Raw genomic sequence first — 56,809 nt, 5'->3', positions numbered from 1 at the left:
GGCCTGATTGATTTTCGCGGTCGTCTGGCGCCGAAAGACGCCGATAACGCGAACGGTGAAGGTTAAAAGTTAGAGGATTTTCACATGCAACTGATCCTTCTGGAAAAAGTCGCCAACCTGGGCAACCTGGGCGACAAAGTGAACGTTAAGGCCGGCTACGGTCGTAACTACCTGCTGCCATACGGCAAAGCCACCGCTGCAACCGCTGCCAACCTGGCTGCGTTTGAAGAGCGTCGTGCTGAGCTGGAAAAAGCAGCAGCAGACAAAAAAGCGTCGGCCGAAACTCGCGCTGCCCAACTGGCTGAGCTGGAAGTGACTATCACTGCCACCGCTGGTGACGAAGGCAAGCTGTTCGGTTCGATCGGCACCCACGACATCGCTGATGCACTGACCGCCTCCGGCGTTGAAGTGCAGAAGAGCGAAGTTCGTCTGCCGAACGGCACCATCCGCAACGTAGGCGAATTCGACGTAGCCGTGCACCTGCACGCCGAAGTTGAAGCCACCGTACGCGTTGTCGTGGTAGCAGCTTAAGCCGCACCTAACTGACTGGCACCTCGCGTGCCAGGCGGTTAACATCGGGCACGATCCTGTTTACAGGTCGTGCCTTTTGTTTTTCTACACACCCCAAATTCCAAGTGGCCATGAACGATATTTCAGCTCCTGAGCAATACGATCTGCAAACCGCTGCCCTGAAGGTGCCGCCGCATTCCATCGAGGCCGAACAGGCCGTGCTCGGTGGCTTGATGCTGGACAACAACGCCTGGGAACGCGTGCTGGATCAAGTTTCGGACGGTGACTTCTATCGCCATGACCACCGCCTGATCTTCCGCGCCATCGCCAAGCTGGCCGACCAGAACTCGCCCATCGACGTGGTGACCCTGGCCGAACAGCTGGACAAGGAAGGCCAGACCTCCCAGGTCGGCGGCCTGGGCTACCTCGGCGAGCTGGCGAAAAACACGCCGTCCGTCGCCAACATCAAGGCCTATGCCCAGATCGTGCGCCAGCGCGCCACGCTGCGCCAGTTGATCGGCATCAGCACCGAGATCGCCGACAGTGCCTTCAACCCCGAAGGCCGAACCGCCGAAGAGATCCTCGACGAAGCCGAGCGCCAGATCTTCCAGATCGCCGAAGCCCGCCCGAAAACCGGCGGTCCGGTGGGCGTCAACGAGCTGTTGACCAAGGCCATCGACCGTATCGACACGCTGTTCAACACCGATGCGGCCATCACCGGTATTTCCACCGGCTACACCGACCTCGACGAGAAGACCAGCGGCCTGCAGCCCGCCGACTTGATCATCGTCGCCGGCCGTCCGTCCATGGGTAAGACCACCTTTGCGATGAACCTGGTGGAAAACGCCGTGTTGCGCAGCGACAAGGCCGTGCTGGTGTACTCCCTGGAGATGCCAGGTGAATCGCTGATCATGCGGATGCTGTCGTCCCTGGGCCGTATCGACCAGACCAAGGTGCGTTCCGGCCAACTCGAAGACGACGACTGGCCGCGCCTGACGTCGGCGGTCAACCTGCTCAACGACCGCAAGCTGTTCATCGATGACACCGCGGGCATCAGCCCCTCCGAGATGCGCGCGCGTACCCGCCGCCTGGTGCGTGAGCACGGCGACATCGCCCTGATCATGATCGACTACCTGCAGTTGATGCAGATCCCGGGTTCCAGCGGTGACAACCGTACCAACGAGATTTCCGAGATTTCCCGGTCCCTCAAGGCCCTGGCCAAGGAATTCAACTGCCCGGTAGTGGCGTTGTCCCAGCTCAACCGTTCCCTGGAACAACGTCCCAACAAGCGCCCGGTGAACTCCGACTTGCGGGAATCGGGTGCGATCGAGCAGGACGCCGACGTGATCATGTTTGTGTACCGCGACGAGGTGTATCACCCCGAGACCGAACACAAAGGCATTGCCGAGATCATCATCGGCAAGCAGCGGAACGGCCCGATCGGCTTTATCCGCCTGGCGTTCATCGGCAAGTACACCCGCTTCGAGAACCTCGCGCCGGGCAGTTACAACTTCGACGACGACGAGTAGTGCTCCTGCGCCTGTAAGGGCCTCATCGCGGGCAAGCCCGCTCCCACACTTGGACTGCAACTACCTTCAAATGTGGGAGCGGGCTTGCCCGCGATGGCTTCTCCACAATTCCGACTGCTGCCGTCGGAATTGGTCAAAATTTGTGCTATATTCCGCGCCCGCGATTTTTCATCTCAACACCGGTCACCGTCATGCAAACAGCCAAGCCGTTATTTGACTATCCCAAGTACTGGGCCGAATGTTTCGGTCCAGCGCCATTCCTGCCCATGAGCAGGGAGGAGATGGATCAGCTTGGCTGGGATTCCTGCGACATCATCATCGTCACTGGTGATGCCTACGTTGACCACCCTTCGTTCGGCATGGCGATCATCGGCCGGCTGCTGGAGTCCCAGGGCTTCCGCGTCGGGATCATTGCCCAGCCGAACTGGCAGTCCAAAGACGACTTCATGAAGCTCGGCGAGCCGAACCTGTTCTTCGGCGTCGCGGCCGGCAACATGGACTCGATGATCAACCGCTACACCGCCGACAAGAAAATCCGTTCCGACGACGCCTACACCCCTGGCGGCATGGCTGGCAAACGCCCGGACCGCGCCAGCCTGGTGTACAGCCAGCGTTGCAAGGAAGCCTACAAGAACGTACCGATCGTACTTGGTGGCATCGAAGCCTCCCTGCGCCGCATCGCCCACTACGACTACTGGCAGGACCGCGTGCGCAACTCGATCCTGATCGACGCCACCGCCGACATCCTGCTGTACGGCAACGCCGAGCGTGCGATTGTCGAAGTTGCCCAGCGCCTGTCGTGGGGTCACAAGATTGAAGACATCACCGACGTGCGCGGCACCGCGTTCATCCGCCGTGACACGCCGGTGGGCTGGTACGAAGTGGACTCCACCCGTATTGACCGTCCGGGCAAGATCGACAAGATCATCAACCCGTACGTGAATACCCAGGACACCCAGGCCTGCGCCATCGAGCAGGAAAAGGGGCCGCAGGACGATCCGGAAGAAGCCAAGGTCGTGCAGATTTTGGCCAGCCCGAAGATGACCCGCGACAAGACCGTGATTCGCCTGCCGTCGGTCGAGAAAGTGCGCAACGACGCGGTGCTCTATGCCCACGCCAACCGCGTGCTGCACCTGGAAACCAACCCGGGTAACGCCCGCGCCCTGGTGCAGAAGCACGGTGAAGTGGATGTGTGGTTCAACCCGCCGCCCATTCCGATGACCACCGAAGAAATGGACTACGTGTTCGGCATGCCCTACGCCCGGGTTCCGCACCCGGCGTATGGCAAGGAGAAGATCCCGGCCTACGACATGATCCGTTTCTCGGTGAACATCATGCGTGGCTGTTTCGGCGGCTGCACCTTCTGCTCCATTACCGAGCACGAAGGCCGCATCATCCAGAACCGTTCCGAAGAGTCGATCATTCGCGAGATCGAAGAGATCCGCGACAAGGTCCCGGGCTTTACCGGTGTGATCTCCGACCTCGGCGGCCCGACCGCAAACATGTACCGCATCGCCTGCAAGAGCCCGGAAATCGAATCCGCGTGCCGCAAGCCGTCGTGCGTGTTCCCGGGCATCTGCCCGAACCTGAACACCGACCACTCGTCGTTGATCCAGTTGTACCGCAGCGCCCGTGCGTTGCCGGGTGTGAAGAAGATTCTGATCGCCTCCGGCCTGCGCTACGACCTCGCCGTGGAGTCGCCGGAGTACGTCAAAGAGCTGGTTACCCACCACGTCGGTGGCTACCTGAAGATCGCCCCGGAACATACCGAGGAAGGTCCGCTCAACCAGATGATGAAGCCGGGCATTGGCAGCTATGACAAGTTCAAGCGCATGTTCGAGAAGTACACCAAGGAAGCGGGCAAGGAGCAGTACCTGATCCCGTACTTCATCGCGGCCCACCCGGGCACCACCGATGAAGACATGATGAACCTGGCGCTGTGGCTCAAGGGCAACGGCTTCCGTGCTGACCAGGTGCAGGCGTTCTACCCGTCGCCGATGGCCACCGCCACTGCGATGTACCACTCGGGTAAGAACCCGCTGCGCAAGGTCACGTACAAGAGCGACGCGGTGACCATCGTCAAGAGCGAGGAGCAGCGCCGCCTGCACAAGGCGTTCCTGCGCTACCACGACCCGAAAGGCTGGCCGATGCTACGCGAAGCGCTGACCCGCATGGGCCGCGCCGACTTGATCGGGCCGGGCAAGGACCAGTTGATTCCACTGCACCAGCCGAACACCGACAGCTACCAGAGCGCCCGTCGCAAGAACTCGACGCCGGCTGGCAGCCACAAGGTCGCCAAGGAAACCACCACCAGGATCCTCACCCAGCACACCGGCTTGCCGCCGCGTGGCAGTGATGGCAGCAACCCGTGGGACAAGCGCGAACAAGCCAAGGCCGCGGCCCAGGCCCGCAACAAGCAGGCCGCCAAGGAGCGCAGCGATGCCGCCAAGGGCAAGGGCGGCAAGCCTGCACGCAAGCCGGTCGTGCCGCGTTGATCGCAGCCTGAATGAGCAAAACGCCAGCCTCGTGCTGGCGTTTTGCTTTCTATTCGCTGGCGAGCCTGTTTGTTAAGGTGGCGCCCATTGAATCGCCATCGCAGGCAAGCCAGCTCCCACAGTTGATCGGATTCACACGGTTAAATTGTGGGAGCCGGGCTTGCCCGCGATGAGGCCAGTATGGCCAACATCATCCTCAAGGAAGAACACTTATGGGCAACCCTCTGGCCTCCATCGGCATGGACTCCAACCGCTCCCAATTCATGGCGCGCCAGCGCATTGAAAGCCAGATCAACCTGCCGCGCCTGTTTGCGGCCATCGACGCCGATCCCGCCATCGTCGGCGCGGGTGTCGTGTACATCGACGCCGATTTCAACGTGGTTACCCTGCGCGAATTCCAACCCATCTGCAGCATCGCGCCCAAGCGGTTGATCCTGCGTGAGGCGCAGAAGTACATCGCACCGACGCAATTCGCCCAGCAGGTGCAAGACAACCCACGCGAATCGCGATTAGTGGGCGAAGCGGTCAATACCACCTTGTCGTGTGCCGGAGCGGTGATCGGATGGATTGTGGTGCTCAGTGGTTCCGTCGCGGTTCCGTTTTCGGCGGGGGCCAGTTCGGTAGTCGTGGCACTCGGCTACACTGCCGCCGCAGCCAGCTCAGTGCAGTGTTTTGCCAGTGGCTATCGCACTGTCAATGAAATCCGCAACCCGGCCAAGAATGATCAGCTCGACAGCGAAGAGTGGTACCAATACACCATGATTGCGCTGGATGCCGCCTCGTTGGTCGGGGTGGGTGCATCGTCGCTGACGACGCTCAAACTGGTCCGGCTGAACAAGGCGACCACCGGGAAAAGTGTGAGAGAGGTGCTGCGTGGCTTGAACCGCCAGGAGCGTGCCAAACTCACGAAGGAGTTATTGAGCATCAACGATCCACGCCTGACGTCGAAGATGATCAAGTTGAAGCAACTGTCGGGCGAGCTGCCAAAACGGTTCACACCCACCGAGGTCAAGCACGCGACTGTGACGCAAATCAAGGATGCCTTGGGCGCTGCCATCGGGTTCACCGGCAGCGCGGTATCAGGGAACGTGCGCACGATTGCCGTGGGGTTGTATGAGGAAGCTGATCAATGAGTGAATTTCCCAGTATTCGCAGCTTTCTATCGACCTATTTTCCGGTCTTCATGGGGGCGATATTTGCCTCCATTTTTACCTTGGTGTTTGCGGTGCCGCAGTTTTTCGACAGTTATTTACCCAGCCTTTCCATGGAGGAGAACGCCAAGTATTCCTTCCTGGGAGGCATAGCACTCACCTTGGTGATTGTGCATTGCAACTTCATGATTGCCCGTGGACGTCCGCAGTGGGTATGGCCGCTGGTGGGGCTACTGGGGCTCTGCTTTCTGGGTGTATTGCCAACCTTCAGTGATCAACCGCACCGGCTCATGTATGGCTTGGGCTTGCTGTTCCCGTTACTCGGGCTGCTACTGCTCAACAGCCAGCGCCATCGCGAAATGCGTCAGAAGCTGCGCGAAGTGCGTCACCTGCGTGAAGCCGTGATTGCCCGCCAAAAATCCCTGTGATTGGGTAGATTCCCCACTCCTCCTTCACACCCGCGCCACAAATATGTGCGTCACTTGCACCATGGCACCGCCCTCGGCGCCGTTTTGGTGCTGTACTGCACCGGGTCTCACGATAAAGCGCAATGACGGCCGCTCTGGCATAAGTCTTGCGCGCTTTGTTCCCATGCCCTGGCTCGCAGGAGGCCGCCGTGTCGATTCATGTCGCGTTGCACCACGTTACGCATTACCGCTATGACCGCGCTGTCGAACTCGGCCCACAGATCGTGCGGTTGCGCCCGGCCGCCCATAGCCGCACGCGGATTCTGTCCTACGCGCTGAAAGTGCTGCCCGAGCAGCATTTCATCAATTGGCAGCAAGACCCCCAAGGCAACTACCTGGCGCGCCTGGTGTTCCCGGAAAAGACCGACGAACTGCGTATCGAAGTCGACCTGGTCGCCGAGATGGCGGTGTTCAACCCGTTCGACTTTTTCCTGGAGCCCTACGCCGAAAAAATCCCCTTCAGCTACGCCGCCGATGAGCAGCGCGAGCTAGCGCCGTACCTGGAAACCCTGCCGTTGACGCCGAAGTTCGCCGCCTACCTGGCGGGTATCGACCGCACGCCCTTGCCTGCGGTGGATTTCCTGGTGGGCCTCAATCAGCGCCTGGCCGCCGACATTGGCTACCTGATCCGCATGGAGCCGGGCGTGCAAACCCCGGAATTCACCCTGGAGAACGCCTCCGGTTCCTGCCGTGATTCGGCGTGGTTGCTGGTGCAGATCCTGCGCAACCTGGGGCTGGCGGCGCGGTTTGTCTCGGGTTACTTGATCCAGCTCACCGCCGACGTCAAAGCCCTCGACGGTCCTTCCGGCACGGAAGTGGACTTCACCGACCTGCACGCCTGGTGTGAGGTATATTTGCCCGGTGCCGGCTGGATCGGCCTGGATGCCACCTCGGGCCTGTTCGCCGGTGAAGGGCATATCCCGTTGGCCTGTAGTCCTGATCCCTCGTCTGCCGCGCCGATCAGTGGGTTGGTGGAGCCCTGCGAGTGCGAATTCACCCACGAGATGTCGGTTGAGCGAATTTGGGAGGCGCCGCGCGTCACCAAGCCTTACACCGAAGAACAATGGCTGGCGATCCAGGCCCTTGGCCGGCAGATTGACGGCGACCTGCTCAAGGACGATGTGCGCCTGACCATGGGCGGCGAGCCGACCTTCGTGTCCATTGATGACCCCGACGGCGCCGAGTGGAACACCGCCGCCCTTGGGCCAGACAAGCGACGCTTGTCTGCCGAGCTGTTCCAGCGCATGCGCAAGCATTACGCACCCAAGGGCCTGGTGCACTTCGGCCAGGGCAAGTGGTACCCCGGCGAGCAATTGCCGCGCTGGTCGCTCAACTGCTACTGGCGCCGCGACGGTGTGCCGATCTGGCACAACAGCGCGCTGATTGCCGATGAACAAGAGGACTACGGCGCCGATGGCGAGATGGCCGGGCGTTTCTTGGCCAGCGTCGCCGAGCGCCTGAAGCTGCCGGCGCGCTTTGTGTTCCCGGCCTATGAGGACAACTTCTACTACCTGTGGCGCGAAGGTGCGTTGCCGCAAAACGTCACCGCCCAGGACCCACGCCTGAGCGACGATCTGGAGCGCGAACGCCTGCGCAAAGTGTTCAGCCAGGGCCTGGATAAAGTCATCGGCCAAGTGCTGCCGCTGGCGCGCACGGCGGCCAATGACCGTTGGCAGAGTGGGCGCTGGTACCTGCGGGACAATCACTGCCGCCTGGTGCCAGGTGACTCGCCGCTGGGCTATCGCCTGCCGTTGGCGTCGCAGCCGTGGGTGACGGCGGCTGAATACCCGTTCGTGCATCCCACCGACCCCAATCAGGATCTGCCAGAGCTGCCGACCACGGCCCAGTTGCAAACCCACGACGAACCCGCGCCGAGTGATGAGCGCGTGCCGAAGGTGGACCAGTCCGCTGACTGGCTGACCCGCACCGCGCTATGCGCCGAAGCCCGGGCAGGGCGCTTGTACCTGTTCATGCCGCCCCTGGAGCGCGTCGAGGATTACCTTGAGCTGGTGGCCGCCATCGAGGCCACGGCCGAAGAACTGCATTGCCCGGTGCTGCTGGAGGGCTACGAGCCGCCGGCCGATACACGCCTGAGCAACTTCCGTGTGACCCCGGACCCGGGTGTGATCGAAGTGAATGTGCAGCCGTCCGCGACGTGGGACGAGTTGGTGGAGCGCACCGAATTTCTCTACGAAGAGGCGCGGCAAACCCGCCTCACCACGGAAAAATTCATGATCGACGGGCGCCACACCGGCACCGGTGGCGGCAACCACTTCGTGCTGGGCGGCGCCACGCCCAAGGATTCACCGTTCTTGCGTCGGCCTGATCTGCTGCGCAGCTTGATCAGTTATTGGCATAACCATCCCTCTTTGTCGTACCTGTTTTCCGGCCTGTTTATCGGCCCGACGTCCCAGGCACCTCGGGTGGATGAGGCCCGTAACGATGCGCTGTATGAGCTGGAGATCGCCTTCGCGCAAATGCCGGCCCCGGGTGAGGACTGCCCGCCGTGGTTGGTGGACCGCCTGCTGCGCAACCTGCTGATCGACGTGACGGGCAATACCCACCGCGCCGAATTCTGCATCGACAAACTCTACTCGCCGGATGGCGCCACCGGTCGCCTGGGCCTGCTGGAGCTGCGCGCCTTTGAAATGCCGCCCCATGCGCGCATGAGCCTGACCCAACAGTTGCTCTTGCGTGCGCTGGTCGCGCGCTTCTGGCGCGAACCCTATGCGCCACCGAAGCTGGCGCGCTGGGGCACAGAGCTGCATGACCGTTTCCTGCTGCCCCATTTTATCGAGCAAGACTTTGCCGACGTGATCGTCGAACTCAACGCCGCCGGTTACCCACTGCGTGCCGAATGGTTTGCGGCGCACCTGGAGTTCCGCTTTCCCAAGGTCGGCGACTATGCCGTCAGTGGGATCGAACTGGAGCTGCGCCAGGCCCTGGAGCCTTGGCATGTGCTGGGCGAGGAGGGCGCGGTGGGTGGCACGGTGCGCTACGTGGATTCATCCCTGGAGCGCCTGCAAGTCAAGCTCACCGGGCTGGCGCCGCAACGCTACCTGCTGACCTGCAACGGCGTCCCGGTGCCGCTGCACGCCACCGGGCGGGTGGGTGAGTTCGTCGCGGGCGTGCGCTATCGCGCCTGGCAACCGGCCAACTGCCTGCAACCGACTATCCCTGTGCATGCGCCGTTGGTGTTCGATGTGCTCGACACCTGGATGCAACGCTCGCTGGGGGGCTGCCAGTATCACGTGGCCCATCCGGGGGGGCGCAATTACGACAGCCTGCCGGTGAATGCCAACGAAGCGGAGAGCCGACGCATGGCGAGGTTTTTCCGCTTGGGGCACACCCCCGGGAAGCAACCGGTGCCCGCCGTGGTGATCAACGATGAGTTGCCGATGACCCTCGATCTACGGCGTTTTCACCCATAGCGGTATTGCCCGGCTTTTGTAGTGAGCGGGCTTGCCCCGCGCGAGGCAAGCTCGCTCACTACAAAAGCCGGGGCCGCACAGGGATTTGCAGTGTTTGTTGAGTTAATCTGAGCCCCCTTGCCTCTGCCGAGCGTTCCATGTCTGACTTGCTCGACCGTTACCCGCTGACCGCGGGCACTTATCATGAACTGCTGGATGACAGTGGCCAGGTGCGCGCCCATTGGCAGCGCCTGCTCGACCACCTGCAACGCAGCACACCCGCGCAACTGGCCCAGCGCCAGGCGCTGCTGACCCGGCAGATCCAGGAAAACGGCGTGACCTACAACGTCTACGCCGACCCCAAGGGCGCCGATCGCCCATGGGAGCTGGACTTGTTGCCCCATGTGCTGGCCGCCGATGAATGGCAGCAGCTGTCGGCCGGCATCGCCCAGCGTGCACGCCTGCTCAATGCGGTGCTGGCCGACCTGTATGGCCCGCAACGCCTGATCAAGGAAGGTTTGCTGCCCGCTGAGCTGGTGTTCGGGCACAACAATTTCCTGTGGCCGTGCCAGGGCATCCAGCCCCCCGACGGCGCGTTCCTGCATCTGTACGCGGTGGACCTGGCACGCACGCCCGACGGTCGCTGGTGGGTCACGGCCGACCGCACCCAGGCGCCGTCGGGTGCCGGTTATGCGCTGGAAAACCGCACCATCGTGTCCCGTGCGTTCCCGGACCTCTACCGCGATTTGCAGGTGCAGCACCTCACCGGGTTCTTCCGCACGCTGCAGGAAACCCTGGCCCGCCAGGCGCCCGGTGATGACCAGCCGCCGTTGATCGTGCTGCTCACGCCTGGGCGATTCAACGAAAGCTATTTCGAGCACCTCTACCTCGCCCGGCAGCTCGGCTACCCGTTGGTGGAAGGCGGCGATCTCACCGTGCGCGACAGCACCGTGTTCCTCAAGACCCTCAGCGGCCTGCGCCGGGTGCACGCGATCATGCGGCGCCTGGACGACGATTTCTGCGATCCGCTGGAACTGCGTACCGACTCGGCCCTGGGCGTGCCCGGCCTGCTCGACGCGGTGCGCCAGGGCAACGTGTTGGTGGCCAACGCCCTGGGCAGCGGCGTGCTGGAATCCCCCGGTCTGTTGGGCTTCTTGCCGAAGATCAACCACTATCTGTTTGGTGAAGAGCTGATCCTGCCGTCCATCGCCACCTGGTGGTGCGGCGAAGCGCCGGTGCTGGCTGAAGCGCTGGAAAAGCTGCCGGAGCTGTTGATCAAGCCGGCCTTTCCGTCGCAGAGCTTTGCCCCGGTGTTTGGTCGTGACTTGAACGACGAACAGCGTCAGGCCCTGGCCGATCGCATGCGGGCGCGGCCTTATGCCTATGTCGCCCAGGAACTGGCGCAGCTGTCCCAAGCGCCGGTGTGGCACACCGTGGATGACCACCTGCAACACCGTGCCATCGGCATGCGCGTGTACGCCGTGGCCAGCGACGAGGGTTACCGGGTGCTGCCCGGTGGCCTGACCCGCGTGGCCGCCGAGGCCGACGCCGAAGTGGTGTCGATGCAGCGCGGTGGCGCCAGCAAAGACACCTGGGTGCTCGGCGAACGGGCTGCCGGTGGCGAACACTGGCGTGCCCAGCGCGCCATCGGTGCCCATGACCTGGTGCGCCGCGACCCCTATCTGCCGTCGCGCGTGGTGGAAAACCTGTTCTGGTTCGGCCGCTACTGCGAGCGCTGCGATGACAGCGCTCGTTGGCTGCGTATCGTGCTGGCGCGCTATGTCGATGGCGACGATCCACTGGCTTTGCAGGCGGCGATCGAGCTGGGTGAAACCCTGCGCCTGCTGCCGGACGAGGGCGAGTTGCCCGAGCGTCTGCAAGCGGCCTTGCTCGGCGATGATTGGCCATCGAGCCTGCGCGCCAACCTGCAGCGTTTGCAGTGGGCGGCGTCCCAGGTGCGCGGCAAGCTGTCCCGGGAGAACTGGCAGGCGTTGGTGGAACTGCAACGCGAAGCCCTGGAGCTGGAAAGCGAAACCCCGGACTTTGGCGAGTTACTGGACTTCCTCAACCGCCTGGTGATGTCCCTGGCGGCGCTGTCCGGGTTTGCCCTGGACGACATGACCCGCGACGAAGGCTGGCGCTTCTTGATGATGGGCCGGCGCATCGAGCGCCTGCAATTTTTGAGCAGCAGCCTGGCGGCGTTCCTGCGTGGCGTGGCGGTGTTCGACCAGGCGGGGCTGGAGTGGTTGCTGGAACTGGGCAACAGCAGCATCACTTACCGCTCGCGCTACCTGGCGGTGCCGCAGTTGATCCCGGTGCTCGACCTGTTGCTGCTGGACGAGCAGAACCCCCATGCGGTGTTGTTCCAGCTCAAGTTGGTCAGCCGTACGTTGCGGCGGCTCAATGATGATTTTGGCGTGCCCCGGGAAACCGGCCTGGGCCCGTTGGTGGAGCGCTTGGCGCGTTTCGACCTGGGCTGCCTGGAGAACCCGTTGTTTGGCGAGTCCAGCGTGCGTGCCGCACTGGACGGCCTGGCCGACCTGCTGCAAGCGGTGGCCGATGAGAGTGGGCAAGTGTCGGATCGTTTGGCGTTGCGCCATTTTGCCCATGTGGATGATGTCAGCCAGCAAACGGTGTCGGTGTAATGAGTGCGCGCTACCAGATTTTCCACGATACCCACTACCACTACGACAGCCCGGTGTCCCTGGCCCAGCAGTTGGCGCACCTCTGGCCACGGCCCTGCGCCTGGCAGCGTTGCAGCTCGCAACAGCTGGACATCAGCCCGCAGCCGTCGTCGCGCCGTGATGAGCTGGATGTGTTTGGCAACCCGATCACCCGTCTGGCGTTCGAACGGCCCCATGATGAGTTGCTGGTCAACGCCGGCTTGACCGTGGAAGTGCTGGCGCGGCCGGCGCTGGACTTTCAATTGTCGCCGGCCTGGGAACAGACCCGCGACAGCCTCACCTACGGCAGTCAGCCCATGTCCGAAGCGTTGATCGAGGCCTGCCGCTTTCGCTTCGAATCGCCCTACGTGCACTTGAAAAAGAACTTCGTCGAGTTCTCCGAGAGCTGCTTCCCGGCCGGCCGCCCGCTGTTACTGGGTGTGCAGGCGCTGATGGAAAAGATCTTCGGCGAATTCACCTTTGATGCCGAAGCCACTCAGGTCGCCACGCCGCTGGTGGAAGTGCTGGAGCGCCGGCGTGGTGTGTGCCAGGACTTTGCCCACCTGATGCTCGCGTGCCTGCGTTCACGGGGCCTGGCGGCGCGTTATATCAGTGGTTACCTGCTCACCCAGCCACCGCCCGGCCAGCCACGGCTGATCGGCGCCGATGCGTCCCACGCGTGGGTCTCGGTGTATTGCCCGGTGTCAGGCTGGGTGGATTTTGATCCGACGAACAACGTTCAGCCGGCGCTGGAACACATCACCCTGGCCTGGGGCCGGGACTTCTCGGATGTGTCGCCGTTGCGCGGGGTGATCCTGGGGGGAGGGAACCATGACCCGGAAGTGCGGGTGACGGTGATGCCACTTTTGTAGTGAGCGGGCTCGCCCCGCGCGGCGCTCTGCCTGACACACTACGGTGCTTGAAACACCGTCGGCGCGGGGCAAGCCCGCTCACTACAGGTCTGTTGTGATCAGTTAGTGATCGTTGTGATCAGTTTTGTCGAGCCTGCAGCAATCGGTTATTCGGCAGGATCTTTTGGTGTTTCGGTCTCGTCGTTCGTTTCTTCACCATCAACTTCGGCGGTCAGACCATTGGCCTCTTCTTCTGCAGCGGCTTTCTTGCGTTGCAGTTTTTCCTCTTTCTTCTGCTCCTTGGCCAAGTCTCTCTGACGTTTGGCGAAGGAGTAATTAGGTTTGGCCATGGGCGATCCTCTAGGGTCGAAGGTGAGGGTGGCGGCGCGCAGCTGCCTTGGGCTGCCATGGTAGCAGCTTAGCAGCGCGCTTGGCCTTCACTTACCGCAGGCGTAGGCGGCCAGCAGGCCGTTGAACAGTTGGTTGAGGTGCATGGCTCGGGCTCCAATGGGTGATGGCCCGATCATAGGCAGGTCGTCGCACTTTGGCTGGTAGATTGTGTTGATCAGTCTGATAGCCTAAAGTTGTATACAATCTGTTGATGCAGATCATAAGAATTCCTGCCTGCTTCAGGCACCCTTGTCGCAATACGCGTTTTTTAAACCCTGCCTTGGAGATTCACATGTTTGCCAAACTCGTTGCTGTTTCCCTGCTGACTCTGGCGAGCGGCCAGTTGCTTGCTGCAGAGTGCGCGGTCACCGTCGACTCCACCGACCAGATGTCGTTCAACACCAAAGAAATCACCATCGACAAGAGCTGCAAGACCTTCACCGTGAACCTGGAGCACTCGGGCAGCTTGCCGAAAAACGTCATGGGCCATAACTGGGTACTGACCACGGCCGCCGACATGCAGCCGGTGGCCAGCGACGGCATGGCCGCAGGCATCGACAAGAACTACCTGAAAGAAGGCGACGCACGCATCATCGCCCACACCAAGATCATCGGTGCTGGCGAGAAAGATTCGGTGAGCTTTGATGTGTCCAAGCTGAAGGCGGGCACTGACTATGCGTTCTTCTGCTCGTTCCCGGGCCACATCTCGATGATGAAAGGCACGGTGGTGGTTAAGTAAGACCGCGTCATCGTTCTTCGCGAGCAAGCCAGCTCCCACATTCGCCCGCATTCTCATGCTGGAACTCGGTCAACTGTGGGAGCTGGCTTGCCTGCGATGGCGATCAAATAATCAATACAAAACTACCTGTCTCAGCTCACGGCGCAAACGGCATGACCCGCTTGTGCTCCGTCTTGCGGTAGGTATCGCAGATAATCTTGAACGCTTCCTCACGCACGGGCTCACCGTGCAGGAACGCATCGATCTCGGCGTAGGTCACGCCATGTGACGCTTCGTCCGGCTTGCCCGGCGACAGGTCTTCCAAATCCGCCGTCGGCACTTTCTCGACCAGTGATTCCGGCGCGCCAAAATGCCGTGCAATGGCTCGCACCTGATTCTTCACCAACCCGCTCAACGGCGCCAAGTCGCAGGCACCGTCGCCAAACTTGGTGAAAAAGCCCATCACCGCTTCCGCCGCATGGTCAGTACCAATCACCAGGCCACCAGCCGCGCCGGCGATGGTGTACTGCGCCACCATGCGCATGCGCGCCTTGGTGTTGCCCAGCACGAAATCACGGGACACCGCCGCCTTGCCTTCAAACGCCGCCACTTCATTGGCCAGCGCCTTCACCGCCGGGCCGATGTTCACGGTATGGCGTTCGTCGGGCTCGATAAAGTCCACTGAGGCGGTGGCATCGATTTCATCGAACTGAGTTTCGTAAGGCAGGCGCACCGCGATAAAGCGGTAGGCCGCATCGCCAGTGTTTTCGCGCAGCTCTTTCATCGCGCGCTGGGCCAACAGGCCTGCGGTCAGGGAGTCCACACCGCCGCTGATGCCCAGCACCAGGGTCTTGAGCCCGGAATTGCGCAAGCAATCCTGGATGAAGGTGATGCGACGGGAAACTTCGGCCTCAAGGGCGGCCTGGTCTTTGAACGGTGCTTGAACCTTGAGCTGCTGCGCAATCTCACGCTGTACGGCTTGCATGATTCACTCCTTGCTGGAAAGGGCAGGTACTTTGAAAACGTGCCGCAAATAGGCGACAAAATTTGGATCGGTGCAGTGGGTCTTGCCCGCTTCATCGGAGATCTTCGCCACGGGCTGACCATTGCAGGCGGTCATTTTAAGCACGATGCTCATCGGTTCCACGCCCGGGATGTCGCAGGTCAGGTTGGTGCCGATGCCGAAGCTCACATTGATGCGACCGCGCAGCGCCCGGAATATTTCCAGGGCCTTGGGCAGCGACAGGCTGTCGGAGAACACCAGGGTCTTGCTCATCGGCTCGATGCCGAGCTTGTGGTAATGGGCGATGGCTTTTTCGGCCCATTGCACCGGGTCGCCGGAGTCGTGGCGCAGGCCGTCGAACAGCTTGGCGAAGTACAGATCGAAATCGCCCAGGAAGGCATCGGTGGTGATGCAATCGGTCAACGCGATGCCCAGCAGGCCACGGTATTCACGCACCCAGCAATCGAGGGCGGCGATCTGGCTGTCGATCAGACGCGGCCCCAGTTGCTGGTGGGCCATGATCCATTCGTGGGCCATGGTGCCGAGCGGTTTCATGTTTAGCTCGCGGGCCAGGTGCACGTTGCTGGTGCCGACGAAGCGTCCGGGGAAGTCATGCTTGAGCACATTGACCACTTCTTCCTGCACGCGGTACGAGAAGCGGCGGCGGGTGCCGAAGTCGGCCACTTGCAACTCGGACAGCTCTTCGCTGCTGGCGTTGGCGGTGAGCCAGTCGAACTTGCGATACAGCTGCTCGCGGGCCTGTTCGAGGATTACGGTCTGGTAGCGGTAGCGGTTGCGCACTTCGCTGACGATGGCCAGCATCGGCACTTCAAACAGGATCACATGCAGCCATGGCCCGCGCAGGCGAATGAATAATTCGCCGTTCTCGATGCCGGTCTGCACGTAGCGCAGGTTGAAGCGGAACAGCCCCAGAAAACGCAAAAAATCCGGCTTCATGAAGCTGATGCGCTCCAGGAAACCCAACTGGTCGGGGCTCAGGCTCAGCTCGGCGAGGCGCTCGATCTGGTAGCGGATCTCCGCCAGGTACGGGCGCAGGTCTTCACTGTTACGGCAACGAAACTCCCATTCAACTTCCACGTTCGGGTAGTTGTGCAGCACCGCCTGCATCATGGTCAGCTTGTAGAAGTCGGTGTCGAGCAGGTTCTGCACGATGCGATCGGCAAACACACTCTCGCTCATAACGGGAATCTCCAGACGGGTCGGCGATGGGCGCCGGCCTTTACGCACAATTAAGGAATGGCGCTAGTGGCGCATAGGCGAGGGGTGGTTTGCCAGTGATTTTTTCAGTGCAGTCACTGGCCTCATCGCAGGCAAGCCAGCTCCCACAGATGAAATGCATTCCAAATGTGGGAGCGGGCTTGCCTGCGATGGCGGTATTCCAGGCACTAAATCACCTGCTCCATCATCCACTTCACAAACTCCCTCACCTTGGGCACCTCAGCCGAATGCTCCGGGTAGGCCAGGTAATACGCATCCTGGCTCGGCATTGCATGCTGCCAGGGAATCACCAGCTTGCCGTCCGCCAGCTCCTCCTCCACCAGAAACCGCGGCAACAACGCCACGCCACAACCCACTTGCGCCGCACGAATGCACATATAAAAGGTGTCGAAACGCGGCCCGTGGTAGCTGTGCTCGGTCTGGTAACCCTGGCTGGCGAACCAGTCGTGCCAGCCTTGCGGCCGCGAGGCATTTTGCAGCAGGACCAGGTCGCTCAATTGCGTGGGGTCAGTAAAAGGCCGCGCCGGCAGGCTTTCCGGTGCACACACCGGCACCAGCTCTTCGCTGAACAGCTTCAGGCTCTCGGTGCCAGGTCGTGAGCCCTGGCCGAAGTAGAAGGCCATGTCGGCCTTGCCTTGCAGCAGCTCATCGGGCTCCTGCTCGTTGCACAGGTCCAGGTGGATCTGCGGGTGACGCAGCCGCCAGCCCTTGAGGCGCGGCACCAGCCAGCGCGCACCAAAGGTGTAGGGCGTGGACACCCGCAGCACTTCGGTCTCGCCGCCATAAGAGCGCAGGTAGTGGGTGGACATTTCCACCTGCGTCAGAATCTTGCGCACTTCCACCAGGTACAGGTCACCCGCCGGGGTCATCTGCAAGCGCCGGCGCACGCGGCGGAACAGCAGGTGTTGCAAGAGTTCTTCAAGCTGCGCCACTTGCTTGCTCACCGCGCTCTGGGTGAGGTTCAGTTCCTCGGCGGCGCGGGTGAAGCTCAAGTGGCGGGTGGCGGCTTCGAAGCACTGCAGGGCGGTGATCGAGGGCAAATGTCTTTTGTTCAGCACGGCGTGCCTCTTTTTAGGCTTTGCATGAATAAACGGAATGATATCTCGCCTAATCGTCGTTTGTTGGCAAGTCTTGGGCCAGCTACAAATAAGGTCTGGATCGCCGTGTGTGCCGCGGCGCGAATTTTCTGTTTGAGATTGAAGGAGTGACCCATGGTTGCCGCATTGCTTGATCGTCTCGGGGTGAACCCGGCGCTGTACCAGGCGGGCAAACAGCCCGTGCATTCGCCGATTGATGGCAGCCGCATCGGCAGCGTGCAGTGGGAAGGTGCCGCCGAGGTGGAGCAACAGGTCAGTCGCGCCGAGCATGCATTCGAGGCCTGGCGCAAAGTGCCGGCACCGCGTCGCGGCGAGCTGGTGCGTCAGTTCGGTGATGTGTTGCGCGAGTACAAGGCTGACCTGGGCGAGTTGGTGTCCTGGGAAGCCGGCAAGATCACCCAGGAAGGCCTGGGTGAAGTGCAGGAAATGATCGACATCTGCGACTTCGCCGTCGGCCTGTCGCGCCAGTTGTACGGCTTGACCATCGCCTCCGAGCGCCCGGGCCACCACATGCGTGAAACCTGGCACCCGCTGGGCGTGGTCGGCGTGATCAGTGCGTTCAACTTCCCGGTGGCCGTGTGGGCGTGGAACACCACCCTGGCGCTGGTCTGCGGCAACGCGGTGATCTGGAAACCCTCGGAAAAGACCCCGCTCACCGCTCTGGCCTGCCAGGCGTTGTTCGAGCGCGTGCTGAAGAATTTCAACGATGCCCCGCAGTACCTCAGCCAAGTGATCATCGGCGGCCGCGACGCCGGCGCCGCGCTGGTGGATGACCCGCGCGTGGCCCTGATCAGCGCCACCGGCAGCACCCGCATGGGTCGCGAAGTGGCCCCCAAAGTCGCCGCGCGCTTTGCCCGCAGCATCCTGGAGCTGGGCGGCAACAACGCCATGATCCTCGGCCCAAGCGCCGACCTGGACATGGCCGTGCGTGCCATCCTGTTCAGCGCCGTCGGCACCGCTGGCCAGCGCTGCACCACCCTGCGCCGCCTGATCGCCCATGAGTCGGTGAAAGAAGAAATCGTCACCCGCCTCAAGGCTGCCTATTCCAAAGTGCGCATCGGCCACCCACTGGAAGGCAACCTGATCGGCCCGCTGATCGACAAGCACGGCTTCGACAACATGCAGGACGCCCTGGAACAAGCCTTGAGCGAAGGCGGCAAGGTGTTCGGCGGCAAGCGCCAGCTGGAAGACAAATTCCCCAACGCCTACTACGTGTCGCCGGCCATCGTGGAAATGCCCGAGCAGAGCGACGTGGTGTGCACCGAGACGTTCGCGCCGATCCTCTATGTGATCGGCTACAAGGATTTCCCTGAAGCCCTGCGCCTGAACAACGCCGTGCCCCAAGGCTTGTCGTCGTGCATCTTCACCACCGATGTGCGCGAGGCCGAGCAGTTCATGTCGGCCGTGGGCAGCGACTGCGGCATCGCCAACGTCAACATCGGCCCGAGCGGCGCGGAAATCGGCGGCGCGTTTGGGGGCGAGAAAGAAACCGGTGGCGGGCGTGAGTCGGGTTCGGATGCGTGGCGCGGGTACATGCGTCGCCAGACCAACACCGTGAACTACTCGCTGGAGTTGCCGCTGGCACAGGGCATCACTTTCGACTGATCCACTGTCGAAACGCGGTTAAAAATGTGGGAGCTGGCTTGCCTGCGATAGCGGTGTATCAGTCGCCGCCGCCATCGCAGGCAAGCCAGCTCCCACAGTTGATTGGGTTTGCAATTCAGAATAATGGTTGTTTGTTAGGTCTCATTGGAGTCTGGCAATGGCATTGCGCGAAACGTGTTTGTGGGAACAACTCACCCCTGGCCGGCCGGATCGCGCCGCGCTCAAGGGCGAGGTCAAGGTGGATGTGTGCGTGATCGGCGCCGGCATCACCGGTTTGTCGGCGGCCATTCACTTGCTGGAACAGGGCAAAAGCGTTGCCGTGCTGGAGGCCCATCGCACCGGTCACGGCGGTTCGGGGCGCAACGTCGGGCTGGTCAACGCCGGCCTGTGGATCCCGCCAGACGACATCGAAGCCGGTTTCGGCGAAGCGGTGGGCAGCCAGCTCAACCGCATGCTCGGCGCGGCACCGTCCCTGGTGTTCAGCCTCATCGACAAATACACCATTGATTGCCAACTGCGCCGTGAAGGCACCTTGCACATGGCGCACAACGCCCGGGGCGAGGCGGACCTGCGCAGCCGTGAAGAACAATGGAAGCGCCGGGGCGCGCCGGTGGAATTGCTCACCGGCCAGGCCTGCGAGCAGGCCACGGGTACCAAAAAGATCGCCGCTGCCTTGCTCGACCGACGGGCCGGCACCCTGAACCCGATGGCTTACACCACCGGTCTGGCGAATGCGGCCGTCGGCCTGGGCGGGCAGTTGTTCGACCATTCCCCGGTCACCCAGCTTGAGCGCCAGGGCGCGCACTGGTCGGTGCAGACCGCCCAGGGTTCGGTACAGGCGGCGCAGGTGGTGATCGCCTCGAATGCCTACACCGAAGGCGAATGGACCGAACTGCGGCGCAATTTTTTCCCCGGCTATTACTACCAGGTGGCGTCAGCCCCGCTCACGGACGACGCGGCCCAGCAGATCCTGCCGGGTGGCCAGGGGTCGTGGGACACGCGTCAGGTGTTGAGCAGCATCCGCCGCGATGCCGACGGGCGCCTGTTGCTCGGCAGCCTGGGCAACGGCAATCAGAAACCAGCGTGGTTCCTCAAGGCGTGGGCCGATCGGGTGCAGCAGCATTACTTCCCGTATCTCAAATCGGTGCAGTGGGAGTGCACCTGGACCGGCTGCATCGCCTTCACGCCGGACCACCTGATGCGCCTGTTCGAGCCAGCGCCGGGCCTGGTGGCAGTAACGGGCTATAACGGGCGTGGCGTGACCACCGGCAGCGTGGTCGGCAAGGCGTTTGCCGATTACCTGTGTCACCAGAATCCCCAGGCCTTGCCGATTCCCTTCGCGCCGATGCGTCCCCTGGCCGGGGTGGGCCTGCGCAGTTGCCTGTATGAAGCCGGATTCTCGCTGTATCACGCCGGGCAATGCCTGCGGATCGTGATCTGATCAGCGAAATACCGCTCAGAAGCCTGCATTTTCTTAGCGGGCTACTAATCTGTATTGGTGCAAGTCGTAGCAATCACGCACTGTAAATGTGCAGTTCCGTTACGCACATTGTTACAGGTGCAGGAACTGTCGTTTATACGCCTGGTTGCAGGTGCGACCCGTCAGGGTTGTACTTTTTGGATCCATTGGTTGCACCTCTTGATGCTAGACGGTTGCACGTCCTGGCAAAAGGAGTCGAAACGCCTGTAATAACAATGACACCGTGTCTTTTTGATTAATAAAAACGTAATGGCACGCGCCTTGCTCTGGGCTTTCTCGTGAAAGTTTGCAGTGAACTCGTAGTGCCAATAAACAAAAACCTCGGAGCACCACTCATGTCCCAGACGTTTTACAAGAAAGGTTTTCTGGCCCTCGCCGTGACAGCGGCACTGGGTGTTTCTACGTTTGTTCAAGCTGATGTGAAGATTGGCGTAGCGGGCCCGATGACGGGCGCCAACGCAGCTTTCGGTGAGCAGTACATGAAGGGTGCCCAAGCGGCAGCCGATGTGATCAACAAGGCCGGTGGCGTCAACGGCGAGCAGATCAAGCTGGTAGCCGGCGACGATGCCTGCGAACCCAAGCAAGCCGTGGCCGTGGCCAACCGTCTGGCCGACCAGGACAAAGTGATCGGCGTGGTCGGGCACTTCTGCTCCTCCAACACCATCCCGGCGTCCGAGGTCTACGACGAAGCAGGCATCATCATGATCACCCCGGGTTCCACCAACCCGCAGGTGACCGAGCGTGGCCTGGGCGCGGTGTTCCGTATGTGCGGGCGTGACGACCAGCAAGGCATCGTGGCCGGCGACTACATCGTCGACGTGCTCAAGGGCAAGAAAGTCGCGGTCATCAACGACAAAGACACCTACGGCAAAGGCCTGGCTGACGCCACCGCTGCCCAGTTGACCAAGCGCGGCGTGAAACCTGTGCTGGAAGAAGGCCTGACCCGTGGCGAGAAAGACTTCAGCGCCCTGGTCACCAAGATCCGCTCCACCGGCGCTGACGTCGTGTACTTCGGCGGTCTGCACCCGGAAGCCGGTCCTCTGGTTCGCCAGATCCGTGAAGCGGGCCTCAAAGACGTCAAGTTCATGTCGGATGACGGTGTCGTGACCGACGAACTGGTCGCCACCGCTGGCGGCGCGCAATACGTAGACGGCGTGTACATGACCTTCGGCGCCGACCCACGCCTGCTGCCAGACAGCAAGGCCGTTGTGGAGCAATTCCGCAAAGCCGGCGTAGAACCTGAAGGCTACACCCTGTACGCCTACGCTTCGATCCAGGCCCTGGCTGCTGGCTTCAACGGCGCCAAATCCAACAAGGGCGAAGACGCGGCCAAGTGGCTCAAGGCTCACCCGGTGAAAACCGTCATGGGTGAAAAAGCCTGGGATGGCAAGGGCGACCTGAAAATCTCCGACTACGTGGTTTACCAGTGGGATAAAGACGGCAAATACCACCAGCTGGAAAAACAGAAGTAATCAACGCGACAGCTTGAACACCCTCCATCCCTGTGGGAGCTGGCTTGCCTGCGATTGCATCACAGCAGTACACCTGAAGCACCGCGGTGTCTGCATCGCAGGCAAGCCAGCTCCCACATGGACTGTGGTTGTTTGAGCCCGGCCACAAATCTGTCTTTTCCTCCAGAAGCGCCGCACACCCACCGGTGTGCAGGTGCTCACCGCGTGAGATTGCGTTATGGATGGTATTTTCCTGCAGCAACTGGTCAACGGCCTGACCCTCGGGTCGGTCTATGGCCTGATCGCCATCGGCTACACAATGGTCTATGGCATCATTGGCATGATCAACTTCGCCCATGGCGAGGTTTATATGATTTCCGCTTACCTCGCGGCGATCAGTCTGGCACTGCTGGCTTACTTCGGCATCGAATCCTTCCCGCTGCTCATTCTCGGCACCTTGATCTTCACCGTGGTCGTCACCGGCGTTTACGGTTGGGTCATCGAGCGTGTCGCCTACAAACCGCTGCGCAATTCCACCCGACTGGCACCGCTGATCAGCGCCATCGGCATCTCCCTGATCCTGCAGAACTACGCCCAGATCGCCCAGGGCGCCAAGCAACAAGGTATTCCCACCCTGCTGGCCGGGGCCTGGCGTGTCGACTTCGGCACAGGCTTTGTTCAGTTGACGTACACCAAGGTCTTCATCCTGGTCGCAGCCTTCGCAGGCATGGCCCTGCTGACCTATGTCATCAAATACACCAAGCTCGGCCGCATGTGCCGCGCCACCCAGCAAGACCGCAAGATGGCTTCCATCCTCGGCATCAACACCGACCGCGTGATTTCCTACGTGTTTGTCATCGGTGCCGCCATGGCCGCCCTGGCCGGCGTATTGATCACCTTGAACTACGGCACCTTCGACTTCTATGCCGGCTTCATCATCGGCATCAAGGCATTTACCGCAGCGGTACTCGGCGGCATCGGCTCCCTGCCTGGGGCCATGCTTGGCGGGATCATCCTGGGTATTTCCGAGTCGTTGTTCTCGGGGTTGATCAACTCTGACTACAAAGACGTGTTCAGTTTCTCCCTGCTGGTGGTGATTCTGATTTTCCGTCCCCAGGGCCTGCTCGGTCGCCCACTCGTGGCGAAGGTGTAAACATGTCTGCTGCCAAATCGATTGATATCAAGAAAAGTGTGGTCGACACGATCCTCGCCGGGCTGATTTCGCTGATTGTGTTCGGCCCGATCGTCGGCGTGGTCCTCGACGGCTACAGCTTCAACCTGGAACCGGCCCGCGTGGCCTCGCTGGTCGCCATCGTGATGGCCGGCCGCTTCGCCCTGAGCCTGTTCCTGCAAACCCCCAAGGGCCTGAAGATCCTGCAAGGCTTCGAGAGCAGTGGCTCCGGCGTGCATGTGCTGCCACCGGACTACAAGTCGCGGCTGCGCTGGATCATCCCGGCGCTGATCGTGATCGCCATCGTGTTCCCGATCTTCGCCAACAAGTACCTGCTGACCGTGGTGATCCTCGGGCTGATCTACGTGTTGCTGGGCCTGGGCCTGAACATCGTGGTCGGCCTGGCCGGCTTGCTCGACCTGGGTTACGTGGCGTTCTACGCCATCGGCGCCTACGGCCTGGCGCTGGGCTACCAATACCTGGGCCTCGGCTTCTGGACGGTGCTGCCGCTGGCGGCAATCTGTGCGGCGCTGGCAGGGTGCATACTCGGGTTCCCGGTGTTGCGCATGCACGGCGACTACCTGGCGATCGTGACCCTGGGCTTTGGTGAAATCATCCGCCTGGTGCTCAACAACTGGCTGTCGTTCACCGGTGGCCCGAACGGCATGCCGGTGCCGTCGCCGACCTTCCTCGGCCTGGAGTTCGGGCGCAAGGCGAAGGACGGCGGGATTCCCTTCCACGAGTTCTTCGGCATCGATTACAACCCCAACATCAAGTTCATGTTCATCTACATCGTGCTGTTTCTGGTGGTGCTGGCCGTGCTGTACATCAAGCACCGCCTGACCCGTATGCCGGTGGGCCGCGCCTGGGAAGCCTTGCGCGAAGATGAAATCGCCTGCCGTTCCATGGGCCTGAACCACGTGCTGGTCAAGCTCTCGGCTTTTACCATCGGCGCCTCCACTGCCGGTTTGGCCGGGGTGTTTTTTGCCAGCTATCAAGGCTTCGTCAACCCGTCGTCGTTCACCTTCTTCGAGTCGGCGCTGATCCTGGCCATCGTGGTGTTGGGTGGCATGGGGTCGACGGTGGGCGTGGTGATCGCGGCGTTCGTCCTGACCGTCGCGCCGGAACTGCTGCGCAGCTTCTCCGAATACCGCGTGCTGCTGTTTGGCGTGTTGATGGTGGTGATGATGATCTGGCGACCGCGCGGCTTGATCCGCATCAGCCGTACCGGTGTGACCCCACGTAAAGGAGTGGCGCCATGAGCAAGGAAGTCGTCCTTTCCGTTGAGCATTTGATGATGCACTTCGGTGGCATCAAGGCCTTGAGCGATGTGAGCCTCAAGGTCGAACGCAACTCAATCTTCGCCCTGATCGGCCCCAACGGCGCCGGCAAGACCACGGTGTTCAACTGCCTCACCGGCTTTTACAAAGCCAGCGGCGGCAAGATCGAACTCAACGTGCGTGGCAAGCAGACCAATGTGATCCAGTTGCTCGGCGAGCGTTTCCAGCCTGTCGACTTTGTTTCGCCGAAAAGCTTCCTCAGCCGCGTCTACTACAAGATGTTCGGCGGCACCCACCTGGTGAACCGCGCGGGCCTGGCCCGGACCTTCCAGAACATTCGCCTGTTCAAGGAAATGTCGGTGCTGGAAAACCTGCTGGTGGCCCAGCACATGTGGGTTAACCGCAACATGCTGGCGGGCATTCTCAATACCAAGGGCTACCGCAAGGCTGAAAGCGACGCCCTCGACCACGCCTTCTACTGGCTGGAAGTGGTGGACCTGGTGGACTGCGCCAACCGCCTGGCCGGTGAGCTTTCCTACGGCCAGCAGCGCCGCCTGGAAATCGCCCGCGCCATGTGCACCCGGCCGCAGATCATCTGCCTGGACGAACCGGCAGCGGGCCTCAATCCTCAGGAAACCGAAGCCCTCAGCGCGATGATTCGCCTGTTGCGCGACGAACACGACCTCACGGTGGTGCTGATCGAACACGACATGGGCATGGTGATGAGTATTTCCGACCACATCGTGGTGCTGGACCACGGCAACGTGATCGCCGAAGGCGGGCCGGACGCGATCCGCAACGACCCGAAAGTGATTGCGGCCTACCTGGGCGCCGACGAAGAGGAGCTTGTATGAACGGGCCTATCCTCGAAATGAAGGACCTGGACGTGTTCTACGGCCCGATCCAGGCCCTGAAAAAAGTCTCGCTGCACATCAACGAAGGCGAAACCGTGAGCCTGATCGGCTCCAACGGCGCGGGTAAATCCACGCTGCTGATGTCGATCTTCGGCCAGCCACGGGCGGAGTCGGGGCAGATCATCTACAACGGCGTCGACATCACCCACAAGTCGTCCCACTACATCGCCTCCAACGGCATTGCGCAATCGCCGGAAGGGCGGCGGGTGTTCCCCGACATGACCGTCGAGGAAAACCTGCTGATGGGCACCATCCCCATTGGTGACAAGTTCGCCCAAGAAGACATGCAGCGCATGTTCGAGCTGTTCCCACGGCTCAAGGAGCGGCGTAACCAGCGGGCCATGACCATGTCCGGTGGCGAGCAGCAAATGCTTGCCATTGCCCGTGCGCTGATGAGCCGGCCCAAGCTGCTGTTGCTGGACGAACCGAGCCTGGGCCTGGCGCCGATTGTGGTGAAGCAGATCTTCGCCACCCTGCGCGAGCTGGCGGCCACCGGCATGACCATCTTCCTGGTGGAGCAGAATGCCAACCATGCGCTGCGCCTGTCGGACCGGGCGTATGTGATGGTCAACGGGGAGATCCGCCTGACCGGCACCGGTAAAGAGCTGTTGGTCAACGAGGAAGTGCGCAACGCCTACCTCGGCGGTCACTAGATTAAAATTTGACGCAGGCCCCTGTGGGAGCGGGCTTGCTCGCGAAAGCGGTGTGTCAGTCAGTGCATCTGTAACTGACCCACCGCTTTCGCGAGCAAGCCCGCTCCCACATTTGTTTTGTGGTGTTCACAAGGCCGATGCCAAATTGTGGAAAACAAATCTGGCTCCCCTCCAAAGCGCGACATATAGCCGCCGCAAATCCCTGTTTTGTCACAGTTTTGACTTGTCCCCATCCGCTGTGGAACCGGCTGTGGGTAACGTGGGAGTAGCTGGCTGAAAGCCACTGAATACGTGGCCTGTAGCGCGGCGGTTGTTTTTTGAACAGCGGTTTTTTCGTGGCCCTTCGAGGGCTTTGTCAACCTGTTTAAAGACACAGGTATATGACCGATTTATGTCCACTCAGCCTGTGGATAAGTCTGTGATTAAACTCTGGAAAGACCTCCGCAGAGGCCGGAATGACTGGCCTGGAGCCATCGCTCGGTTTTCCCTTCGCGAGATGGGCCTACATACGGCCCCGCCCAGGTCAAGCAAAAACTTTCTAAAACCGCCTGCAAGCCCCGCACACAGGGGCCTGAGGCTTTTTGCACTTGCCCCCAAAGACTGTGGGCGCAGTTGTGGATAACCTGCGTGCATATGGCTGCAGGCCACGGTTTATAAGGCTTTTCGAGATATGGTTAATAAATGATCAGGCTTGCATGAAGTTATACGCATAGCGGTTGCCGCCACGGCGGCGTAAGGGCATTCTGCTGGCTGATTTTTTCCCGATGCCCGCAAGGAGAACACCATGTCCGACACGCTGTTTATTACTGGCGCAACTTCCGGTTTTGGCGAGGCCTGCGCCCGCCGTTTTGCCGAAGCCGGCTGGAAACTGGTGCTCACTGGCCGTCGTGCCGACCGCCTCAATGCGCTGGTCGAAGAGCTGTCCAAGCAAACCGAAGTCCACGGCCTGGTGGTGGACGTGCGTGACCGCAAGGGCATGGAGGACGCCATCGCCAACCTGCCGCCGTCGTTCGCCAAGCTTCGCGGGCTGATCAACAACGCCGGCCTGGCCGTGGGCACCGACCCTGCGCCCAAGTGCAACCTCGACGATTGGGAAACCATGGTCGACACCAACATCAAGGGCCTGCTGACCACCACCAACCTGTTGCTGCCACGCCTGATCGCGCACGGCCGTGGCGCGGGCATCATCAACCTGGGTTCCATCGCCGGCAACTACCCGTACCCGGGCAGTCACGTGTATGGCGGCTCCAAGGCGTTCGTGAAGCAGTTTTCGCTAAACCTGCGTTGCGACCTGCAAGGCACCGGCGTGCGCGTGACCAACATCGAGCCAGGGTTGTGTGAGAGCGAGTTCTCGCTGGTGCGCTTTGGCGGTGACCAGGCGCGTTACGACGCGACTTACGCCGGCGCCGAGCCGATCCAGCCGCAGGACATTGCCGACACGATCTTCTGGGTCATGAACACCCCGGCGCATGTGAACATCAACCGGTTGGAGCTGATGCCGGTGAGCCAGACCTGGGCTGGGTTTGCGATTGAGCGTGGGGCCAAGGCTTAAGACCGCGCCGCGCCCATCGCAGGCAAGCCAGCTCCCACACTTGGATTTGTGAATACATTCAAATGTGGGAGCTGGCTTGCCTGCGATGGCGTCATATCGGTCAAAAACAGGCCATAAGGTACACTCCCCTCCTGAAAACCCCTCCGCACTGTGCGGATTTAAGGTTTTGACGGGAGGAAATGTGAGTAACCGAGGTGAGCAGGCACTGCTCAAGCAATCAACGATCCTGATGTTCGCCGTCGCGATCGCCGGGATTGTCACGGGTGTGGTCTCTGGCGCCCAGTCCATTCTGTTCGACGGCTTTTTCTCGCTGATCGCCACCGCCATCAAGGTGTTGATGCTGATCACGGCCAAGCTGATCGCCAAGAAAAGCAACGAGCGCTTCCAGTTCGGCTATTGGCACCTGGAACCCATGGTGTTGCTGATCGAAGGCAGTTTCCTGTTGTTGATCGCCATCTATGCATTCCTCAACGGCGTGTTCGGCATTATCAATGGCGGGCGCGAAATCGAGTTGGGGCTGGTGATCATTTATGCGGCGGTCTTCACCGTCGTGGAATTCGCCTACTTCTTCTACGTGCGCTATCGCAATCGCACACTCAAGTCTTCGCTGATCCAGTTCGATAACATCAGCTGGCTGGTGGACGCGATGCTGTCGATAGGCTTGCTGATCAGCTTTTTAGCGGCACTGTTGCTCAAGTCCCAGGGCTACGGCGAGTGGGCGGTGTACGTCGACCCGTTGATCCTGATCCTGCTGGCCCTGAGCATGCTGGCGCCGGCGCTGAAGATCCTGCGCCCGGCCTTGCGCGAGGTGCTGGGGATTGCCCCGGACCAGTTGGATGACAAGGTGCGCGAAGTGATGGAAGCGGCCCAGGCCAAGTATGGTTTCGACGACTACGTGTCTTACGTGCAAAAGCACGGGCGGGCGCGGTTTATCGAGATTCATGTGGTGTTGCCGGCGGATTACCCGGTGGACAACGTCGCGACCCTGGATGGGCTGCGCGAAGAGATATCCACAGGGCTGGGGAAACCGGATGCGGCGCGCTGGTTGACCATCAGCTTTACCGGGGATCGCAAGTGGATTGCGTGAGGTCAGTCAAACGGAGTTGACGCCTTCGCGAGCAAGCCCGCTCCCACATTCGACCGCATTCCAAGGATGTACTCGGTCAAAATGTGGGAGCGGGCTTGCTCGCGAAGAGGCCCTGGAAGTCACCCGAAATGCTGGATCAACCCCTGATAACAGGTCGCCAAATGATAAGGTGTGGTCGACGGCATATCCCGCCGGCTGACAAGCCCCTGATCATTCAGGCACTCATTCCAACCCTTTTCATGCAAGAACCGCAGTTGCAGCGCGCGTAACTGACGCTGCAGCACCGCTTCGCTGTTCGGCCGCAAGGTCAGTGCCCGCAAATACTCGGCCTGGGCCCAGATACGCTGCGTGCCGTCGCGCACGGTGCCGTCCAGGGCCAGCATGCCGCTGACGGCCCCTGTCACGTTATCCACACCTTTTTGCTCGGCGTAGGCAAACGCGCGGGTCAATGACGCATGCAGCGGCGTGCCGCGCAGCACGTCGGACGATTCCAACAAAAAGAACCACTCGAACTGGTGGCCAGGTTCAAACCAGTTATCCACAGCGCCCAGCGGTTTTTCCATCATCACGCCATGTTGGCGGTCGATGAAACGCTGCTGCATGGCCGTCGCCAAGGCCAGCAACGCCGCTTGCACGTCGGCATCGTCGCGCACCGCGAGGGTGGCGAGGAAACCTTCGGCCAGGTGCATCAACGGGTTCTGCAGCGGGCCGGACTTGAGGGACGACCAATTGCGTTCCAGCACCGCTTCGTACAGGCCGTCGCCGGTGGCAAAGCGCTGCGCAACCACTTCCAGGGCGGCGTTGAGCACCGACTCCACCAGCGGCTCGCGCACTTTGGCCCAGTAGTGGGCACAGGCGAAGATGATGAAGGCGTGGGTGTAGAGGTCTTTGCGCTTGTCCAGCGGCTTGCCGGCCGGGTCGATGCTGTAGAACCAGCCGCCGTGCTCGGCATCGTGGAAATGCCGTTGCAAGGACCGGAACAGCGCAGCGGCGCGCTCCTCGGCAAACTCGGCGCCGGGTTCGCCGATCAGGCTGGCGAACAGGTACAGCTGCCGGGCGCAGGCCATGGCGCGGTAGCGTTGCGGGGGCAGCGGCTGATGATCGGCGTCCAGTGCCTCATAGGGCAAGGCCAGGTCGGCATTCCAGCCCGGGCCCTGCCAGAGCGGCACGATCAGGCTGTGGAAGTGCGTGAGCACGGCGTTCAAGGCGGAGTTTGGAGCGGTGGGCATTGGCTGGCGTCGTCACGGCAGGGGTGTAGGCGCGCATGGTAGCAGGGTTGAGATATAGGGTGTTTGTGCGGGCGCTTTCGCGAGCAAGCCCGCTCCCACATTCTGACCGAATACATCCTTGAAATACGGTCAGAATGTGGGAGCGGGCTTGCTCGCGAAGAGGCCCTTGTTAACGCCGCAAATCAGCCCGCCAGCAACCAAACCCCAGTCGCCGCCGAAGCCGCCCCAGCCACCCGTACCAACGGCGCCGCCGCTGCTGGCAGGAAGCGCACCACGGCATAACCGGCAGCGTGCAACACGGCGGTCGCGCCGACAAACCCGGCCGCATACGCCCAAGGGCTGGACATGTCCGGCAGTTCAAGGCCATGGGCTACGCCGTGGAACAAGGCAAACAATGCCGTCGCCCCCACCGCCACGAACAACGGCGGACGAACGGCCAAGGCCACTGCCAGGCCCAGGGCGAGTACCGAGGCGGCGATCCCGCTTTCCAGGGCCGGCAGTTCCAGGCCTTCAAAGCCCAGCAGGCCGCCGACCAGCATGGTGCCGACGAACGCACACGGCAGGGCCCAGCGCGCATTGCCTTTTTGCTGCGCGGCCCACAGGCCGACAGCGACCATGGCCAGCAAGTGATCAATACCGCCCAGCGGGTGGCTGATGCCGGCCACCAGCCCGTTATCGCCATGCCCGGGGTGAGCGAAGGCGAGGGCGGGGACGAGCAGCAGGGCGGCGGTTGCGAGAAGTTTGTTGAGACCCATGAGCAGGCTCCTTTCAGGGTGGGATCAGGCCGCAGTCAGCAGGCCCTGACGTTCGATAAAGGCGACGATGTCATCCAGGCCGACACCGGTTTTCTGGTTGCTGAACACAAACGGCTTGCCGTTGCGCATGCGCGTGGTGTCGCTGTTCATCAGCTCCAGCGATGCACCGACCAACGGCGCCAGGTCGATCTTATTGATCACCAGCAAGTCGGATTTGCAGATGCCCGGGCCGCCCTTGCGTGGCAGCTTGTCGCCGGCCGACACATCAATCACGTAGATGGTCAGGTCCGACAGCTCCGGGCTGAAGGTGGCCGACAGGTTGTCGCCACCGGACTCCACCAGGATCAGGTCCAGGCCGGGAAAGCGCCGGTTGAGCTGGTCCACCGCCTCCAGGTTGATCGACGCATCCTCGCGGATCGCGGTGTGCGGGCAGCCACCGGTTTCCACGCCGATGATGCGCTCGGGCGCCAGGGCCTGGTTGCGCACCAGGAAGTCGGCGTCTTCACGGGTATAGATGTCGTTGGTGACCACGGCCAGGTTGTAGCGATCGCGCAGGGCCAGGCACAGGGCCAGGGTCAGCGCGGTCTTGCCGGAGCCCACCGGGCCGCCGATGCCGACGCGCAGGGGTTGTGTGTTCATGTGCTTCTCCAAGGTAATGGGGCTCTAGGAACGAAACAGGCGGCTGTACTGGCGCTCATGGGCCATGCACGCCAGGGACAGGCCGAATGCGGCGCTGCCGATGTGGTTCAGATCGATGCGACCCGCGTCCTGCTGGGCTTGCTGCAATAAGGGCAGCAGCTCACTGGTCAGGCGCTGAGCCGCTTGTTGCCCCAGGGGCAGGGTTTTCATCAATACGGCCAACTGGTTTTCCAGCCAGCTCCACAGCCACGCGGCCAAGGCGTCTTCGGGGCTGATGTGCCAGGCGCGGGCGGCCAGGGCCCAGCCGAGCGCCAAGTGCGGTTCGGCCTGTTGTTCAAGAACGCGGCGTGCGGCGGTGTCGAGTTCGGGCAAACCGTTTAACAGCTGCTGCAGGGAGTAGCCCATCTGGCGACTCTCTTGATACAACTCGCGGGTCTCACGACTGGCGCGGTGTTCCTCGCACACCTGCGTCAGGCGCGGCCAGTCCTGCTCGGCGGCGGCACAGCAATGGGCGAGCAGCAACGGTGCTTCGAAACGGGCCAGGTTGAGCAGCAACTGGTCGCTGATCCAGCGTCGGGCGCTGGCCGCATCGCTGACGCGGCCATTCTCCACCGCCATCTCCAGGCCCTGGGAATAGCTGTAACCGCCAATCGGCAATTGCGGGCTGGCCAGGCGCAGTAGCGCCCACGCTGGGTTCATAGGCGTACGCCGAACTGGTGCAGCTTGGGCGGGTAGTTGAAGTCTTCATCGCCATGGCGTGAATGGTGATGGCCACCGCCATAGGCGCCGTGTTCCGGCTGGAACGGTGCTTCGATGGTTTCGGTGGTGGCGCCCAGTTGTTCGAGCATGGCCTTGAGTACGTAATCGTCGAGCAGGCGCAGCCAGCCGTCGCCGACTTGCAGCGCCACGTGCCGGTTGCCCAGGTGATAGGCGGCGCGGGTCAGCTCAAAGGCGCTGCTGCAGGTGACGTGCAGCAGTTGTTCAGGGCGTGCGCGCACGCGTACGACACGTCCGTCTTCGGCTTGTAGGAATTCGCCATCGTGCAGCGGCGGCTGGCCGCGCTCCAGGAACAGGCCGACGTCTTCGCCATCGGCACTGAAACAGCGCAGGCGGCTTTTGCTGCGGGCTTCGAAATTCAGCAGCAGTTCAGCGGCCCAGAGGGCTTGGGGGGCGATTCGGCGGTGGATCACCAGCATCAGGAAGCTTCCAGCTAAGAGCGATGAAAGAGCTAGAGCAAGGGCCTTGCCAATCACGCCGGGGAGTGGGATTTCCCTGTAGGCAGGCACGGACGTGCCACCCAATAGGGCGTCAGGCGATTCGTTGAGTGTTTCAAAATGGTGCGTGCCTGGATTTATAGCACCGGATCTGGGCGTTTTGCGTTGAGAACGGCTCTGCGCTGCATGAAGTTTCTTTCATCTATTTCGAGCTGGTGTTTTTACGGATTTGTCCTACGCGGTATGGGGATATTCCGTTCATGGCGTTAGGCGGGGGTTCTTTAGGCTGTGCGCCGTGTTTAATCCACTGCGACGTTCATCATGTTTCGATCAATTTTGTGTTTAGTCATTGTCAGTCTGTCTTTCTTCACGGCTTCGGCCTCGGCCAATGTTCAACCCCGCACCGCGTTCGGCGCTTCACTGCAGGGCATAAAACCCACCTCCATTGACGACGTCATCGATCGTGCCCACGAGTTGTTGGGTACGCCGTATAAATGGGGCGGGACCTCGGCGGAGCAGGGTTTCGATTGCAGCAGCTTGCTGGTCTATTTGTTCAAGACGCAAGCCAATATCCAGATCCCACGCACGACGGCGGCCATGCACCGTTCAACGGCACAGACCATCAAGCGTGGGGCGCTCAAGCCCGGGGACGCGGTGTTTTTCAAGGGTAACGGGCGCGGTCAGGTCAGCCATGTCGGCCTTTACATCGGGCAGGGCAAGTTCATTCATTCGCCACGTACGGGCAAGAACGTGCGTATCGATTCGTTGAGCAATAGTTACTGGAACAAGCACTACACCACCGCCAAACGCTTTCACACGTCGGGATGACCGGCTTACTCGGTGCTGCCCAGGCCTTGCCAGTGCTTGAGGCCAATGAAGATGAAGCGCAATTGCTGGGTGATTTTTGCCTGGGGCGTGAGGTGGGCCGGTAGCGCCTGGGCCGGTGGGTCGATGATATCGGGCAGGGTGGCGAACACGCTCTTGACGATCAGGTCGGCCATCACATGCAAGCCTTCGGCATCCAGATGCTGGAGCTTGGGCATCAGCGTGAGGTCGGCCGCCAGGTCGCGGGTGATGTCTTCGCGCAACGCACCAATGGCTTGGCGCACGGCAAGGCTGCCACCGTACTGTTCGCGGGCGAGGAACAGGAACTGGGAGCGGTTGGCCGACACTACATCGAGGAAGATCCGCACGGACGCATCGATGATCCCGCCCATCACGAATTCGTTGTGACGTACCAGGCGAATCGTCGCGCGGAAGGTCTGGCCGACTTCACTGACCAGCACCAGCCCGAGCTGGTCCATGTCGTCAAAGTGGCGGTAGAACCCGGTGGGCACGATGCCCGCAGTCTTCGCCACTTCGCGCAGGCTCAGGCTGCCAAACCCACGGCCACACTCCATCAGATGGCGGGCTGCGTCCATCAAGGCGAGGCGGGTCTGTTGCTTCTGTTCGGCGCGGGGCAGCATGGCGAGCGGGCTTTGTCGGCAAGTACAGCGACGCACTCTAGCAAAACCGCTTTGCTGGCGTCGAACTTGGCGGGGGTGGTGCGAGGCGCGATCTATATAAAAGCAAAAGCCCGATCGGCAGATCGGGCTTTTTTCTGGGCCACCACGGGCTTAGCTCTGAGCTTGATGCAGTTCTTGCAGGCGGTCTGCACCACCTTCGGCAACACCGTCGGTGTAAGCGCGTTTGTTGGCTTGTTCAGCACCGCCTTCAACCAGGCCTTTCTGTTCCAGGCGATCACGGCCACCTTCAGCAACACCTTCGGTGTAGGCGCGTTTGTTGGCTTGTTCCGAACCGTTTTCAGCAACGCCTTTGGCGTAGTCGCGGTTCTCTTCTTCTTGCGAACCGCTGCGAGCCAGGGTCTGGCTGGACTGAACGGCTTGCGCTTTGTTCTGTGGGGTGGCCTGTTCGGCGGCTGGCAGGGCAAAGGCACTGGAAGCCAGGACAGACAGCAGGACGGTAGCGAGTACTTGGCGTTTCATGATGGTTGCTCCTTGGGAGGGCGATAAAGTGGGTACAGGGCTAATGCTACTCTCGATAAGTCGATATAAAAGTTCATAAACACAATGGTAATAATCAACAGAATTGATTGTTCCCGGCAGAGGCTCTAGAACGCGCCTCTCAAGCCCGCGGTTTTGCACCGTGGTGGGTATTTTCGACACGGCCCTGGGTAACAATGGTGCGTTGTCGATGCTGGAAACTGTCCGTTCGATCAGAAAACTGGCTTTTTGCGACTAAAACGATGATCCGGTTAAACCCCCGCGCCGTTTGCCAGTCGTAGCCTTATGAGCTGTAGTTCAGCTAGTCGTATTCAGGAGTCATGTGCAATGACGCGCACGCGTAAAATCGTTGTCTGGAGCTGCGCCAGCTTCGCTCTGTTAATCGCCGTGGTGGTGTTGGTCCTGGTGTTTTTCGATTGGAACCGCATCAAGCCGCCGCTCAATGCCAAAGTCTCCGAAGAGCTGCATCGACCGTTTGCCATCAATGGCAACCTGGCGGTGGTGTGGGCGCGTGAGCCGGATCAAGGCGGCTGGCGTGCCTGGGTGCCGTGGCCGCATGTGATTGCCGAGGACCTGACACTGGGCAACCCCGACTGGTCGAAGAAACCGCAGATGGTCACCCTCAAGCGCGTGGAATTGCGCATCTCGCCGCTGGCGTTGTTGGCGCAGCGCGTGGTAATTCCGCGCATCGACCTCACTGAACCGAGCGCCGACCTGCAGCGCCTGGCCGATGGCCGCGCCAACTGGACCTTCACGTTCGACCCCAAGGACCCGAATGCCGAACCGTCAAGCTGGGTGGTGGACATCGGTGCCATCGGCTTCGATAAAGGCCATGTAACCCTCGACGACCAGACCCTCAAGACGCAATTGGACGTCACCATCGATCTGCTGGGCAAACCGATTCCCTTTGGTGAAATCGTCGGCGCTGCCGATGCCAAGAAGGCCCAGGAAAAAGGATCAAGCCCCCAGGACTATGCGTTCGGCCTCAAGGTCAAAGGCCAGTACCACGGCCAGAAACTCGACGGCACTGGCAAGATCGGCGGCCTGCTCGCCTTGCAGGACGCGGCCAAACCGTTCCCCTTGCAGGCCCAGGTGAAAATCGCCGACACCAGCATCGCCGTGGCCGGTACGTTGACCGACCCCCTCAACCTCGGCGCCCTCGACCTGCGCCTGAAACTCTCCGGCAGCAGCCTGGGCAACCTTTACCCGCTCACGGGCGTCACCTTGCCGGATTCGCCGGCGTATTCCACCGACGGCCACTTGATCGCCAAGCTGCATGAAGCCAGCGGCGCCTCATTCACCTACGAAAACTTCAACGGCAAGATCGGCAACAGCGATATCCATGGCAACCTGGGCTACGTCGCCAGTCAGCCACGGCCCAAGCTCACGGGCGCGCTGGTGTCCAACCAACTGCTGATGACCGACCTGGCTCCGCTGATCGGCGCCGATTCCAACGCCAAGCAAAAGGCCCGTGGTGGCGAAAGCAAACAGCCCGCGACCAAAGTGCTGCCGGTGGAAGAGTTCCGTACCGAGCGCTGGCGCGACATGGATGCCGATGTGGAATTCACCGGCAAGCGCATCGTGCAGAGTGCCGAGTTGCCTTTCACTGACCTCTATACGCATCTGGTGCTCAACGATGGCGAGCTGAGCCTGGAGCCCCTGCGCTTTGGCGTGGCCGGTGGCAAGCTGGATGCGCAGATTCGCTTGAACGGCCGTACCACGCCCATGGAAGGTCGCGCCAAACTCACTGCGCGCAACTTCAAGCTCAAGCAACTGTTCCCGACGTTCGAACCGATGAAAACCAGCTTTGGTGAACTCAATGGCGACGCGGACATCGCCGGACGTGGCAACTCCGTGGCGGCGTTGCTGGGCAGCTCCGACGGTAACCTCAAGATGCTGGTCAATGACGGCGCCATCAGCCGTGGCCTGATGGAAATTGCCGGGCTCAACGTGGGCAACTACGTGGTCGGTCGCCTGTTTGGTGACAAGGAAGTGAAGATCAACTGCGCGGCGGCGGACTTCGGCATCAAGACCGGCCTGGCGACCACTCGCCTGTTCGTGTTCGATACCGAGAACGCGATCATCTACGTCGACGGCACCGCGAACATGGCCACCGAACAACTGGACCTGACCATCACGCCGGAGTCCAAGGGCTTTCGCATGTTCTCGTTGCGTTCGCCGCTGTACGTCAACGGGCCGTTCATCAAGCCCAATGCTGGTGTGAAAGCCGTACCGCTGATGCTGCGTGGTGCGGGGATGGTGGCGCTGGGTGTGATCGTCGGGCCTGCGGCCGGGCTGCTGGCGCTGGTCGCGCCGAGTGGTGATGTGCCTAACCAGTGCGCACCGCTGTTGCAGCAGATGAAAGAAGGCAAGGCGCCTAAGACGGTGAAGGGCTAACTGACGAAACCGAAACCAAAAATGTGGGAGCTGGCTTGCCTGCGATAGCGCCGTAACAGACAACCTATACGTTGACTGTTGCATAGCTATCGCGGGCAAGCCCGCTCCCACAGTGGGTTCAGAGGTGTTGCGGTTTACAGGTCTTGCAGAATGTCCGCCATGTCGTCGGCGTGCTCTTCTTCCTGGGCCAGGATTTCTTCGAACAGGCGGCGGGTGGTCGGGTCTTTGTCGCCGATGTACTGAATGATTTCACGGTAGCTGTCCACCGCGATGCGCTCAGCCACCAGGTCTTCGTAGACCATTTCCTTGAGGTTCTTGCCCGCAACGTACTGCGCGTGGGAGTGCTTCGACAGCAGGTCAGGGTTGAACTCCGGCTCGCCGCCCAGTTGCACGATGCGTTCGGCCAGTTTGTCGGCGTGCTCGGCTTCCTGGGTGGCGTGTTCCAGGAACTCGCTGGCGGCCACGCTGGCCTTGAGTCCGTTGGCCATGAAGTAGTGGCGCTTGTAGCGCAACACGCAGACCAGCTCAGTGGCCAGCGACTCGTTGAGCAAGCGGATGATTTCTTCGCGGTCGGCGTCATAGCCTTCAGTGACGGCGCCGTTTTCGACGTGCTGGCGGGCGCGGCTGCGCAGGGTGGCCACGTCGGTCAAGTGTGCTTCAGTCATCTCAATCTCCTGGTGCTAATCCGGTTTTACGCCACGCTCTGCTGGCGTGATCGCTCCAAGTTGTGAGTGTTGGCTGAAGCAAAAAGTTTTATCGGATTTCAAAGGGCATGGCCGGACAGCTTTGCCTCCTGTTGCACCCACTGGAAAAACGCACGCACCGGCGGATGACGCTCACGTCCCGGTACACACAGGGCGCTGTAACCGGCGCCGTCCACATGGATCTGCGGCTTGTAGGGCACCAGCAAACCGGTGGCAACGCTTTCCGACACCAGGATGTTGCTTGCCAGTACCAATCCCTGGCCGGCAATCGCCGCCTGCAAGGCGTAGTGCTCCTCGTCGTATTCGCGCAGCAAGCTCGTGTGGGCCAGCCACGTTTCGCCGGCCTTCTCGCACCAGGCCTGCCAGCCCAGGGCGTACAGCTCGGAGTTATGCCAACGCACGCTGATCAGCGTCGGCACCTGGCTGCTCGCCCGTGCGACCTGTTCGGGGGCGCCGTACACCGCAAAGCGCTCATCGAACAGGCACTCGCCGTACAGGTGCGGGTAGTCGCCGAGGCTGTAGCGAATCACCAGGTCGACGCTGGCGTCCTGTTGCAGGTCGACCACGTCGCACTGGGTATCCAGGCGCAGGCTGATGTCGGGGTGGGCGGCATAAAAACGCCCCAGCCGGGGCACCAGCCACAACGCGGCAAACGCCGGGGTGGTGGAGACGGTGAGCTGTCCGGCACTGCGTTGCGGGCGCAACGTGTCGAGGCTATGGGCGACGTCCAGCAAGGCGCCGTGCACGCTGCGAAACAGCCGCTCACCGCCTTCGGTGAGGCGCACCTGGCGCGGCAGGCGCTCGAACAGCGGCACGCCCAGCCAGGTTTCCAGGCTGCGTATCTGGTGGGACACCGCCGTGGGCGTCACCGACAGTTCCAGGGCGGCCGCCTTGAAGCTCAATAGTCGCGCTGCCGATTCAAAGGTGCGCAGGGCGGTGAGGGGCAGTGAGGCAAACATGCGGGCTCCATGGATGAGATGAATTCATCCAGATTAACTATTGCTCATTTGTCGGCTCGTGCTGCCATCACTAGATTTGCGAGCAAGCGTGGCGGCCAATCAGGTCGCCTGAGTCTAACTCGTGAAGGTAATACAGATGAAAAAAATGCTAGTGATTCACGCCAGTCCCCGTGGTGAGCGCTCCCATTCGCGGCGCCTGGCCGAGTCGTTCTTGGAGGCCTGGCAGGCGGCCAACCCGGATGCACAGGTGACCCGTCGCGAAGTCGGCCGGGCGTTTATCCCCCATGTGACCGAAGCCTTCGTGGCCGCCAATTTCTACCCCGAACCGCAGGCGTTGCCAAAGGTGATGAAGGCCGACCTGCAATTGAGTGACGAACTGGTGGGCGAGTTGATCGAGCATGATCTGCTGGTGATCGCGATGCCCCTGTACAACTTCGGCGTGCCCAGCGGCCTCAAGGCCTGGATCGATCAGATCGTGCGCATGGGCCTGACCTTCGACATCACCCAGGACAGCCACGGCAACGCGCAATATCACGCGCTGCTCAAAGGCAAGAAGGCGCTGATCATCACCTGCCGTGGCGGCAGCGGCTTCGGCCCGGGTGGCGAGTTCGAGTGGATGAACCATGCCGACCCGCACCTGCGTACGGTGCTGGGCTACATCGGGATTGATGACGTCAGCGTGATCGCCGCCGAAGGTGAAGAGTCGGACAAAAGCGTGTTCCAGCGCGCATGCGCCGAGGCCGAACGCCAACTGCATGATGTTGCCGGGCGCTTTTAAGGTGTCATGAGTCTGTCACCGGGTGGTCATGTCGATTTATGAAACGCTGGTCTAGGATGGGTTCATCGCCTTCCCTATCAGGACCTCTGCGCCATGCCGCACTCCCTTGCCACGCGTTATCCCCTGGTGCTGGTGCCCGGCATGCTGGGGTTTGTGCGCCTGGGGTGGTTTCCCTACTGGTACGGCATCGTCCCTGCGCTGCGCAAAGGTGGCGCACAGGTCTTCCCGGTGCAGGTGGCGCCGCTGGACTCCAATGAGGTGCGCGGCGAGCAATTGCTGGTGCAGATCGAACGGATCCGCCGCGAAACCGGTGCCGACAAGGTCAACCTGATCGGTCACAGCCAGGGCTCGCTCACCGCGCGTTACGCGGCGGCCAAGCGCCCGGAATGGGTGGCGTCGGTCACCTCGGTGGCCGGGCCCAACCATGGGTCGGAACTGGCAGACCATATCCACACCCATTACCCCGCCGACAGCGTGAAAGGGCGCCTCATGAGTGCGCTGTTTCACCTGGTGGCCGGGGTGATGAGCCTGTTGGAGACCGGTTATCGGGGGCCACGTTTCAAGGCTGACTTGCACGCCTCCCACCTGTCCCTGACCAGCGTGGGCGTGGCGCTGTTCAACCGCCAGTTCCCACAAGGTTTGCCGCAGACCTGGGGCGGGCAGGGCGCTGAAGAGGTCAATGGCGTGCGTTACTACTCGTGGTCCGGCACCTTGCAGCCGGGCAAGACCGATCGCGGGCGCAACCTGCTCGACGGCACGAACCGCAGCTGCCGCTTGTTTGCCCGCAGCTTCGTGCGGGAGAAGGGCCAGTGTGACGGCATGGTGGGGCGCTACAGCTCACACCTGGGGTTGGTGATTGGCGATGACTACGCGCTGGATCACTTCGACATCGTCAACCAATCGATGGGCTTGGTGGGCAAGGGCGCTGAGCCGATTCGGTTGTTTGTCGAGCATGCCCAAAGGCTCAAGGCTGCCGGGGTGTAGCGGGTGGACTCGACCTAATTGTGGGAGCGCGTTCAGTCAGCACGCACCGGCGTCGTCCACCGCTCCGACAAAATCACCCCACCCAACGTCAGCAAACCGCCGACCAGGTGATACATCGCCAACTCTTCCTTCAACACCACCGCCGCAATCAGCGCGGTGATCAGCGGCAGCAGGTTGAAAAACAGCGTGGTGCGGCTCGGCCCGAGCGTCTTCACCGAGTGCATCCACGCCAACGGCGCCAGCATCGAGGCCAGCAGACAGGCGTACAGCACCAGCGGGATGTTCGCCCAACCCAGGCCTGCTTTTGTCGAGAACAGGAACAGCGGAAACAGCACCACCACGGCCACCAGTATCTGCAAGTACAGCAGCACCAGGGGCGGCAGGCGCAGGTGCCACTTTTTCAGCAAGGTGCTGTAGACCGCGTAGGCGAGGGTGGCGACCAGCATCATGGCGTCCCCCAGGTTGACCCCGTGTTGCAGCAGCGCACCCAGGCTACCGGCCGAGACCACCACCACCACGCCGGCGAAGGACAGCACCGCACCGGTCAGCGCGCCAAAGGTGAGGCGCTGGCCGAGGCTGATGATCGCCGCCGTCAGCGCCATCAAGGGCATCAGCGACAGGATGATGCCCATGTTGGTCGCCGTGGTGACCGTCGCTGCGTAGTAGGCCAGGCTTTGGTACACCGCCATGCCCAGCACGCCGAGGATGAAAATCTTGCCCAGGTTCGGCCGGATCTGCGCCCAGTTTGCAATCACCGGCTTGAGCATGAACGGCGTGAACAGCAGCGCCGCCAGCAGCCAGCGGTAAAAGCCGATCTCGGCGGGGAAAATCGAGCCCACGGCGAGCTTGTTGACCACGGTGTTGCCGGCCCAGATAAAGATGGCCAGCAGGGGATACGCGTATTGCATCGAAAGAAACCAGATAGGTTGGTGAGGCAGGATTATCCCTTGTCTGGATCGCAGCCTATACTGCGATCCAGCCAACTGACCTCTGCATCCAGACAACATGCCCAGACACACCGTCCGCCTCGCGGATTTCCCCAGCTTGCCGAGCCCGGTCTACTTCCGCTATTCCGAGTTTGCCCCCGACACCGAGTGCACCCCGCACCGGCATTTCTGGGGGTCGCTGGACTATTCAGCCAGCGGCGTTATGCGCATGGAGGTGGCCGGCAGCCGGTTTATGTCGCCGCCGCAGTACGCGGTGTGGATCCCACCGGATACCGAACACAGTTCCTATAACGCCCAGGCGATTGTCTACCGCTCCGTGGGCCTGGCGCCGGAGCTGTGCGAGCACCTGCCACAGGTGCCGTGCACCTTGGCGGTCAGCGAGATTCTCAAGGCCATCCTCAGTGATTTTGCACGTCGCGACGTCAACATCCCGCAGACCGAGGCTGATGTTCGCCTGGCCCAGGTGCTGGTAGACCAGCTCAAGCAGGCGCCGGTCCACGATTGTTTCCTGCCCTACGCCCGCCACCCTGGCGTGCTGGGTGTGCTGGAGGGCATGCAGGCCGACCCGGGGGACAACCGCCCCCTGGCGCAATGGGCCGAGCAAGTGCACGTGAGCGAGCGCACCCTGGCCCGGCAATTCGTGCGGGAGGTGGGCATGAGTTTTGGCGAGTGGCGCCAGCGCCTGCGTTACCTGGCGGCGATTGACGCCCTGGGCAGCGAACGCAGCGTGCAACATGTGGCGTTTGACCTGGGCTACAGCACCGCGTCGGCGTTTATCGCGATGTTCCAACGCCACGCTGGCTGCACCCCCGAGCAGTACCGTCGGTCGAATATCCGCGCCCGCTGAAGATGTAACAGGCTTTGACTACACTGCTGGGTAGGCCGCGCCCCTTCGGTGCGGTAACAGGGAGAAAACTCCATGAAGATGCTGCGTATTCCGCTGTTGATGATGGGCCTGCTGCTGTGTTCCCAAGGTTTTGCCGCGACCGCCCAGCAAAATAAGATGACCACCTGCAACGCCGACGCCACCACCAAGGCCTTGAAAGGCGATGAGCGCAAAGCCTTCATGAGCACCTGCCTGAAGGCGGCCCCGGCCGCCAACGACGCCAAGACCCTGACGCCGCAACAGCAGAAGATGAAAGACTGCAATGCGTCGGCGAAAACCAAGGCGCTGACTGGCGATGCACGCAAGACATTCATGAGCACGTGTCTCAAAGGTAGCTGACAGCACAAGTCTCCTGTGGGAGCGGGCTTGCTCGCGAATGCGGTGTGTCATTCAGCACGTCAATGTCTGGTCCATCGCATTCGCGAGCAAGCCCGCTCCCACACTGTCGGTGTTCGCAGTATTCAGAGTTCTCGCTTGATTCCTTCAAGGCTGGCAGACTGCCAATCCTTTAAAGCCGTTCGTTTTGAGGCTGTATGCCAACGTTTTCTCAGCGTCACGTGATATTGCTGGCCAGCTACATCATCATTTTCGGCGGACTGCTGCTGGTACTGCCGCTCAAGTTGCTGCCCAGCCTGCTGGCCGGCCTGCTGGTTTTTGAACTGGTCAATATGCTCACCCCCCAACTGCAACGGCTGATTGAAGGCCGGCGTGCGCGTTGGCTGGCGGTGGCCTTGCTCGGCACCTTGATCGTCAGCGTGCTGACTCTGATCTTTGCCGGTGCCATCAGCTTCCTGCTCCACGAGGCGGAAAACCCCGGGGCTTCCCTCGACAAATTCATGGGCGTGGTCGACCGCGCACGGGGCCAACTGCCGCCCTTCGTTGACGCCTACCTGCCGGCCAGCGCCGCCGAGTTCCGCGTGGCCATCGGCGACTGGCTGAGCAAGCACCTGAGCGAATTGCAGCTTGTGGGTAAGGATGCTGCCCACATGTTCGTCACCCTGCTGATCGGCATGGTGCTCGGCGCGATCATCGCCCTGCAGCGCGTACCCGACCTGACCAAGCGCAAACCCCTGGCTGCCGCACTGTTCGATCGCTTGCACCTGCTGGTCCAGGCCTTTCGCAACATTGTCTTCGCCCAGATCAAGATTGCTGCGCTGAACACCGCTTTCACCGCCGTCTTTCTGGCCGTGGTGCTGCCGTTGTGCGGGATTCACCTGCCGCTGACCAAGACCCTGATCGTGCTGACCTTCTTGCTCGGCCTGTTGCCGGTGATCGGCAACCTGATGTCCAACACACTGATCACTATCGTGGCGCTGTCGCTGTCGATCTGGGTGGCGGTGGCGGCGTTGGGCTATCTGATCGTGATCCACAAGATCGAGTACTTCCTCAACGCGCGCATTGTGGGCGGGCAGATCAGTGCCAAGTCGTGGGAATTGCTGTTGGCGATGCTGGTTTTCGAGGCAGCATTCGGCCTGCCGGGGGTGGTGGCGGGGCCGATTTATTATGCGTACCTCAAGAGCGAGCTGAAGCTCGGTGGGATGGTTTAAGCCTTGTAGTGACTGGGCTGTCCTCTTCGCGAGCAAGCCCGCTCCCACACTGACTGTGTTCACAAGTCTAAATGTGTAAACACAGTCAGTGTGGGAGCGGGCTTGCTCACGAAGGACGCGCCACGGTCTTTCAGTTAAAACTCAGTAGCCGTACCGCTTGCTGGCCTCAATCGCCAGGCCACTGCCGATACTGCCAAAGATATTGCCTTCCACATGCCGCGCATTCGGCAGCATCGCCGAAATGCTGTGGCGCAGCGCCGGGATTCCGCTGGAACCGCCGGTAAAGAACACTGTGTCCACCTGCGCCACGCTCACCGAAGCGTCGTTGAGCAGTTGCGTCACGCTGCCACGCACGCGCTCCAGCAGGCCGTCAATCGACGATTCGAACAGCGCCCGGCTCAAGTCCACGCTCAAGCCCGCTTCGATACGGTCGAGCGGCACATGGCGGCTATCTTCATGGGTCAGCTGGATCTTGGTCTCTTCCACTTCCATCGCCAACCAGTGCCCGGCGCGCTGTTCGATCAACTTGAACAGGCGGTCGATGCCGCCGGTGTCTTCGATGTCGTAGCGCATGCTGCCCAGGGCCAGCTGGGATTTCTGCGAGTACACCGAGTTGATGGTGTGCCAGGTGGCCAGGTTCATGTGGTGGCTGGTGGGCATGTAGGCGCCACTCTTCATGCGGCTGCCGTAGCCGAACAACGGCATCATGCCGTTGAGGGAGAGCTGCTTGTCGAAGTCGGTCCCGCCGATGTGCACGCCGCCGGTGGCGAGGATGTCATCGTGGCGATTGTCGTTGTGGCGACGGTCCGGCGACAGGCGTACCAGGGAGAAGTCCGAAGTACCGCCGCCGATATCGACGATCAGTACCAGCTCTTCTTTCTCGATGGTGGACTCGTAGTCGAAGGCGGCCGCAATCGGCTCATATTGGAATGAAATGTCCTTGAAACCGATCTTGCGCGCTACGTCCACCAGGGTGTTCTCGGCTTCCTGGTCAGCCAGCGGGTCGTCATCGACGAAAAACACCGGGCGGCCCAGCACCACTTCTTCGAACTCACGGCCAGCGTTGGCTTCAGCACGGCTCTTGAGCTGGCCGATGAACAGCGCCAGCAAGTCGGTGAACGGCATCGCCGTGCCCAACACGCTGGTGTCGTGCTTGATCAGCTTGGAACCCAACAGGCTCTTGAGCGAGCGCATCAGGCGGCCTTCGTAGTTTTCCAGGTACTCGTGCAGTGCCAGGCGACCGTACACCGGGCGGCGCTCTTCGAAGTTGAAGAACACCACCGACGGCAAGGTGATCTTGTCGTCCTCCAGCGCCAGGAGTGTTTCCATGCCGGGGCGGATCCAGCCGACGGTGGAGTTGGACGTGCCAAAGTCGATACCGCAGGCACGGGCTGGGGATGGGTTTTCCATGACAATCAGGTTCCGGTTGAAAAACGGCCGCGCAGTGTATGCCAGTCGAGGACGGATGCGTAGGCCGACCATCCGTTAAATCGCGCTTGAAACTGCGCGATTTGCCCCCACATCGGGTACATACGGCAAGCGCCGATAACACTTTGACGTACCCCCAGGCCACATCACTCAACAGGTGCAATGCAGCGCACGTTGTGCCCCGGGCTGTGCGATCTCGATTAAGGATGGTGAACCGCCGATGGATTTCAAAGACTACTACAAGATTCTGGGTGTCGAGCCGACGGCTGACGACAAGGAAATCAAGGCCGCGTACCGCAAGCTCGCGCGCAAATACCACCCGGACGTGAGCAAGGAAAAAGACGCTGAAGCCAAGTTCAAGGACGCGTCCGAAGCCTACGAAGCGCTCAAGAGCGCCGACAAGCGCGCCGAGTACGACGAGCTGCGCAAATACGGCCAGCATGGCCAGCCGTTCCAGGGGCCACCGGGCTGGCAGAGCCGTGGCGGTTTTGGCGGCGGCGGCGGTGAGGACTTCTCGGACTTCTTCAGTTCGATCTTCGGCTCCCGTGGCGATGCCTTCGGTGGTGGCCAGCGCCGTCCTGCCGGGCGCAAGGGCCAGGACGTGGAGATGCAACTGACCGTGACCCTGGAGGAGACGCTGTCGGCAGAGTCCAAGCAGATCAGCTTCCAGGTGCCGCAGTACGACGCCTCGGGCCGTCACGTGACCAACACCACCAAGAGCCTGAACGTGAAGATCCCCGCCGGCGTGGCCGACGGTGAGCGCATCCGCCTCAAGGCACAGGGTGCCCCGGGAATCGGTGGCGGCGCCAATGGCGACCTGTACCTGATCATCAAGTTTGCCCCGCATTCGAAGTTTGAAGTCGAAGGCGAAAACCTGGTCATCAACCTGCCACTGGCTCCTTGGGAACTGGCGCTGGGCGCGGAAGTGGCTGTACCGACCCTGACCGGCAAGATCAACCTCAAGGTGCCGGCGGGTAGCCAGAACGGCCAGCGCATGCGTGCCAAGGGCCATGGCTTGCTGAACAAGGCCGGCGAGCGTGGGTTCCTGTACATCCAGCTCAAGGCTGTGATGCCCAAGCAGGCCGACGACGAGACCATCGCGTTGTGGCAGGAACTGGCGAAAAAAGCCGCGTTCAATCCGCGGGAACACTTCTGAAAATAACGGCCCCGCGCTGGCTATCCAGCGCGGCTGCCTTGATCGGAGCGACACCGCGGCCGAACGTCCTGTCGGCACCCGCCTGACGAGCTAACTACCTACCGCAGCGAAGGCTGCCGGGCATGGTCTGCTGATGCTTCCTTTGAAGCAGTGAGCAGTCACCCATGCCCATCGATACACCCAGCCTCGAGCCGCAAACCGCGGCCTACGAGGTGATCAAGCAAAAAGTGCCCACCTGGTTGACCCAGGCGTCGGCCGCCACCCGCGACGCCTTCAAGGGCGCGCCCACCCATGAAGTCGATTGGCTCGACGGCCTCGACGGCAGCGAACGTCGTCAGTTGCAGCACTACACCAGTGCCTGCGCGCACTCGCAAAATGCCCTTGACCAGGCCATGACCGACCTGCCCAGTGCCGAGGCGTTTGCCAAGCCGTTACTGGCCGCGGCACTCAAGGCGCAGTTCGCGATCGAGCCTGACCTGGACAACACCTACGTGGACTTGCGCAAGCCTGTGGAACTGGGCGCGTTTGGTCTCCGCGTCGGTAGTTTTTCGGTGTTGACCCTGAGCCTGCTGCAAGCGGCGTTGCACAATTTCGAAGAGAGCGAATGCGCCCCCGGTGCCTTTGCCTCTGCGTCACGGTTCAAAAGCGGGCCGGCTGAACATGACGCCAGTGCGGCCGTGGGGATCAGCATCGAAAGCTTCCTGGACCTGTGCCGGCGCCTGGACATCGGTGCGCAGTACCAGGCGCGGCTGACGGCGTTTTTCCACAACGCCAGCGGCCTGCGCGGCCTGGTGATCCAGGCCCAGAAAGACGCCCTTCAAGCGGCCGCCTACACCGCATTGCTCAAGCAGGACATCGGGCCGGAGGACTATGCGGTGATCGGTGCGGTGATCACGGGTGACCAGGAGATCCGCAGTCACGGCAAACCGGTCTGGTTCAACGACCTGAGCCTGATGGGCCTTCGTCTGTCGGGCTGTACCGCGTTCGTTGCCGTGGACAAACACCAGCACGCTGACGAGGTGCTGGTGTACATCCCTCACGACCCGCTGCACCCGCTGAAAAAATACGCCAGCCTTCAAGACCTGCAGGCGGAGCTGACCCGCCAATTGATGGAGGACGCCAAGGTGGGCGCGGGGCTGACGGCCTATCAAGGATTTCTCAAGAACACTATCGCCTACGCCGACCAGCCGACCTACCTGCGGCGCCTCACCGAGGACGCGTCCGATCAGCCCCGTGACCCCTACGGCACCGTGCGCACCGGGCAACACCTATTGCCGTTCGTCTCGCCAATCCTCTCGCTGCTCATCGGCCCAAAACAACTGCCCCCTGCGCCAACTGCACGTGAACCGATCAAGGATCCTAACTTTTACATCCAGGTCATCGCCAAGCGCGAGCTGTGGCAAGCCAACGTCGAGCTCTGGGGGGATAACTTCGACACGCTGCGCGACAAGCTGATCGCCGATGCCCGGGCCCATGCGGTGCCCACTGCGGATGTGGACGTGGCGGTGCGCGCCAGGAAGATCGCCGCCCTGGAGAGTGCCGGGCTGCTGGCGCTGAACCTGGTGTCGATGTTTGTGCCGGGGCTCGGGGAGGTGATGATGGCGGTGATGGCTGCGCAGCTGTTGTACGACGCCTTCGAAGGCGTGGTGGAGTGGCATGAGGGCGACCGCGAGGCGGCGTTGGGACACTTGACCGACGTGGCCGAAAACCTGGTGTTTATCGGTGTGATGGCGGCAGGGGGCCGGGAGGTGCGCAAAGCGTTAAACACTCCGGCGGTGATCGAGAAACTTGAGCCTGTGAGACTGCCCGACGGCCAGCAGAAACTGTGGAAGGCCGATCTTGCCCCCTACAAACTGCCGGTGCAGTTGGCGCCGGATGCCAAGCCGGACGTACTGGGCCTGTATGCCCATCAAGGGCAAAGCGTGTTGCCGCTGGAGGGCGACCACTTTGCCGTGGCCTACGACGCGCAAGCCGCTGAATATCGTATCCAGCACCCGACCCGTCCGCAGGCCTACGCGCCGCGCCTGGCGCATAACCATGAGGGTGCCTGGCAGCATGAGCTTGAACACCCGTTGACCTGGGATGCCCCGACGACCCAGCGCCGCCTGGGGCAGCCGGCGCAAGGCCTGAGCGCCGAGCGCCTGCGCCAGGCCTGTGAGGCCAGCGGCATCGAAGCCGATGCCTTGCGCGCCGGGCATCTGGATCAGGAGCCGGTGCCCCTGGCGCTGGCTGACACGTTGCAGCGTTTCAAGGCCGCGGACGAGGTGGCGGACTTTATTGCGCAACTGAGGTCGGAGAGTGCCTTGCTGTACGCCAAGGCCGACCCGATGCTGCAAATGGATCTGTTGCGCCGCCGGGGCATGCTGCCGGGCGGATCGTACGTGGTGCTCGAACGCGATGGCACTCAGCTCTGGAGTGATCCGGTACTGCCCGGCCAGCCTCGTCAGGCGATAGTGCTTGCCGAGGGGGCGCAAGCGCGTGGGGAGTTGTTGCAAGAGGTCCTGGGTTACTTTCAAGCGGATGATCCGGCGTTAAGCGAGTTTCCCGGCCAGGCGAGTGAGTCATTGCCCGAGCGCGCACGCCAACTGCGCCACTACCTCGGTGCGCAGGCCCAATCCTTTGAAAGCGCGCTGGTGGAGGAGCACTATAAGGCGCGCAATTTCAGCGCCAACCCCGATGCCATGCGGCTCCAGGGGCAGTTCCCCAGCCTGCCGAACGCGATGGCCGAGCACATGCTCAAACCCTCAATGACGACGCGTTGCAGCGTTTTCGCAGCGCTGGCGAGTTGCCGCACAACGTGCTGGAGCAGGCCCAATGGCAGGTCCAGGAGTTGCGCCTGACCCGCGCCTGGGAAGGGCTGTTCGTCGAATCGCTGGCCACCGCCGACACCCCGCGCCTGCAAGCCCTGGGTACCGATTCGCGCGCGAACCTGCGCACGGCGTTGCTCGAGCAGCCGCTGCGCAAGCCGGCCTACGACCCTTCGATGCGCTTGCTCGGCGGCGGACGTGGTGTACGGCAGCTGATGGACACGGCCGCCAACGCCCTGCGCTCACCGGCCGAACGCGTGCGCCGGCTGTTCCCGGACTATACCGCGGACCAGACCCAGACCTTGCTGCACTCACTGGGGGCCGAGGTGCGCAGCGGGTTGTCGCGCCTGGAGGACGAATACGCCACCCTGGAGCGTGACCTCAAGCACTGGGTGCGTGACAACGCCCCGCCGGTCAGCTTCACCGCCTTCGATCGCCAGGGCGGGTTCGTCAAGACGTTCGCCGATGCGATCAAGCGTTGCTGGCGTCGCCAGACCAGCACCCTCAGCATCGTCCCTGGCCATCCGCTCAACCTGCCTGCGCTCACGGCGGATTTCAGCCATGTCGAAGCGCTGGAGTTGGCCAACACGCCGTGGAACCGCGACGCCCAGACCTTCCTGAATAACTTCAGGCAGCTCAAGCGCCTGAGTATCCGCGAAGCAGCCCTCAGCGAACTGCCCGAAGGCCTGGAGCAGATGAATCAACTGACTCAGTTGCAGTTGCGCAAGAATCGGATTCGCTTGACGCCTCAGGCTGTGGAGCAACTGGGGCGCCTCAATCGGATGGAGTGGCTGGACCTGTCGCAGAACCCCCTCGGCCTAGCCCCGGATTTGAGCAACATGCCGCACTTGAGGTACGTGTTCCTCAGGAACACCGAACTGGAGCACTGGCCCACCGGGTTGCGGGATCAGAGTGGCCTGCGCGAACTCAACCTGGAGGACAACCACCTGCGTACGATCCCGCCCGAGCACCTGGAGCCGCCGGCCGAGTACGCTGAGCAAATGATCAAGATCAACCAGGTCACGTCGATCAGGGGCAATCATTTATCCGCCCAGGCGGAACAGGCGCTGGACGATTATTGGCGACGCTTGTCCCAGAGCCATCCCGAGCTGTTGCTCAACGGTCGCGGGGACAGTTTCTCGGTGGAATCTCCCTCAATCGCCCAAGTGCGGCAGATGAACCCTAATTACGATATTGGCCGATGCCGGCAGCACATCTGGAACCTGGGGGCAGACGTCGAGGTGCAGTTGTCTCGCCAGTTCCAGGAATACAGCGACCTCAAGGCGCAACTGGACAGTTGGGTGTTTTCCGGTGGTGGTGCGCGTCAGCGCTACGTTCGCATGAACCAGGTAATGGATAACCTTGCCCAACGTGACGACCGCGTCATGGCCCGTACCCGCATCCTGGCATGCTGGCGCCAGGAAACCCCGATGAAGTTTGCCGCCGACAGCACACCCATCGGTTTGGAAATGGACCTCAGTGACCTGACGTTGTCCAGCCTGCCGGACCTGGATGCGGACTTCAGCCATGTCGGTTCATTGCGGCTCACACGCATGCAGTTGAGCGCCTCCCCGGAAGGATTTCTCGGCGGCTTTCGTGGTTTGCGCTGGTTGGATATGTCGAACAATGCGTTACGTGAACTGCCGCCAGCAGTGGGTGAAATGCATGGCCTGACGCGGTTGTTCCTGGACAACAACTCAATTCGCCTGACCCCTGAAACCACGCGGATCCTGTCTGAGCGCACGACCCTCAGGGCACTGTGGATGGATAACAACCCCCTGGGCATGGCCCCGGACTTCAGCCGCATCCCCGACATCCGCTCGGTCCACCTCAGTGGCACCGACCTTCCCCACTGGCCTGTGGGGCTGGGCAGCCAGGCCTTGCTGGACGATATCAACCTGGCCAATAACCAATTGACCACGCTGCCGGTTGACCTCATCGACCCCTTAGAGGAGCAACTGCCTCACGCTGCACGCTTGTCCACGATCACCAACGTCAACAACAACCCCTTCACCGAAGCCACGTTGCAACAGGTGCGTGTCTATAACGCTCGGTTGCTGGAGGAGGAGCTTGTTCAGACAGGTCGGCCGCCGAGGCTCGTCGCTACCGCCCTGGGCCTGCGTTCTCCAGTGGTGGCCAGGCCATTGGGCGTGCCGTTCGAGCGCTGGACCCGAGGCCTGAACCCCGACCAGGTGGCCGCTCGGGCCCGGCAGTGGAGCCTCCTGCACGACGATCCATGCAGCCCGGGTTTTTTCCAGATGCTGGCCGACATGAACGCATCTGCCGACCCTGCTGACCTGCAACGGCGGGTGTGGGAGGTGATCGACAGCATCACCGAACCCAACACCGAGTCCGAAGCCTTGCGCGAGGAGATGTTCACTTGGGCGGGGCGCGCTGCGTGTTGTGACCGCGCCGCGCTGTCGTTCAGCAACCTGGAAATCATGCAGATGGTCTACCGTGCCAAGGCCGGGGCGACCGAGGCGACGCAGGGGCCTGCCCTGTTGCAGTTGGCCCGTGGCCTGTTCCGTCTGGATGAAGTGGAAAAGACCGCCTTGGAAGACATTGCCCAGCGCACGGCGGCCATCAACCATGACCCTGATCTGACACGGGTGCAGAAGCAGTCGAGGATCCAGCAACTTGAAGAAGTGGAGGTGCGCCTCGCCTATCGCTACGGGTTGAAGGGAGAGCAGCAGCTTGATTTGCCGGGCCAGCCGGATCAGGCGCGGTTCATTGCCATGGGCAAGGTCAGTCAGCCGGTGCTGGATGCCACGCGCGCGCGCATCCTGGGGTTGAATAACTCGCCTGAAGAGTTCCAGAGCTTATTGTCCAGGGACTTTTGGAAGGACTACGTGGCCCATAAGTACCGCCCGCAGTTCGAGGCGCAAAGCAAGCCGTATCACGAGCAACTGGCGGCGTTATTGGAGCAGGTGGAGGCCGGGCAACTGTCCCGGGACGCCTATGATACCCAGGCCCAGGCACTGCAGAGCCAACTGGGGATTGCCGAGGCTGGCTTGATTGAAACCCTGACCCGCACCGAACTCCAGGAGCACCCGTTGCCCGGTCCGCCTGAGAACCGGGCAGGCAATGAAGTACGCTAGAACAGGAAATACCGCTGGGCCATCGGCAGCACATCCGCCGGCTCGCACCACAGCAACACACCGTCGGCCTTGACCTGATAAGTCTGTGGGTCGACCTCGATGTCCGGCAGGTAGTCGTTGTGGATCAAGTCGGTTTTTTGCACCTCGCGGCAGCCCTTGACCACGGCGATCTGCTTCTTCAAGCCCAGGGCTTCGGGCACTCCGGCGTCCTGGGCGGCCTGGCTGATAAAGGTCAGGCTGGTGGCGTGCAGCGGGCTGCCGAAGCTGGCGAACATCGGGCGGTAGTGCACCGGTTGCGGCGTCGGGATCGAGCCGTTGATGTCACCCATCAGGCTTGAAGCAATCGCGCCACCCTTGAGAATCAGGGTCGGCTTGATGCCAAAAAACGCCGGGCGCCACAGCACCAGGTCGGCCCATTTGCCCACTTCAATGGAGCCCACGATGTGGCTCACGCCGTGGGTGATCGCCGGGTTGATGGTGTACTTGGCGATGTAGCGCTTGGCGCGGAAGTTGTCGTTGCCGGAGCCGTCGCCAGGCAGCGGGCCGCGCTGCTTTTTCATCTTGTCGGCGGTTTGCCAGGTGCGCGTGATCACCTCGCCAACGCGACCCATGGCCTGGCTGTCGGAGCTGATCATGGAGAACGCGCCGAGGTCATGCAGGATGTCTTCGGCGGCAATGGTTTCGCGGCGGATGCGGCTTTCAGCGAAGGCCACGTCTTCGGCAATGCTCGGGTCCAGGTGGTGGCAGACCATCAGCATGTCCAGGTGTTCGTCGATGGTGTTGCGGGTGAACGGGCGGGTTGGGTTGGTGGAACTGGGCAGCACGTTGGGAAAGCCACAGGCCTTGATGATGTCCGGCGCATGGCCGCCACCGGCACCTTCGGTGTGGTAGGTGTGGATGGTGCGGCCCTTGAGCGCGGCCAAGGTGGTTTCGACAAAGCCCGATTCGTTGAGGGTATCGCTGTGGATCGCCACCTGCACGTCGTACTCGTCGGCCACGCTCAGGCAGTTGTCGATGCTCGCAGGCGTGGTGCCCCAGTCTTCGTGCAGCTTCAGGCCGATGGCCCCGGCCTTGACCTGCTCGATCAACGGCTCCGGCAAACTGGCATTGCCCTTGCCGGTGAAACCGATGTTCATCGGGAACGAGTCGCTGGCCTGGAGCATGCGTGCCAAGTGCCACGGCCCGGAGGTGCAAGTGGTGGCGTTGGTGCCCGTGGCCGGGCCGGTGCCGCCGCCGATCATGGTGGTCACGCCGCTGGTCAGCGCTTCTTCGATTTGCTGCGGGCAGATGAAGTGCACGTGGGTGTCGATGCCGCCGGCGGTGAGGATCATGCCTTCGCCGGCAATCACTTCGGTGCTGGCGCCGATGGCCATGGTCACGCCGGGTTGCACATCCGGGTTGCCGGCCTTGCCGATGGCGTGGATGCGGCCGTTCTTGAGGCCGACGTCGGCTTTGACGATGCCCCAATGATCGATAATCAGCGCGTTGGTGATCAGGGTGTCGACTACCTCATGGGCGAGCAACTGGCTCTGGCCCTGGCCGTCGCGGATGACTTTGCCGCCGCCGAATTTCACTTCTTCGCCGTAGATCGTGAAGTCCTGTTCGACTTCGACGAACAGCTCGGTGTCGGCCAGGCGGACCTTGTCACCGACGGTGGGGCCGTACATGTCGGCGTAGGCTTGGCGGGTGATTTTCATGTGAGAGTGCCCTGAAAAGTTGTGTTGAATATGAAATCGTTATCGCAGGCAAGCCAGCTCCCACATTTGGAATGCGTTCCCATGTGGGCGCTGGCTTGCCTGCGATGGGGCCCTACAGGTCGCCCATGACTCGGCCGGCAAACCCAAATACTCGCCGGCCCCCGCTCAAATCGACCAACTCCACCTCCCGACTCTGCCCCGGCTCAAACCGCACCGCCGTCCCCGCCGGAATATTCAGGCGCATGCCCCGGCTGGCCGCACGGTCAAACGTCAGCGCGTCATTGGTCTCGAAAAAATGATAATGCGAACCCACCTGGATCGGTCGGTCGCCGCTGTTGGCCACGCTCAGAGTGAGGGTGCGGCGGCCCGCATTGAGTTCGATCTCACCGGGCTGGATCAGGTATTCACCAGGAATCATGAAGGTTGCCCCAAGGTCTTGAAGTAGATGGCGGTTGGGTGTGCACGCCCGTCCGGGCTTTGGCAGTAGTCGGGCAGCTCACCGATCTTGGTGTAGCGCAGCGACTGGTAGAAGGCTTCGGCCGGCGAGCCGGCTTCGGTGTCCAGGTACAGCAAGCCGCGCTGGTGCTGGCGCGCGGCGAGTTCCAGTGTGTTCATCAATTGCTGGCCCAGGCCGTGGCGACGTGCCTGGCTGTGTACCATCAGCTTTTGCACTTCGGCGCGGTTCAATCCGTTGGCTTTCTGGCAGAGCGCCAATTGCACGCTAGCGATCACTTGTTCATCGCGCACCACCACCCACAGCAGCAGGCTGGCGTCTTGCAGTTGGGTGTGCACGCCGGTGAAGTAATCGCGGGCCTGGGCCTCATCGATGTCGGCCATGAAACCCACCGAGGCGCCATGCTTTACCGCGTCCAGCAACAGCTCGATCAAGCCCAGGCGGTAGTGGGCAAAACTTTCAGCATTGACTCGACGCAGTTGTGCGGCGCTCATCGACGTCACTCCTTGGGCGGTTGTGCGCCCGGGTTCAAGGTCAGTTGCATGAAGGTCAGGTCCAGCCAGCGGCCGAACTTGATGCCCACCTGGGGCATTTGCCCGGTGGTGATAAAGCCCTGGCGTTCGTGCAGGCGGATCGAGGCCTGGTTGCCGCTTTCGATGGCGGCGACCATCACGTGTTTGCCACAGGCGCGGGCGCGTTCGATCAGCGCTTCCATCAGGCGCGGGCCGAGGCCCTTGCCGCGCTGGTCGTTGCGCACGTACACCGAGTGTTCGACGCTGTAGCGAAAACCCTCAAATGGGCGCCAGTCGCCAAACGACGCGTAGCCAGTCACTTCATCGTTTTCGATGGCGACCAGGATCGGGTAGGCCTGGGCCCGGCGCGCGTTAAACCACGCCTGGCGGTTGGCGAGGTCCACCGGTTGCTCGTTCCAGATCGCCGTGGTGTTGAGCACCGCGTCGTTGTAGATGTCGCGGATCTGCGCCAGGTCCTGCTCGGTTGCATCACGAATCATGCTCGCACCTCAGGCGATCGGCTGGTGGACGGTGACCAGCTTGGTGCCGTCGGGAAATGTGGCCTCCACCTGGATGTCCGGGATCATTTCCGGGATGCCCTCCATCACTTGCTCGCGGCTCAGCAGAGTGGTGCCGTAGTGCATCAGGTCGGCCACGGTACGGCCGTCGCGGGCGCCTTCCATCAAGGCGGCGGAAATGTAGGCGATGGTTTCCGGGTAGTTGAGCTTCACACCCCGCGCGAGGCGGCGTTCGGCGACGAGGCCGGCGGTGAAGATCAGCAGTTTGTCTTTTTCCCGTGGGGTCAGGTCCATGGTTCAAGGTCCTTCAAACAACATTCATAAAAACACTGGAGATCCACTGTGAAAGCCAGCTCCCACAGGAAGCAGGTTCCACATTTTGATCTTCATGTGCTCCAGATTCTCGGTGAAATCGCTTCTCGGCCGAGGACGGCCGGACGCAACAGGCGCCATAAATCAATCAACCAGGCCCGTGCATGCAGCGCTTCACTGGCCAGGCAACGGGCAACCAGCAAACCCGGCAATTGCGTCAAGTCACCGCGCACCCCATGGGGCAGGGCGCGGCATTGCTCAAGTAATTCAGGCTCGATCTCAGCGGTCAGCAACAACGTCGCGAACACCGGTTGGCCATCCAGGCCGATGGGCGAGTCGAGCAGACCGTCGGCGCCTACAATGCGCTGGCGCTCATGCCAGAGCAACTGGCCGTCGCGGCGGATATCCAGGTGCGATTGAACGTGGCCGAGGTCGAAACGCTCGCCACTGGCAGGGCGGCCGAGGGCGACCACGTCCCAGTAAAACAGCCGGGCGTCGCCTTGCAGCTCAATGCGCGTCGTGAGTTCGGCCTGGGCGGCGCTGAACACGATGGTTTCCTGGGGCAGCCACTCCAGGGTGGCACCGGCTTCCACGGTGAGGTCCAGTTGCTGATAGGCCGGGCTGTTGGCGCGGTACCATTTGGCCGCGCCAGGGCTGGTCAACTGCGCCCAGGCCCCCGCGCCGATGTGGGCGCTGATGTCCAGGCGGTCACCGCCGGCAATGCCGCCGGGCGGGTGCACGATGATGTGCTGGCACACCTCGGGGCCTTCGGCGTAGAGGTGCTTTTGCACCCGCAGCGGCCCAAGGTGGCGGCGCATCACCGGGCGCGTGGTGTCGCCGAAACGCGCATAACCGAGCTCCAGCTCGGCGTGCCAACTGGGGGTGAACAGGGCAGGGGTAACGGGCAGGTTCATGGTGTGTGCTTATCGTCAGGACGCTACAGATTAGATCGTTACGAGCCCGCGTACACCCTCGGCTTCCATATTTTCACCCAGGCCCTGCTGCACGATTTCACCACGGGACATCACCAGGTATTGGTCGGCCAATTCGGCGGCAAAGTCGTAGAACT

General features: G+C 61.8%; 51 protein-coding genes (2 of these 51 only partly in view). 29 read left to right on the top strand and 22 right to left on the bottom strand.

All coding sequences use genetic code 11. From position 1 onward, the window contains the following. The 9 genes from ACVWVP_RS06990 to ACVWVP_RS06950 all read left to right on the top strand — a co-directional run. Nucleotides 1-66: the 3' end of a YybS family protein gene (locus ACVWVP_RS06990; protein WP_178918685.1), read on the top strand. The gene continues 828 nt to the left of window position 1, outside the view; only the last 66 of its 894 coding nucleotides appear in the window; the start codon falls outside the window, past its left edge; it ends in the stop codon at nt 64-66. 18 nt (nt 67-84) lie between these two features. Next, nucleotides 85-531 carry a 50S ribosomal protein L9 gene (rplI, locus tag ACVWVP_RS06985; protein WP_003171376.1) on the top strand — a complete coding sequence of 149 codons (447 nt, stop codon included), beginning with the start codon at nt 85-87 and terminating at the stop codon, nt 529-531. A 110-nt stretch (nt 532-641) separates the two neighbouring features. Beyond that, a complete protein-coding gene (gene dnaB / locus ACVWVP_RS06980) occupies nt 642-2,039 on the top strand; it encodes a replicative DNA helicase (protein ID WP_016972593.1) in 1,398 nt (465 codons plus the stop codon). A gap of 191 nt (nt 2,040-2,230) precedes the next feature. Further along, the gene (locus ACVWVP_RS06975) at nt 2,231-4,534 is read left to right on the top strand and encodes a YgiQ family radical SAM protein (protein ID WP_178918686.1); all 2,304 of its coding nucleotides are present in this window, start codon (nt 2,231-2,233) and stop codon (nt 4,532-4,534) included. A 212-nt stretch (nt 4,535-4,746) separates the two neighbouring features. After that, nucleotides 4,747-5,667, top strand: a complete 921-nt coding sequence (locus tag ACVWVP_RS06970) for an NAD synthetase (RefSeq protein WP_176997121.1) — start codon at nt 4,747-4,749, stop codon at nt 5,665-5,667. Beyond that, complete coding sequence (locus ACVWVP_RS06965) at nt 5,664-6,113, top strand: hypothetical protein (RefSeq protein ID WP_457404940.1); 450 nt, start codon at nt 5,664-5,666, stop codon at nt 6,111-6,113. Before ACVWVP_RS06970 ends, ACVWVP_RS06965 begins: the two co-directional genes overlap by 4 nt. A gap of 188 nt (nt 6,114-6,301) precedes the next feature. Continuing rightward, entirely contained in the window at nt 6,302-9,583 is a 3,282-nt protein-coding gene (locus tag ACVWVP_RS06960; RefSeq protein ID WP_259172649.1) for a transglutaminase family protein, read from the top strand. Nucleotides 9,584-9,720: 137 nt separating this feature from the next. Next, complete coding sequence (locus ACVWVP_RS06955) at nt 9,721-12,207, top strand: circularly permuted type 2 ATP-grasp protein (protein WP_457404937.1); 2,487 nt, start codon at nt 9,721-9,723, stop codon at nt 12,205-12,207. Next, nucleotides 12,207-13,097, top strand: a complete 891-nt coding sequence (locus ACVWVP_RS06950) for a transglutaminase family protein (protein ID WP_178918691.1) — start codon at nt 12,207-12,209, stop codon at nt 13,095-13,097. Before ACVWVP_RS06955 ends, ACVWVP_RS06950 begins: the two co-directional genes overlap by 1 nt. Nucleotides 13,098-13,243: 146 nt before the next feature. On the opposite strand, the gene ACVWVP_RS06945 is transcribed toward ACVWVP_RS06950, so the two are convergent. After that, on the bottom strand, nt 13,244-13,426 hold the full coding sequence (locus ACVWVP_RS06945) for a hypothetical protein (RefSeq protein ID WP_178918692.1): 183 nt from the start codon (nt 13,424-13,426) through the stop codon (nt 13,244-13,246). Nucleotides 13,427-13,758: 332 nt separating this feature from the next. Here ACVWVP_RS06945 and azu point away from each other — a divergent pair, with 332 nt between their 5' ends. Beyond that, nucleotides 13,759-14,205 (top strand): azurin, encoded by a 447-nt coding sequence (gene azu, locus ACVWVP_RS06940; RefSeq protein ID WP_178918693.1) that lies wholly within the window; start codon nt 13,759-13,761, stop codon nt 14,203-14,205. A 136-nt stretch (nt 14,206-14,341) separates the two neighbouring features. Here the strand turns inward: azu and nadE are convergent, their stop codons facing one another. From nadE to ACVWVP_RS06925, 3 genes are all read right to left on the bottom strand, one after another. Beyond that, entirely contained in the window at nt 14,342-15,169 is an 828-nt protein-coding gene (gene nadE, locus ACVWVP_RS06935) for an ammonia-dependent NAD(+) synthetase (protein ID WP_259172647.1), read from the bottom strand. 3 nt (nt 15,170-15,172) lie between these two features. Next, on the bottom strand, nt 15,173-16,387 hold the full coding sequence (gene pncB / locus ACVWVP_RS06930; RefSeq protein WP_176997113.1) for a nicotinate phosphoribosyltransferase: 1,215 nt from the start codon (nt 16,385-16,387) through the stop codon (nt 15,173-15,175). A 206-nt stretch (nt 16,388-16,593) separates the two neighbouring features. Beyond that, complete coding sequence (locus tag ACVWVP_RS06925; RefSeq protein WP_185705121.1) at nt 16,594-17,484, bottom strand: LysR family transcriptional regulator; 891 nt, start codon at nt 17,482-17,484, stop codon at nt 16,594-16,596. A 153-nt stretch (nt 17,485-17,637) separates the two neighbouring features. On the opposite strand from ACVWVP_RS06925, the gene amaB reads away from it, so the two are divergent. The 9 genes from amaB (at nt 17,638) to ACVWVP_RS06880 (ending at nt 28,716) form a co-directional block, all read left to right on the top strand. Beyond that, complete coding sequence (amaB, locus tag ACVWVP_RS06920; protein ID WP_178918696.1) at nt 17,638-19,128, top strand: L-piperidine-6-carboxylate dehydrogenase; 1,491 nt, start codon at nt 17,638-17,640, stop codon at nt 19,126-19,128. A 157-nt stretch (nt 19,129-19,285) separates the two neighbouring features. After that, the gene (gene amaA / locus ACVWVP_RS06915) at nt 19,286-20,569 is read left to right on the top strand and encodes an L-pipecolate oxidase (protein WP_178918697.1); all 1,284 of its coding nucleotides are present in this window, start codon (nt 19,286-19,288) and stop codon (nt 20,567-20,569) included. Between the two features lie 374 nt (nt 20,570-20,943). After that, the gene (locus tag ACVWVP_RS06910) at nt 20,944-22,080 is read left to right on the top strand and encodes a branched-chain amino acid ABC transporter substrate-binding protein (RefSeq protein WP_178918698.1); all 1,137 of its coding nucleotides are present in this window, start codon (nt 20,944-20,946) and stop codon (nt 22,078-22,080) included. 217 nt (nt 22,081-22,297) lie between these two features. After that, nucleotides 22,298-23,212: an ABC transporter permease subunit gene (locus ACVWVP_RS06905; RefSeq protein WP_058423439.1), complete on the top strand. Its 915-nt coding sequence runs from the start codon at nt 22,298-22,300 to the stop codon at nt 23,210-23,212. 2 nt (nt 23,213-23,214) lie between these two features. Then, on the top strand, nt 23,215-24,492 hold the full coding sequence (livM, locus tag ACVWVP_RS06900) for a high-affinity branched-chain amino acid ABC transporter permease LivM (protein ID WP_178918699.1): 1,278 nt from the start codon (nt 23,215-23,217) through the stop codon (nt 24,490-24,492). Next, nucleotides 24,489-25,364 carry an ABC transporter ATP-binding protein gene (locus tag ACVWVP_RS06895; RefSeq protein WP_457404929.1) on the top strand — a complete coding sequence of 292 codons (876 nt, stop codon included), beginning with the start codon at nt 24,489-24,491 and terminating at the stop codon, nt 25,362-25,364. Before livM ends, ACVWVP_RS06895 begins: the two co-directional genes overlap by 4 nt. After that, on the top strand, nt 25,361-26,077 hold the full coding sequence (locus ACVWVP_RS06890; RefSeq protein WP_178918701.1) for an ABC transporter ATP-binding protein: 717 nt from the start codon (nt 25,361-25,363) through the stop codon (nt 26,075-26,077). The genes ACVWVP_RS06895 and ACVWVP_RS06890 overlap by 4 nt, the downstream gene beginning before the upstream one ends. Before the next feature lie 784 nt (nt 26,078-26,861). Further along, complete coding sequence (locus tag ACVWVP_RS06885; protein WP_177109927.1) at nt 26,862-27,629, top strand: SDR family oxidoreductase; 768 nt, start codon at nt 26,862-26,864, stop codon at nt 27,627-27,629. Between the two features lie 181 nt (nt 27,630-27,810). Then, nucleotides 27,811-28,716 carry a cation diffusion facilitator family transporter gene (locus ACVWVP_RS06880; protein ID WP_457404926.1) on the top strand — a complete coding sequence of 302 codons (906 nt, stop codon included), beginning with the start codon at nt 27,811-27,813 and terminating at the stop codon, nt 28,714-28,716. Nucleotides 28,717-28,835: 119 nt separating this feature from the next. On the opposite strand, the gene ACVWVP_RS06875 is transcribed toward ACVWVP_RS06880, so the two are convergent. The 5 genes from ACVWVP_RS06875 to ureE all read right to left on the bottom strand — a co-directional run bounded on the left by ACVWVP_RS06875 (nt 28,836) and on the right by ureE (nt 32,535). After that, the gene (locus ACVWVP_RS06875; protein ID WP_457404924.1) at nt 28,836-29,945 is read right to left on the bottom strand and encodes an AGE family epimerase/isomerase; all 1,110 of its coding nucleotides are present in this window, start codon (nt 29,943-29,945) and stop codon (nt 28,836-28,838) included. 182 nt (nt 29,946-30,127) lie between these two features. After that, nucleotides 30,128-30,700 (bottom strand): HupE/UreJ family protein, encoded by a 573-nt coding sequence (locus ACVWVP_RS06870; RefSeq protein ID WP_457404922.1) that lies wholly within the window; start codon nt 30,698-30,700, stop codon nt 30,128-30,130. A 24-nt stretch (nt 30,701-30,724) separates the two neighbouring features. Next, on the bottom strand, nt 30,725-31,339 hold the full coding sequence (gene ureG / locus ACVWVP_RS06865) for an urease accessory protein UreG (RefSeq protein ID WP_016972570.1): 615 nt from the start codon (nt 31,337-31,339) through the stop codon (nt 30,725-30,727). A 24-nt stretch (nt 31,340-31,363) separates the two neighbouring features. Then, nucleotides 31,364-32,038: an urease accessory protein UreF gene (locus tag ACVWVP_RS06860; RefSeq protein ID WP_457404919.1), complete on the bottom strand. Its 675-nt coding sequence runs from the start codon at nt 32,036-32,038 to the stop codon at nt 31,364-31,366. Then, entirely contained in the window at nt 32,035-32,535 is a 501-nt protein-coding gene (gene ureE, locus ACVWVP_RS06855) for an urease accessory protein UreE (protein ID WP_178918400.1), read from the bottom strand. The genes ACVWVP_RS06860 and ureE overlap by 4 nt, the downstream gene beginning before the upstream one ends. Before the next feature lie 339 nt (nt 32,536-32,874). On the opposite strand from ureE, the gene ACVWVP_RS06850 reads away from it, so the two are divergent. Further along, nucleotides 32,875-33,381, top strand: coding sequence for a C40 family peptidase (locus ACVWVP_RS06850; protein ID WP_259172638.1), 507 nt, complete (start codon nt 32,875-32,877; stop codon nt 33,379-33,381). 5 nt (nt 33,382-33,386) lie between these two features. Here the strand turns inward: ACVWVP_RS06850 and ACVWVP_RS06845 are convergent, their stop codons facing one another. Both ACVWVP_RS06845 and ACVWVP_RS06840 read right to left on the bottom strand, forming a co-directional pair. Then, nucleotides 33,387-34,019, bottom strand: coding sequence for a TetR family transcriptional regulator (locus tag ACVWVP_RS06845; protein ID WP_178918402.1), 633 nt, complete (start codon nt 34,017-34,019; stop codon nt 33,387-33,389). 150 nt (nt 34,020-34,169) lie between these two features. Further along, nucleotides 34,170-34,538, bottom strand: a complete 369-nt coding sequence (locus ACVWVP_RS06840; protein WP_178918403.1) for a hypothetical protein — start codon at nt 34,536-34,538, stop codon at nt 34,170-34,172. Between the two features lie 345 nt (nt 34,539-34,883). On the opposite strand from ACVWVP_RS06840, the gene ACVWVP_RS06835 reads away from it, so the two are divergent. Next, nucleotides 34,884-36,953, top strand: coding sequence for an AsmA family protein (locus tag ACVWVP_RS06835; protein ID WP_457404915.1), 2,070 nt, complete (start codon nt 34,884-34,886; stop codon nt 36,951-36,953). Nucleotides 36,954-37,087: 134 nt separating this feature from the next. Here ACVWVP_RS06835 and ACVWVP_RS06830 read toward each other — a convergent pair whose 3' ends face one another. Together ACVWVP_RS06830 and ACVWVP_RS06825 are read right to left on the bottom strand one after the other, a co-directional pair. Then, the gene (locus tag ACVWVP_RS06830) at nt 37,088-37,618 is read right to left on the bottom strand and encodes a ferritin-like domain-containing protein (protein WP_178918405.1); all 531 of its coding nucleotides are present in this window, start codon (nt 37,616-37,618) and stop codon (nt 37,088-37,090) included. Nucleotides 37,619-37,716: 98 nt separating this feature from the next. Beyond that, entirely contained in the window at nt 37,717-38,616 is a 900-nt protein-coding gene (locus ACVWVP_RS06825) for a LysR substrate-binding domain-containing protein (protein ID WP_457404912.1), read from the bottom strand. A 136-nt stretch (nt 38,617-38,752) separates the two neighbouring features. Between ACVWVP_RS06825 and ACVWVP_RS06820 the strand changes: the two genes are divergently transcribed. Both ACVWVP_RS06820 and ACVWVP_RS06815 read left to right on the top strand, forming a co-directional pair. Continuing rightward, entirely contained in the window at nt 38,753-39,394 is a 642-nt protein-coding gene (locus ACVWVP_RS06820) for an FMN-dependent NADH-azoreductase (RefSeq protein ID WP_178918407.1), read from the top strand. Nucleotides 39,395-39,487: 93 nt separating this feature from the next. Continuing rightward, a complete protein-coding gene (locus ACVWVP_RS06815) occupies nt 39,488-40,378 on the top strand; it encodes an esterase/lipase family protein (protein ID WP_178918408.1) in 891 nt (296 codons plus the stop codon). A 32-nt stretch (nt 40,379-40,410) separates the two neighbouring features. Here the strand turns inward: ACVWVP_RS06815 and ACVWVP_RS06810 are convergent, their stop codons facing one another. Beyond that, complete coding sequence (locus ACVWVP_RS06810; protein ID WP_178918409.1) at nt 40,411-41,286, bottom strand: DMT family transporter; 876 nt, start codon at nt 41,284-41,286, stop codon at nt 40,411-40,413. Nucleotides 41,287-41,383: 97 nt separating this feature from the next. Between ACVWVP_RS06810 and ACVWVP_RS06805 the strand changes: the two genes are divergently transcribed. The 3 genes from ACVWVP_RS06805 to ACVWVP_RS06795 all read left to right on the top strand — a co-directional run bounded on the left by ACVWVP_RS06805 (nt 41,384) and on the right by ACVWVP_RS06795 (nt 43,758). Next, complete coding sequence (locus ACVWVP_RS06805; RefSeq protein ID WP_178918410.1) at nt 41,384-42,172, top strand: AraC family transcriptional regulator; 789 nt, start codon at nt 41,384-41,386, stop codon at nt 42,170-42,172. A 72-nt stretch (nt 42,173-42,244) separates the two neighbouring features. Next, on the top strand, nt 42,245-42,550 hold the full coding sequence (locus tag ACVWVP_RS06800; RefSeq protein ID WP_178918411.1) for a PsiF family protein: 306 nt from the start codon (nt 42,245-42,247) through the stop codon (nt 42,548-42,550). Between the two features lie 194 nt (nt 42,551-42,744). Further along, nucleotides 42,745-43,758, top strand: coding sequence for an AI-2E family transporter (locus tag ACVWVP_RS06795; protein WP_178918412.1), 1,014 nt, complete (start codon nt 42,745-42,747; stop codon nt 43,756-43,758). A gap of 141 nt (nt 43,759-43,899) precedes the next feature. Here the strand turns inward: ACVWVP_RS06795 and ACVWVP_RS06790 are convergent, their stop codons facing one another. Further along, nucleotides 43,900-45,168, bottom strand: a complete 1,269-nt coding sequence (locus ACVWVP_RS06790; RefSeq protein WP_178918413.1) for an Hsp70 family protein — start codon at nt 45,166-45,168, stop codon at nt 43,900-43,902. A 238-nt stretch (nt 45,169-45,406) separates the two neighbouring features. Here ACVWVP_RS06790 and ACVWVP_RS06785 point away from each other — a divergent pair, with 238 nt between their 5' ends. The 3 genes from ACVWVP_RS06785 (at nt 45,407) to ACVWVP_RS06775 (ending at nt 52,247) form a co-directional block, all read left to right on the top strand. After that, the gene (locus ACVWVP_RS06785; protein WP_178918414.1) at nt 45,407-46,342 is read left to right on the top strand and encodes a DnaJ C-terminal domain-containing protein; all 936 of its coding nucleotides are present in this window, start codon (nt 45,407-45,409) and stop codon (nt 46,340-46,342) included. Between the two features lie 164 nt (nt 46,343-46,506). Next, a complete protein-coding gene (locus ACVWVP_RS06780) occupies nt 46,507-49,182 on the top strand; it encodes a dermonecrotic toxin domain-containing protein (RefSeq protein WP_457404906.1) in 2,676 nt (891 codons plus the stop codon). Continuing rightward, nucleotides 49,101-52,247: an NEL-type E3 ubiquitin ligase domain-containing protein gene (locus ACVWVP_RS06775; RefSeq protein WP_457404904.1), complete on the top strand. Its 3,147-nt coding sequence runs from the start codon at nt 49,101-49,103 to the stop codon at nt 52,245-52,247. Before ACVWVP_RS06780 ends, ACVWVP_RS06775 begins: the two co-directional genes overlap by 82 nt. Here the strand turns inward: ACVWVP_RS06775 and ureC are convergent. The 7 genes from ureC to urtE all read right to left on the bottom strand — a co-directional run. Continuing rightward, complete coding sequence (ureC, locus tag ACVWVP_RS06770) at nt 52,244-53,944, bottom strand: urease subunit alpha (protein WP_457404902.1); 1,701 nt, start codon at nt 53,942-53,944, stop codon at nt 52,244-52,246. The two genes, ACVWVP_RS06775 and ureC, sit on opposite strands and share 4 nt — an antisense overlap. 112 nt (nt 53,945-54,056) lie before the next feature. Beyond that, entirely contained in the window at nt 54,057-54,362 is a 306-nt protein-coding gene (locus tag ACVWVP_RS06765) for an urease subunit beta (RefSeq protein WP_178918416.1), read from the bottom strand. After that, nucleotides 54,359-54,892, bottom strand: coding sequence for a GNAT family N-acetyltransferase (locus tag ACVWVP_RS06760; RefSeq protein WP_178918417.1), 534 nt, complete (start codon nt 54,890-54,892; stop codon nt 54,359-54,361). Before ACVWVP_RS06760 ends, ACVWVP_RS06765 begins: the two co-directional genes overlap by 4 nt. A 5-nt stretch (nt 54,893-54,897) precedes the next feature. After that, on the bottom strand, nt 54,898-55,410 hold the full coding sequence (locus ACVWVP_RS06755) for an N-acetyltransferase family protein (protein WP_457404899.1): 513 nt from the start codon (nt 55,408-55,410) through the stop codon (nt 54,898-54,900). 9 nt (nt 55,411-55,419) lie between these two features. Continuing rightward, nucleotides 55,420-55,722, bottom strand: a complete 303-nt coding sequence (ureA, locus tag ACVWVP_RS06750) for an urease subunit gamma (protein ID WP_003171437.1) — start codon at nt 55,720-55,722, stop codon at nt 55,420-55,422. Nucleotides 55,723-55,814: 92 nt separating this feature from the next. Further along, a complete protein-coding gene (locus ACVWVP_RS06745) occupies nt 55,815-56,654 on the bottom strand; it encodes an urease accessory protein UreD (protein ID WP_457404896.1) in 840 nt (279 codons plus the stop codon). Between the two features lie 30 nt (nt 56,655-56,684). Then, nucleotides 56,685-56,809 carry the 3' portion of an urea ABC transporter ATP-binding subunit UrtE gene (urtE, locus tag ACVWVP_RS06740; protein ID WP_176997078.1) on the bottom strand. It continues 574 nt past the right edge of the window, so the window shows 125 of its 699 coding nt (coding positions 575-699); the start codon falls outside the window, past its right edge — the gene reads right to left on this strand; the stop codon is at nt 56,685-56,687.

Source organism: Pseudomonas sp. TE24901 (genome assembly GCF_054058375.1).
Note: the sequence above shows the minus strand (reverse complement) of the source record. Positions and strands in the feature narration are given on the sequence as shown.

Bases quoted from the DNA above. Each gene is read 5' to 3' on its own strand.
- rplI (WP_003171376.1), top strand. From the start codon at position 85: ATGCAACTGATCCTTCTGGAAAAAGTCGCCAACCTGGGCAACCTGGGC.
- dnaB (WP_016972593.1), top strand. From the start codon at position 642: ATGAACGATATTTCAGCTCCTGAGCAATACGATCTGCAAACCGCTGCC.
- ACVWVP_RS06975 (WP_178918686.1), top strand. From the start codon at position 2,231: ATGCAAACAGCCAAGCCGTTATTTGACTATCCCAAGTACTGGGCCGAA.
- ACVWVP_RS06970 (WP_176997121.1), top strand. From the start codon at position 4,747: ATGGGCAACCCTCTGGCCTCCATCGGCATGGACTCCAACCGCTCCCAA.
- ACVWVP_RS06965 (WP_457404940.1), top strand. From the start codon at position 5,664: ATGAGTGAATTTCCCAGTATTCGCAGCTTTCTATCGACCTATTTTCCG.
- ACVWVP_RS06955 (WP_457404937.1), top strand. From the start codon at position 9,721: ATGTCTGACTTGCTCGACCGTTACCCGCTGACCGCGGGCACTTATCAT.
- ACVWVP_RS06950 (WP_178918691.1), top strand. From the start codon at position 12,207: ATGAGTGCGCGCTACCAGATTTTCCACGATACCCACTACCACTACGAC.
- ACVWVP_RS06945 (WP_178918692.1), bottom strand. From the start codon at position 13,426: ATGGCCAAACCTAATTACTCCTTCGCCAAACGTCAGAGAGACTTGGCC.
- azu (WP_178918693.1), top strand. From the start codon at position 13,759: ATGTTTGCCAAACTCGTTGCTGTTTCCCTGCTGACTCTGGCGAGCGGC.
- nadE (WP_259172647.1), bottom strand. From the start codon at position 15,169: ATGCAAGCCGTACAGCGTGAGATTGCGCAGCAGCTCAAGGTTCAAGCA.
- pncB (WP_176997113.1), bottom strand. From the start codon at position 16,387: ATGAGCGAGAGTGTGTTTGCCGATCGCATCGTGCAGAACCTGCTCGAC.
- amaB (WP_178918696.1), top strand. From the start codon at position 17,638: ATGGTTGCCGCATTGCTTGATCGTCTCGGGGTGAACCCGGCGCTGTAC.
- amaA (WP_178918697.1), top strand. From the start codon at position 19,286: ATGGCATTGCGCGAAACGTGTTTGTGGGAACAACTCACCCCTGGCCGG.
- ACVWVP_RS06910 (WP_178918698.1), top strand. From the start codon at position 20,944: ATGTCCCAGACGTTTTACAAGAAAGGTTTTCTGGCCCTCGCCGTGACA.
- ACVWVP_RS06905 (WP_058423439.1), top strand. From the start codon at position 22,298: ATGGATGGTATTTTCCTGCAGCAACTGGTCAACGGCCTGACCCTCGGG.
- livM (WP_178918699.1), top strand. From the start codon at position 23,215: ATGTCTGCTGCCAAATCGATTGATATCAAGAAAAGTGTGGTCGACACG.
- ACVWVP_RS06895 (WP_457404929.1), top strand. From the start codon at position 24,489: ATGAGCAAGGAAGTCGTCCTTTCCGTTGAGCATTTGATGATGCACTTC.
- ACVWVP_RS06890 (WP_178918701.1), top strand. From the start codon at position 25,361: ATGAACGGGCCTATCCTCGAAATGAAGGACCTGGACGTGTTCTACGGC.
- ACVWVP_RS06885 (WP_177109927.1), top strand. From the start codon at position 26,862: ATGTCCGACACGCTGTTTATTACTGGCGCAACTTCCGGTTTTGGCGAG.
- ACVWVP_RS06875 (WP_457404924.1), bottom strand. From the start codon at position 29,945: ATGCCCACCGCTCCAAACTCCGCCTTGAACGCCGTGCTCACGCACTTC.
- ACVWVP_RS06870 (WP_457404922.1), bottom strand. From the start codon at position 30,700: ATGGGTCTCAACAAACTTCTCGCAACCGCCGCCCTGCTGCTCGTCCCC.
- ureG (WP_016972570.1), bottom strand. From the start codon at position 31,339: ATGAACACACAACCCCTGCGCGTCGGCATCGGCGGCCCGGTGGGCTCC.
- ACVWVP_RS06860 (WP_457404919.1), bottom strand. From the start codon at position 32,038: ATGAACCCAGCGTGGGCGCTACTGCGCCTGGCCAGCCCGCAATTGCCG.
- ureE (WP_178918400.1), bottom strand. From the start codon at position 32,535: ATGCTGGTGATCCACCGCCGAATCGCCCCCCAAGCCCTCTGGGCCGCT.
- ACVWVP_RS06850 (WP_259172638.1), top strand. From the start codon at position 32,875: ATGTTTCGATCAATTTTGTGTTTAGTCATTGTCAGTCTGTCTTTCTTC.
- ACVWVP_RS06845 (WP_178918402.1), bottom strand. From the start codon at position 34,019: ATGCTGCCCCGCGCCGAACAGAAGCAACAGACCCGCCTCGCCTTGATG.
- ACVWVP_RS06840 (WP_178918403.1), bottom strand. From the start codon at position 34,538: ATGAAACGCCAAGTACTCGCTACCGTCCTGCTGTCTGTCCTGGCTTCC.
- ACVWVP_RS06835 (WP_457404915.1), top strand. From the start codon at position 34,884: ATGACGCGCACGCGTAAAATCGTTGTCTGGAGCTGCGCCAGCTTCGCT.
- ACVWVP_RS06830 (WP_178918405.1), bottom strand. From the start codon at position 37,618: ATGACTGAAGCACACTTGACCGACGTGGCCACCCTGCGCAGCCGCGCC.
- ACVWVP_RS06825 (WP_457404912.1), bottom strand. From the start codon at position 38,616: ATGTTTGCCTCACTGCCCCTCACCGCCCTGCGCACCTTTGAATCGGCA.
- ACVWVP_RS06820 (WP_178918407.1), top strand. From the start codon at position 38,753: ATGAAAAAAATGCTAGTGATTCACGCCAGTCCCCGTGGTGAGCGCTCC.
- ACVWVP_RS06815 (WP_178918408.1), top strand. From the start codon at position 39,488: ATGCCGCACTCCCTTGCCACGCGTTATCCCCTGGTGCTGGTGCCCGGC.
- ACVWVP_RS06810 (WP_178918409.1), bottom strand. From the start codon at position 41,286: ATGCAATACGCGTATCCCCTGCTGGCCATCTTTATCTGGGCCGGCAAC.
- ACVWVP_RS06805 (WP_178918410.1), top strand. From the start codon at position 41,384: ATGCCCAGACACACCGTCCGCCTCGCGGATTTCCCCAGCTTGCCGAGC.
- ACVWVP_RS06800 (WP_178918411.1), top strand. From the start codon at position 42,245: ATGAAGATGCTGCGTATTCCGCTGTTGATGATGGGCCTGCTGCTGTGT.
- ACVWVP_RS06795 (WP_178918412.1), top strand. From the start codon at position 42,745: ATGCCAACGTTTTCTCAGCGTCACGTGATATTGCTGGCCAGCTACATC.
- ACVWVP_RS06790 (WP_178918413.1), bottom strand. From the start codon at position 45,168: ATGGAAAACCCATCCCCAGCCCGTGCCTGCGGTATCGACTTTGGCACG.
- ACVWVP_RS06785 (WP_178918414.1), top strand. From the start codon at position 45,407: ATGGATTTCAAAGACTACTACAAGATTCTGGGTGTCGAGCCGACGGCT.
- ACVWVP_RS06780 (WP_457404906.1), top strand. From the start codon at position 46,507: ATGCCCATCGATACACCCAGCCTCGAGCCGCAAACCGCGGCCTACGAG.
- ureC (WP_457404902.1), bottom strand. From the start codon at position 53,944: ATGAAAATCACCCGCCAAGCCTACGCCGACATGTACGGCCCCACCGTC.
- ACVWVP_RS06765 (WP_178918416.1), bottom strand. From the start codon at position 54,362: ATGATTCCTGGTGAATACCTGATCCAGCCCGGTGAGATCGAACTCAAT.
- ACVWVP_RS06760 (WP_178918417.1), bottom strand. From the start codon at position 54,892: ATGAGCGCCGCACAACTGCGTCGAGTCAATGCTGAAAGTTTTGCCCAC.
- ACVWVP_RS06755 (WP_457404899.1), bottom strand. From the start codon at position 55,410: ATGATTCGTGATGCAACCGAGCAGGACCTGGCGCAGATCCGCGACATC.
- ureA (WP_003171437.1), bottom strand. From the start codon at position 55,722: ATGGACCTGACCCCACGGGAAAAAGACAAACTGCTGATCTTCACCGCC.
- ACVWVP_RS06745 (WP_457404896.1), bottom strand. From the start codon at position 56,654: ATGAACCTGCCCGTTACCCCTGCCCTGTTCACCCCCAGTTGGCACGCC.